Consider the following 56,823-nt stretch of genomic DNA (forward strand, 5'->3'; position numbering starts at 1 on the left):
CGCGGGGCAAAAGGTGTTGGGGGTGGGGTGAGGCCCCCCCCCTTAACGCTGTCATCCCGGACGGCGTGAGCCGACCCGGGACCTTGTGGCGCAAAAGCGTAAGGAGGTCCCCGCTCTGCGCTTCACTTCGGCGGGGACGACAGTGGTTTTGGTTAGGTTTTTTATCTGGACGCGCTTTGGTGATCCCCTTGGTCCACCAAACCGCCTCCTCTAGCGTGATCGGGCGATTTGTCGCGTCAAATCGCCCACCAACAATTGAGTTTGGCCTTTGGGGCAGGCAGGGCCTGCGCCAAAGCCTTCCAGAACAAAAGAACGAGAAGCGATGCCATCCTGGACAGCTCAGCCGAGCCCCGCACGTTCCCCGCTCGCAGCGCACGCTTCGGCGGCAATGACATTATGGGGGCTGGGAAGTTACCCCAGTTGGCGGGCCGTTTGTTGGGCGAGCCAAGCGGGCATCCATTCGGTGGCGAGCTCTTCTGCGCGCGCTAAAATGGCATCGAGATGCGGGTTCTTGGGCATGTTGCGGATAGCAATTGCACGCAATTCTTCGATGGTCGGCACGCGCCAGCCTTCGCGCGCTTTGGCGAGGCGGTCGGCAAAGTCCTGTAACAATTGATGCGCGGCCTTTTCCATCAGGGCAGGGCCTGGCAGATGAATCCCCTGGACCATTTCCTTGGGCGGGTGGCGTAAATCCCAGACGATCCCGAACCATGACAAAACGCGCAGGATCAAGAAGCTCAGATCAAACTCCCACCACTTAAAGCCTTGGCGGGCCGCATTGGGGAAAGCATGATGGTTATTATGCCAGCCTTCGCCCATGGTCGCGATGGCGAGGATCCAATTATTGCGTGAGTGGTCGCCCGTCACAAAGCGCTGACGGCCATGCACATGGGCGAGTGAATTGATACAGAAGGTGGCATGATAACAGGCGATCAAGCTCCACACATAACCGACAACAAGGCCTGACCAGCCGGCAAACAGCCAGACGATCACCCCCAAAATGACAGGCGGCACATAGGGGTTGCGCTCAAGCCAGACGAGTTCGGGATATTTGGTGAAATCGGCGATGCCGTCATAGTCGGTCTCGTGATTCTTCGGATCAATCACCCAACCGAAATGGGCATACCAGAAGCTGGTTCTGGCCGGAGAGTGGACGTCTTGTGCCGTGTCAGAAAAGCGGTGGTGGTTGCGGTGGTGGCTGGCCCACCACAAGATTCCGCGCTGGGCGGAGGTCTGGGCGATGAAGGCAAGGATGAATTGAAAGACCCTGCTGGTCTTAAAGCTCTTATGGGCAAAATAGCGGTGATAGCCCGCGGTCACGCCAAACATGCGCAACAGATAAATGCCTAAACAGAGCCAAAGGTCAGCTGCATGAACACCTGTGAAAATGGCTGCAAAAGCAGAGACATGTAGAAGGTAGAATGGGATTGGATTGGGCGTCTCAGTGTCATTATGGCTTTTAATCGCGGGATTTTTCGGCCGCTTAACGTCTTCACTCATCTCACCGGCGCTCCAAATTATTAGCCAGGGGTGTGAGCCTGCAACAGACCCAATGAAGACAAGATTAAAGGCTGTAGCCTGTATGGGGAAGATGGCAGTGTTGAGCCGATGAGAGTTTCTACACAAGGTGGCGCAGAGGGGTTTGCGCGATCCGCATGATTGTTTGGTCGAGAAATGATTGCATCCAATGATGGCTTTGTGTCGTCACTTGGTCTAAACCCCCGCGCGCACGGGTTCGGGCCATTCGGAATGGCCATGTCGCCTTGCCAAAACGATTGTCTTTTTGAACACAGGAATCCTCCCCATGGATATCAAGAAAATTCCACCCGGCCACGATATGCCTAATGATGTGAATGTCGTGATCGAAGTGCCGCTGGGTGGTGAGCCGATCAAATATGAGATTGATAAGGATTCCGGCGCGATGTTCGTCGACCGCTTCCTCTATACCCCCATGCGCTATCCAACCAATTACGGCTTTATCCCCGGCACATTGTCGGGTGATGGTGACCCTGTCGACGTCTTGTGCATTGGCCGCCGCGCCTTGATCCCGGGCTGTGTTTTGCGGGTGAAGCCAATCGGTGTATTGCTGATGGAAGATCAAGCTGGCGAAGACGAAAAGATTTTGGCTGTTCCCATTCCAAAATTGACCGCCTTTTATGATGGCGTAGACAGCTATAAGGATTTGCCTGCGATCCAAGTCGCGCAAATTGAGCACTTCTTTGCCCATTATAAGGACTTAGAACCCGGCAAATGGACCAAGCTGAAGGGCTGGCAGGATGCTGGCGTGGCGAAGAAGATGATCCTCGAAGGCGTGGAACGCGCCAATGCTTCAGGCTTTGGCTATACGGGCGGCTAGGGCCGAATCTTCCACGAAGCTAATGCAACACTTTGGGGCGGTCTGACTCAGGTTCAAACACCATATGGGCCACCCCAAGGCGCTTGGCTGCGCCAATCAAGGCCTCCAATTCCGGTTCCCAGCCCTCTGTCTTATCGGCAACTGGCATGCAGGCCTTGATCGTGATGTTGCTCCAGCCATGACGACCCAAAGTTTCGTCCAGCAGGCGACCGGCATCAAGCCCATCTTCGGTTTCATAAAGCTCCAGCAGGCCCAAGCCTTCCATGCGATCACAGTCGCAAACACAGACCATGGCGCAACGTGCGCCCTTGGCCACTTTGTGATTATAGCCTTCGCACACAGCCGTGCCGACCAAAATGATTTGTCCCGAAAAGATGCTCATGGCCTTGAGGGCGCAAAAACAATGCCAAAACTTGCCTTGGAGTGGTCTCGAAGCGTCCTTGGATTTGCCAGATTCACCTGTGATTAACCCCAATCAGGCAGGACAATCCTGAGAGACTTTACGAAAGGTTACGATCTTGGCAGGGCGCGGGGCAGGCAATGGAAGAAATTCCAATGGTGGCGGTCGTCGCGGCGGCTATCCAGATGGTCCACCACCACGTCGTCGCGGTCCATCCCGGGCCAATAGTGGCCCACGTCCCCGAAAAGGACGCGGCTTTTTTGGCACCCTCTTCTATTGGGGGGCAGTCATGGTCTTGTGGATGGGCGTATGTGCCGTGGGTGTCTTCATTTGGGTCGCCTCGGACCTGCCAGACCCAGAGGCCCTATGGAAGAAGACGGATCGGCCCTCGATCACGTATGTCGATATTCGGGGCAATGTCGTCGATCGGCGTGGTGCACCTGACTCCCCGCCTATCGACTTAAAGAGCTTGCCGCCCTATGTGCCGCAAGCGGTTTTGGCGATTGAAGACCGAAAGTTCTACCGTCATTGGGGTTTTGACTTTGAAGGCTTGGCCCGGGCGTTTTATGTGAATGCGCGCGCCGGCCGTGTGGTTCAAGGCGGCTCCACCCTCACCCAACAATTGGCGAAAAACCTGTTTTTGTCGTCAGAACAATCCTTGAAGCGCAAAGCCCAAGAGCTCTTGCTTTCTGTTTGGCTGGAAAGCCGCTTTACCAAGGATGAGATTCTCGCTCTGTATCTCGCCCGCGTGTATTTCGGCTCAGGTGCCTATGGGATTGACGAGGCGGCACGCCGCTACTTTGACAAAACGCCGCAAAATCTAACCATTTCAGAAGCCGCTCTTTTAGCGGGCCTGTTGAAAGCCCCTTCGCGCTTCAATCCGGTGTCTAGCGCGCAGCGGGCTTCGGATCGGGCGACTGTCGTTTTGGATGTGATGGAAGCCCAAGGCGTCATCACCAAGGCTCAGCGCCTACAAGCTGTCAGCCAGCCTCTGCGCTTTGTGCCAACTTCACGCGGGGGTGGCGCAGCCTATTTCCTCGACTGGATTGCAGAAGATGTAGGCTCGATCGTTGGTGAGCCTGAAGAAGATATCATCGTTGAAACCACCCTCGATCTAACCGCTCAGTTGAATGCTGAAGGCGCTCTTGCCCAAGAGCTGGGTCAGAATGGCAAGGCGATGCGTATGGGCCAAGGTGCCGTTATCGCCTTTGCTGGCGACGGGGGCGTACGGGCCATGGTTGGTGGCCGCAATTATCAAGAAAGCGAGTTTAACCGTGTGACTGACGCCAAGCGCCAACCCGGTTCTGCTTTCAAGCCCTTTGTGTATCTGGCCGCGATGGAGCGGGGCGAGACGCCGTATTCTGTGCGCGTGGATGCGCCGATCAAAGTCGGCGAATGGGCTCCGCAAAACTATGATGGCAAGTTCCGGGGCCCCATGCCTCTGATCAGTGCCTTTGCCCGTTCTATCAACACCGTTGCGGTTGGCCTTGGCGAAGAAGTTGGGCGGGACTCCGTTATTCGAGCTGCACGCCGTTTGGGCATTCGCTCCCGTCTCGACCCGCAATCGACCTTGGCTTTGGGTACAGAGGTCTTGACCCCGCTTGAATTGACTGCAGCCTATGTGCCCTTCGCCAATGGTGGGGTGGCCGTCACCCCCTATGGGTTTAAGCGCATTCGGACCCGTTCTGGCAAAATTCTATGGGAGCGGACCCCCCCAGCCCCGCGTCGTGCTATTGAAGATGGTCCCTTGCGCAACATGAACTTGATGTTGGCCCAAGTCGTCTCTGCCGGGACGGCGCGCGCCGCCCAATTGCCCGACCGTCCGGTCGGCGGCAAAACGGGCACGACCAGTGACTATGCTGATGCGTGGTTCATAGGCTTTACCGGCGGCTATGTTGCAGGCGTTTGGGTCGGCAATGATGACTTCACTGTCAAAACCAACCGCGTCACAGGCGGCTCTGCGCCAGCTCGGATTTGGCGCGCTTTGATGGTCCCGACGATGAAAGGGGTGGCCCCACGTGGCTTCGCTTTGCCGCTGGCCCCCACGCCTGATCCCAATGCTTTGGCCGAGCCGACAGATGAAAATGTTGAGACTTTGCCCGTTGACCCGCTCGACATGACTCTCGGTGGTGACGGTTCGCCGATAGCTCCCGTGCCTAGCTCTGAAGCACAATCGGTCGCGACAGCGCCCGCCTCCGCGCGGCCAGCGCCTGAAACCCGCAGTCTCGACGAGATTGTCAAGGATGTGCAGGCTCGTCCAGTCGAAGCCAGTGGGCCACCGCGTTAGGTTTGGCTTTCGGCGAACTAAAACTTTTGTAATCTTGGGTTAGACAGTTCTGCCGTTGGCAGAGATGCCATATCATGCCAATTTGCCGCTGTCTTTTGGGGGAGTCCATCGATGAATTTGAAGTCTTTATTGGCTGCAACGGCCCTGTGTTCTGTTATGATCGCGCCTGCCTACGCGCAGACCGCACCAAAGATGCGCGATGTTTTGCAAGCTTGGCAATTAGATAAGCCAACCGCCACAACAGAATTTGTAACCAAGAGCGTTACCGAAGACCGCGCGGTGATTGAGAATCTGGTTTTCAAGGGCAAAGCATCAAATTCATCCGATATCAGCTTTGGCCAATTGGTGCTTCAGCGCGTGCCAGCTGCTGGGGAGTCAGACCGCTTTAGCCTCGTTCTTGAGAATGGCACGACGGTCAGCAAGGATGGCGAGAAAACAAGTCTTGGCAAGATCGAAGTAACCGGCCTCACGCAAGCGTCCAATCTTGAAGCGCTTACCAGATGGGTTGGCGGTGACACCCTTGGTGGGACCCGGGGCGCTGCAACATTGAGCCAGACTGGGTTTGAAGGGGACGTTCGTGTCTCAAACATTGTCGTGCAACTAAAAGGCAAAGACGGCCAGATGGGGAGTGGCAAGATTGGCGCACTCAATCTTGCCGGTGTTCGCCTCTCGCCAGACGGTGGCTCCACCAAATCTATGGAACTTGTGGGCCTTGAAGTTCTCGAAGCAGATGGCAACGCGAAAGTTGGTAGAATTTCGGTGACGGACTTCAAGATGGCGGGCCTTGAGGCCCTGCAGTCTGCCAACGCCTTTGAGCCCGAACAGTTTGATTTCAAGAAGCTGTCCTTTGGTTCCATGTTGGTGGAAAACCTCTCCATGGAATTTGAAGGGGGTGCGGACAAGGAAAAACCTGAAAAGTCTAACCTCGCGATGGGCCGCATGGAGCTGTCGAATTGGGCTGAGAAAAACATCGGCCGCTTCAGCCTTACAGGCATGAAGGTAACGACAGGTGAGGCTGAAAAGCGCATCGATATGGGGCTGGACTCCCTTCGCTTGGACGACATCAACCTTGTGTATTTCTCGGCACTCGGCAGTGCTTTTATGAAAATCGTGCCAAGTTTGGAGCCAAAGCCTACCGGTCGCTCCGCTCTCATGGGCTTTGCTGATCTGGCTTCGACGTCCGCGAGTGTCGCGGCAACCAGCAAGGCGGCCTCTGCGCCGGCCACACCCAGCCCGAAGCTAAAGGATGTGCTGCCCGGTGGCCCTCTCGATGGCGGCATTGGTGCGATCAATATGTCGAATTTCGCAGTTGGGTTTCAGGGGTTCAACTTTACCATTGATCGGATCGCGACGAGTGCAGTTCGCAACGGCGATGGCATCATTACCGCCACAAAATTGGAACCCATCACCATGAAGCTGACGGTTCCCGAAGCTTTGCTGAACCAGCCAGATAGCCCCATGGCGATGTTTGCCCCGCTCTTGTCGGACGGGATTGAATTGGTCATCGGGGCAGAGGCAAACTATGACCCGGTTACTGATATCGCGACCCTGAATGATTTGAACTACACGTTCAAAGGTTGGGCTGGGGTCAACCTTGACTTTGCCATGGATGGGCTGGGGAAGTTTTATCGCGAACAAACCGTTGATGCCCTGATCGGACCCTTAGCTGAGGATTTGAAGAAAGCGAATGCGCCCAAAGGTAAAGCGGCTAAGAAGCCCGACCCTACGGCACAACTCAAGCAAAGCTTAGCGATTTATCAGGGCATGCGCTTCCTCAATGGTGCGCTTGAACTCCGCGACCAGGGTGGGATTGCCAAAGCTGCCGGTGTGTTTGCGTCTATGATGGCACCTCCAGCCAAAGGGGCGACCAGCCGTTCGGCCACACAGGATGCGCAGGCCGTGGCCCAAGTACGTCAATCCTGGGCAGAGCCTCTGCGCAAGTCTGCGGCGGAAAAAAACAAGTCGATTATGGAACGTCAGTTCCTGATTTCCTTGGCTCGCTGGATCGAAATTGGCGGTGTGATGACGGCGGCTATGCAACCACCCGTGCCGGTTGAGTTTCCAAGTTTGGCGGACCCAAAAGACCTGCCAACTCGCCTTGGTATCACCTTCACCAATCAGCCGCCTGCTAAAAACTGACGTTCTTTATCCGCACTGAAATAAGTGCGGATAAACTGCTTCTGGCGAGGGTAGATCTCGCTCTTGAAACGTCGGCCATTAAACACCCCATAGTGGCCGACGCCTTCTTGCACATAGTCATAACGCATCTTTTTTGGGATGCCGGTACAGATGTCGTGGGCGGCTTGGGTCTGGCCAATGCCAGAGATGTCGTCTTTCTCGCCTTCTACCGTCATCAGTGCGACCGTTTTGATAAGCTCTGGCTTCACCAAACGGTCGCGACACATCAAGATGCCACGTGGGAGATGATATTCTTGAAATACCTTTTGGATCGTCTGAAGGTAGAATTCCTCTGACAGGTCGAGAACTGCCAGATATTCATCGTAGAATTCGCGATGCTTTTCGGCTTCGTCGCCATCCCCCGCCACCAAATGGTTGAAGAAGTCGCGATGGGCATCAATGTGGCGGTCCATATTCATTTGCATGAAGGAGGCAAGTTGCACAAAACCCGGATAGACCCGGCGGAAGGCGCCTGGAAAAATGGGCGGCACGGTTTGGATCATTTTGGACTCAAACCATGTAAACGGCTTTTCCTCGGCCAGCTTATTTGTCACCGTGGGCGAACATCGCGCATCAATGGGCGAGCCCATATAGGTCATGGAGGCGGGCAGGGCAGGGTCCTTATCCTCCGCCATCAGGGCGATGGCGGCAAGGACAGGGGGGCCGGGTTGGCATACTGCCACCACATGGGCCTTGGGGCCCACGTGCTTGAGCATTTCGCGGATATGTTCGATATAATCGTCCAGATCAAAGCGGCCCATGCCAATCGGCACATCGCGCGCATCATGCCAATCGGTGATATAGACGTCATGATCTTGGATGAAGGCCTCTACGGTGCCGCGCAGCAAGGTGGCGAAATGGCCCGACAAGGGGGCAGCGATCAGAACACGAGGCTCAACCCAATCTGGGCCGCGCGCTTCAGCCAAAGCTTGCTTGTCGCGCTTAAAATGCACAAGACTGCACCAGGCAGACGACCAAACCGTTTCAATCGTGACCGGCACTTTAATGCCATTGATGACAGTCGACTCGATACGCCAAGCGGGCTTCTCATAGCGGCGGGTCATCGCCTCAAACAAATCCGACGCGGCGCTCAGGTTGCGGCCAAAGGGTGTTTGCGCAATGGGGTTTAAGGGGTTGGCCAGCAAGGCGCGCTGGAAATTGACCGCAACTCGCCAAGGCATCATCGCGGCACGCTGCATCTCAACGATCGAATAAAGCATGGTCGCCCCCTCTGCACGCACCACATTTGGCAGCCAGATTGGCAATGATTGCATGGCATCTATGAAGATTTGGCAACCATATCGCGCAGAATGTTTTTCCGGCTTGCCGTAGGGGAATGTAAATTTTGTCAGTAAAAACAGAATATTGAAGAAATGCTGCAACTGCGTTGTGCAGGGTGCACAACCGATAGGTGGACTGAATTCTTGCCTCTTTCCGCCTGTTTTCGGGTCAGGACTGAGTCTTTACAACCCGTTTTTTGACAGGGCTGCCAGACATTGGCCCATGGCTTTGGGGTCTGGATCGGCCGAAAAGAAGGTCGCAAGCTTGCCCTGACGGTCAAGCAAATAGAAGATGGAGGTATGGTCTATCACATAATCGGCGGCTTTACCGCCCTCGGGGATCGACTTGCGAAACCCGACTTTGAACGCCTTGGCCGCAGCATTTACTTGCTCAGGCGTGCCCGTTAGGCCTTGCAAACCTTGGGGGAAGCCTGCCGATGTGACATAGGCTTTCATGGCAGCAGGTGTGTCGCGTTCAGGGTCTAGACTGATCAAAATCGGCTGAATGTCGGTCGATTTCGAACCAGGCACTGTTTTGGCTTCTTCAAGAGCCAAGCGCATGGTTTGCAAGGAGAGCGGGCAGATATCGGGGCAGTAGGTAAAACCAAAATAGATCAGCGCGGGCTTGCCCACAAAGGTCTTCTCGCTGACCGCCACATTGTCTTGATTGACCAGATTGAAAGGTCCGCCAATCTCAGCAAAAGCCCGGGCATTACAACCTTCTGGCAGGGCGGCTTCAACAGGTTTAGGAGCCAAGCTGTTCTGCACGAAAGCCGCCCCCAGAACCAGTATTCCAAGGCCAAGCGCGCCAATAGCGATCAGGCGCGGCAAAGGGATAGGGGGCTTGGCGGGGGGCGTTTCAGCGGGTTTGGACATAGCGGTGATCCACCACTTATTCTTGGCGCTGGCAAGCACGCATTGGCAGTTTGCCCTGCGGCGCTTTGTCCAAGGGGTGAGGGGACATTCGCTAGGCATTTTCTGGTCGTGCGACTTTTGGCGATCCCAGCACCGATTGGCGCAGAGAAGCACCGCCATATCATTGCCATCGCCCGTACAGCCGCACCTGGGGCAAACGGAATACCACGTGCTGTGCGCAGCCAAGACTTTCTGAATGATGATGACGGATTGCCAAATTGAGCACTCTCGATGCCTCCCTCATTCATGGCAAGTGTGCTGGATGGGCCGGAGGCCGACGACATGACCAAGGCTTTGGAACAGGACGGCGATTTGGTGATTTCAGCGGCGACTGTTGCAGAGGCCCTCATCGTTTCGCGGCTGCGCGGCGTTGGCAAGGCTATGGCGGCACTCATCGCAGGTCTTGGTGCCACGATCGCGCCTGTGGCATTGGTGAATGCCGAAACAGGGGCAGACGCCTGTGATCGCCGGGGTAAGGGCGTCTATCCGGCAGGGCTAAATTTTGGCGATTGCCGCGTCTATGCCCTGGCAAAGTCCAAAAGCTGCGCTCGTTTATTCGGTGGCTGGGACTTTTATCAGACAGAGTTGGAAAGCGTGGTATCGTCTTAATCGCCCGGTCAGTTATGCGTGTTGCACCGGGGCGAACTGAAGCGGGTAAGCCTTTGAAGCCTCGGCGCATCATGGTACGGACTTTGAAAAATCAACCCCCTGCGAGGCCCCATGTTTCAGATTGGATTTATTCTGTTTCCCAATGTCACGCAGCTGGATTTCACGGGGCCATTGCAGGTCTTACATCGCTTACCGCATTCCCAAGTTCATATCATCAGCCATAGCCTTGATCCCGTGCCAAGTGATTGTGGATTGTCGCTCGTGCCGACAACCACGTTTGACGCTTGTCCGCCACTCGACTTGATCTGCGTGCCAGGTGGCTTTGGGGTGGAACAGGCTATGGCAGACCCCATGCTGATCGCTTTTCTGAAAGAGCAGGCAGGGCAGGCGCGCTATATCACCAGCGTCTGCACCGGTGCCTTTGTTCTAGGTGCGGCAGGCTTGCTAAAGGGCAAAAAGGCAACCACGCATTGGGCTTATCATAGCCTACTGGTGGAGGTTGGTGCGATCCCGACTCATGGCCGTGTCGTGCGCGATGGGCGGGTGTTTACGGGCGGCGGGGTGACAGCGGGTATCGATTTTGCCTTGACCATTGTCGCTGAAATCGCAGGGCAAGCCGCGGCTCAGCGCGTCCAATTGTCGATTGAATATGATCCGGCTCCCCCTTTCGTGGGCGGCTCGCCCCAAACCACGCCGGGCGATATTCTAGCGGGGCTTGCGGGCTTTTATGCCAAGCGGAATTTGGAATTTGGCCCCGCTGTCACCCAAGCGTTCGAGCGGTTTAGCACTTAGATCCGCAGCGCCCGCACAGCCGCATGGCGGGCAAAGCTTAAGGTCACGGCTTTGCGCCGCGCTGGGGCCAGATCAAAACGCGGTGCGCGGCGCACAATTTCTGCCCCAAAGCTATCGGCGACAATCAGGCCTGGCGCTTGGTCTTCGGTGGCGGGGATCAAGTCGATCGGAAAGTCCGGTGCCACGGCAAAATAAAAGAGGTCACAATAAGGCGCATATTCGGGCCATTTCATATCGGTCTTGAAATCCTCCACCCCGGACTTGACCTCTACAATCACCAACTCACCCTTTTGGCTGAGACCGCAAATATCGGCGCGGCGGTTATTGGCGAGCTTAAACTCCCAAATAGGGGCATAACCGGCATGGATCAAACAGCGCGTCGCACCAGTACGCACGGCTACCGTGACATCCGGCCGTGCCGCTGGCATGGCATTCGAACCCACTGTTTCTGTGGTGGTATAGGACAAAAGATCAGGACTTACGGGGTCAAGCATGACCCATCATGTTCCATCTATGTTCTTTTGTCGAGTGGCCCTATTTCTTTTTTGCTTTTGAGCCTGGCCAAGGCTGCACGTCGAGCTTGGTCCAGTGACGCCCCTTTTGCGTGGGCTTTGCATCTGGGCCTAGACCTTGGAAATAGGATTTCTGCCACTTGTCCTTGCGGGCCTGAGAGTCTGGAATTTCAAGCTCTTGATTGAAGGTGTTGCGACTATCTTGCCAAGCCTCATAGGATTCTTTGAGGTTTTCTTCGGTCTCATAGGGCTTGAATTCGGGCTTGATCTGCTCAATTGCCGCCAGATTGACTGGGAAGATGTGGGCAAACGGCTCGCCCTTTTGGAAGCGGACGGGGTGAAAAGCGCGCGTCATCACCCAATTCATCGTGAAGGTATAGTGCGACCAATCCGTCTCGATAATGCCAGAAAGAGCGGCAATACCGTCCTTAGGATTATTCATCGGCCCGGTCGTCATCAATTGCGTGCCAGGCTCGGTCCGAAAAATCTGGTTCACATGGAAGGTCAGGACGCCATGGCCGAAGTGGCTGGTTGGATGAGGCCAACCATCTTCCAAGATTTCGACCACCATCGCATCCGGGCTTGGCCCGCCATCCCAAGTGACTTCAAATGAACAGGGGCACAACAACTCCCATCCATATTGATTAGCAATATTGAGCGGCAAGCAGCGATAGGCGAAGCGGTCAGACGTGGAGTCCATCCAGGGGCGCTGGGCAGGTCCTGGACGCATCTCAGTTGGAGGAAAGCCAAGGGTATAGGAAATCAGTTTCATGGCTTAGCTTCCTCGGTCTTTGGACGCGATTTGTCTAGCCCTGATAGCTCATCTTGGACCAGATTAAGCCAGCAGCGCGCGGATCGCCAAAAAGATCAAACCCCACAAGATTGTTGAGGCAAAAACCGCGAATGCCAACGTCTGCTGCCATGACCATTTTTGCTTGTTGAAGTCGTTATCCCGATAGCCGCGCGCAATCGCCACGGGCGGTCTGGTAACCGGTCCAAGCTTACGGGGAAAAGGGGTCTCTAGCTGGGTCATGCAGCTATTAAAACTGCGAAACCTTATGCATGTGTTAACCAAACCCCATCGAAAGGCATCGTCCTAATCCCTATCTGTTTATTTCAGCGCAAACCTATGCCAAAAGCGGCGCGCACCTGCCTGCACTCAGGCCCGTCAAACTATGAAGCGGCCTCCCAGCCGCCGGAGATGTAATGATGACCAATCCCGCCCCCATCGTCACCGTCGGTGCTGGCTCTGGCGCTGTTCAAGTTGGCAATAGCTTGCCGGTCCGTTTCATCTGCGGACCTTGTGCGATGGAAAGCCGCGAACATGCGCTTGAAACGGCTCAATGGTTGAAAGAGACCTATGGCAAATTGGGTGCGGGTCTGATTTACAAGTCGAGCTATGACAAAGCCAATCGGTCGAGCCTGACGGGGGCACGTGGCTTCGGGCTCGACAATGCAATGTCGGTCTTTCAAGAGATTAAGGACAAGCTAGGCTTACCGGTTTTGACCGATGTGCACACCGAGGAGCATTGCCGAATCGTGGGCGAAGTGGTCGACGTGCTGCAAATCCCGGCCTTCTTGTGCCGTCAGACGGACCTTCTGATTGCGGCGGCTAAGACGGGTAAAGTCGTCAACGTCAAAAAGGGGCAATTCTTGGCCCCTTGGGACATGAAGCATGTTATTGCCAAGGTCACCGGCTCTGGGAATCCCAATGTAATGGTGACCGAGCGGGGTGCCAGCTTTGGGTATAATACTTTGGTGACCGATTTCCGTGGCCTGCCTACGATGGCGGCTTTTGGTGCGCCAGTTGTGTTTGACGCAACCCATTCGGTGCAACAACCCGGTGGCAAAGGAGATTCTTCGGGCGGGGATCGCACCATGGTCAAATATCTGGCGCGTGCCGCAGCGGCGGTGGGTGTGGCGGCGATCTTTATGGAAAGCCATCCAGACCCCGATAAAGCTCCCTCAGACGGGCCGAACATGGTGCCGTTTGCTGAGTTGGAAGATGTGTTGAAGGGTATTCTGGCCCACGACAAAATCACCAAGGGCTATTGAGGTTCTGTGACCTTCGGGCCACAGGTCTCTGACAAGATGGCCAAAGTAGGTGCCATTTGGGTTTGACGGGCTTTACCCCTGCGGTTTCAGCCGTTAACCACACCCTACACCAACTGAGGGGACCTACTTAAGCATGACTGAGTCCTGACACGGGGCCATTGTCGACGCCGCCCATCCAACGATGGTTTGTCTCATTAATTTGAGCCGACCCACGCGCGTCGCACTTCACTTCCTTCGTGGCTTCGCCGTTCGTCGGCCTTGCTTGAGTTTCTTTACGCAGCACGCACCCATACAACCGCGCTCGGTGCTTAGCTGTTCTGTCTCTGTGTGACCCATGTCCGATTTTTTTGATGATGAAGACGACGCCTCGACGCGTCAGCAAAAGGCCCATATCGGCCAAATCATGCTTTACCTCTGGCGGCATTGGTCCAGCCAGCCGGTGAAATTCTTTGCCGTAGTTGTGCTCATGGTAGCCTCAACCGCGTGCGAGCTGCTCTTGCCCGCTTTGTCTGGCCGGATTGTCGAGAAATTGACGGACGGGCCGCAAGCCGCTGATCAGGCCTTTGACCTCTTCTGGCTGTTTGCGGCAATTGCCGCGGGCATGTTTGTCCTGCGCAATATTTTGGTGCGGGTTTGGAACCTGTTTGCTGCCCGCAATATGGCCAACATCACCCAATCCAGCTTCCGAGATGTGCAGCGCTTTTCTAGCCAATGGCACAGCGATAACTTTGCTGGCGCGACCGTGCGCCGGGTAAGCCGCGCCATGTGGGCCTATGACACGCTATCGGACAATTTCCTCTGGTTCATCCTACCTGCCGCTATTGTCTTGTTGGGGTTGACCGGGATGATGTTGGCGACCTGGCCGCTGGTCGGCCTCTATGTCGGTGGGTCGATCAGTTTGTTTACGACTGCCAGCATTCTGATCGCACGCTTTTACATCCAAAAGGCCAATGAGCACTCTAACTCCGCCGATACCGCCATCGGAGCTGCCTTGGCTGATGCCGTTTCGGCTAACCCGACGGTGAAAGCCTTTGGAGCCGAAGCCCGTGAAGAGGCCCGCTTCAGCGGTGTTGTTGAAAAGTGGCGCGGTCTCGTGGCCACCACTTGGATGCGCTATGCAGACGGCTGGGCCGTATCCAACTTCATCCTGTGGTCCTTACAAGTGGGGCTATTGGGCCTTGTCTTGATCGAGTGGCGAGAAGGGCGTGCTAGCCCCGGCGACGCGACTTTTGCTTTGACCAGCTACTTTCTAATCGCCAGCTATTTGCGCAATCTGGGTGAGACGGTGCAGCAAGTGCAGCGCGGCTTTGCCGACATTGAAGATGCGGTGGCTTATAGCTTGGAGGTCGAAGACGTCGCCGATGCGCCCAACGCCAAGGCCTTTGTGCAAGGCAAGGGCGAGATTGTGTTTGATCAAGTCACCTTCGGGTATCGCGGTCAACGTGAGCCTTTGTACCATGACTTCTCCTTGACGATCCAACCTGGGGAAACAGTAGCCCTGGTGGGGCAAACTGGCTCTGGCAAGTCCACGTTTGTGAAGCTGCTGCAGCGGCTTTATGACGTTGATGCCGGCGCGATCCGCATTGATGGCCAGGATGTGCGCCATGTACGCCAGGATAGTCTGCGTAGCTCCATCGCTCTTGTGCCGCAGGACCCCGCCTTGTTTCACCGCAGCTTGCACGAGAATATTGCCTACGCCCGGCCTGATGCCACGCGAGAGGAATTAGAGGCGGCCACACGGGATGCCCGCGCGGCCGACTTTATCGGTCGTTTGCCCAAGGGTCTGGCCACGCAAGTGGGCGAGCGCGGAGTTAAGCTGTCGGGCGGGGAGCGGCAACGTGTGGCCCTTGCCCGCGCCTTCTTAGCCGATGCGCGGATCTTGATTTTAGATGAGGCGACATCCTCGCTCGACACGCAGACTGAACGTGATGTTCAAGATGCGATGAAAGCCTTGGCCAAGGACAAGACGACAATCCTTATTGCTCACCGTCTCTCGACTGTGCGTGAGGCCGATCGAATTTTGGTATTCGAGGCTGGGCGTATCGTCGAGCAAGGCACCCATGAGTCGCTGGTCGCAAAAGGTGGGGCTTATGCCCGTCTCAATGCTTTGTCGGTAGGCGACAAATTGGGTGGCGATTTGGATTTACATGCTGAGCTGCCGGTCCAGCATAGCTTTTGAGATGACTGATAAGCGTGCAATGCCAGCCGCTTAACTGCCCTTGCTCTCATCGCGATCCCGTGATCATGTGCGCGCCACAGATCACGGGTCCGTTATAGGCGGCACTCAGGGGGAGTTTGATCATGTCTGATCTTTGGGGTGTTATTTGGAACATCGTGTTTGCCGGTGGGCTTTTGGTAACTTTGGGGACGATTTTCCCAGTCGCCAGAGAGATGAAAAATCACCCCAAAGGCTTGCGTGTGCTGTTCTTTGCCGAAATGTGGGAGCGCTTTTCCTATTACGGCATGCGCGGCCTGCTCACGGTCTATTTGGTGCAGCACTTTTTGTTTGACCAAGCTGACGCGCAAAAGACCTACTCCTCTTATACGACACTTGTTTATCTCTTGCCGCTGGTTGGTGGGGTGCTAGCAGACCGCTTCCTGGGAACACGTAAAGCCATCGCCTTTGGCGCTTTGGCGCTGGTGTTTGGTCACTTTGCGATGGGCTTTGAAGGCAAGCCCACCACCCAGACCCTGACCTATCAAGGTGCCACGTATGAATTTGTCACAGAAGGGCGCAACGAAGACTATGTTGCCAAGCTGAAGATTGGCGAACAAGCCTATGCTTATAGTGCTTCTGAAAAAGGCATTGAGATCAAGGACCTTCCTGCCACGGCTCCAGTTCCAGCCCTGTTGCCAGCTGGCAGCTATGAGTTGAAGAAGGTGAAGTCAGAAGGTCCGTTTGAAATCATCTTTTACATCGCTCTGTCTCTGATCATTTTGGGCGTTGGCTTTTTGAAGCCCAGTATTTCCTCCATTGTGGGGCAGCTCTATCCCGAAGGCGACCCACGCCGCGATCCGGGCTTTACCCTCTATTATTATGGTATCAATCTGGGAGCCTTTTGGGCCGCAATTCTGTGTGGGGCTTTAGGGACGGTTGTTGGCTGGTGGGCAGGCTTTGGCCTTGCCGGCGTCGGTATGCTGGCGGGCTATATTGCCTTTGTACGCGGTAAGGATAGCTTGGAAGGCAAGGGCGAGCCACCCGATCCCGAAGCGTTGAAGAAAAAGGTTTTGGGGCCCATCAATTTGGAGACCGCCATCTATATCGGGGCCATTGTCTCGGTTCCCGCCATCTGGTTCTTGGTGCAAAACAACCAATTGGTTGGCAACATGCTCGCCTTGGGCTCAGCCGCCGTGCTGATCTATATTGTCTATCATATGGTTACAGCGTGCAGCAAAGAAGAGGCCGGTCGTTTGATTTTAGCCTTGGTCTTGATCGCCGCATCGGTTGTATTCTGGACTTTGTTTGAACAAGCAGGCTCGTCGCTGTCGTTGTTTACCGCCACCAATGTAGCCTTGCCTGACAACGGCTTTGTCAGCATTAGCGCGCCCCAGACTCAAAGCTTCAATTCGGGCTTTATTCTGATCTTCGCCCCCGTGTTTGCATGGCTGTGGGTGAAGCTGGGCCAGCGCAATATGGACCCATCGGCACCGATGAAATTCGCCATTGCTTTGGTGCAGGTGGGCTTAGGATTCTTGATCCTCGTATGGGGTGCCAAATTTGCTGATGACCAAGCCCGTGTTCCAGTCATCTTCTTGGCACTGGCCTATCTCCTGCATACCACAGGGGAGCTGTGCTTAAGCCCAGTAGGCCTGAGCTGGATGACGAAATTATCTACGCCTAAGCTCCTCTCAACTCTGATGGCCACCTGGTTCTTGGCGAGCTCTGGCGCGCAATATCTGGGGGGCATCATCGCGCAATTGACCGCAACAGAGACCGTTGCCGGTCAAGTGACCGATCCTGCCAAGGCCCTAGCAACGTCGCTTGAAGTATTCAATGCGATTGGTCTTTGGTCGATTGGGATTGGCATGGTGATGGCTTTGGCATCACCGCTTCTAAAGAAGCTCGCTCACGGCGTAAGATAAAGCTGGGGTCTTCTGGTCAGAACGTGCCTTTGACCAGAAGATACCACGTCCCATCTTTAGAGCGTTCACGATATTGGGTCTGGCGCACCACCCCTGATCGACGGTCAGGGGTGAAGTCGGTTCGCAAACGGTTGAAAGTCGTCCCCAACGGATCTTCAACGCCGAATTCAAGGCTGAGATTCTTATAGGCCTTGGTCTCGATCCATGCGCCCCAGCTGTCGTTCGTGCCCCATTGAAAGGTTTGGTTCGGGCGATATTCCCGATTGTTATTGCCACGCCAATACCAAGCACCCATGCGCAACTTCTTCTTGGGAATTTCATAACTGATGTTGGTGTTGAAATTCTTGCCGTTCCAGCCAGAAAAAGGCCTGGCTTGGTTGGTGATCGGATCAACCAGCTCAGAATCGCGCCAGCGATAATTCCCTTCTAGCTCCAACCCTGTCAGGAGCGCAGACAAGGGGATGGTCCAAGTCACATTATAGCCCCAGCGCTCGGCTTCAGGCACATTACCCAATGCAACCCCACCATTTCGGGTGGGGACAAGGGTCAATTGCTCTTCAAACTTTTCTTGTACGAGCGAGGCATTGATTACCCCACGTTTCCCCCAACGTCGTTCGACGACGATTAGGCCCGACCAAATTTGTTCGGGCCTTAATTCCGGATTGCCACTATTCTGATTGCTGTCGCCAACAGAGGCAGAGTCCGCGAAGGCACCGAAATCTAACTGTCCCACCACCCGCTCGATTTCAATACGATAGGTCCAGCCATCTTGTGGCTTCCAAGCCGCTTTGACCCGTGGTTTGGGATAGAAGAAGGACCGTTTCTTGCCCGATGCCCCCGTCTGTTCAATCGTGGACCATTCGCCCGTCAATGTGGATTCCAGGGTGAGTTTGGGCGAAATCGTCCAAGAATCGCTTATGAAAGCTTCCTTGCGGTTCTCGGAAACTTCGGTGGATGAGATGTCTGATGGGCGGACCACAAAGATTGTGCCATTGCCTTCTGCATATTGCCCGTTGAAATCGAGGCGATTGAAAGCAACTTCCCCGCCTGTTTCGATTTGGTGGGCCCCGAACTTCCTTTTGAACGTGAGGCGTCCTACCCGTTCCTCATTGGTGGAACTGGCGATAAAGCGGCCAAAATTCTTTGCCTGTCCAACAGCATTAAAGCCTGCAAGGTCAGAGTTTTCGTCCTCAGTTGCCTTGGCAAGCAACGCGAGTTTTCCCGTCCATCCGGCTACATCGCGCTCTACGTCACCGCCAATCTCCCAGCGCTGGGTAGTGTTGGTTTCAAGGCCCTCATCGACCCGAAATGGCAGGGTAGCATTGGTGCGGAACGCCACATGTACCCAAGTGCGACGATATTTGCCTTCCATATAGCTACCATTAGCATTGAGCTTAGTTTCACCTAGTTTGCCATCGACCGCGAAGGTTGCTTGCGCATATTTTGAGCGGCGACGGTCATCATTCGGACCGCGCTCGGTAAAGACCCCAGCGGGCGACAAAATGCCTTCAAAGCCGATGAAGTCTTCGACGTTTTCAATCTCCGCATGCAGGCCAGTTGTTACATTGAAGCCAGCTATTTTTGATGTGTAAGAGGTGTCGAGCTTCGGCTTGATCCGGCCACTACCGACGCCTGTGGCTTGCACCTCCCATTTGCCGCTGGCCTTGTTATTCGCCTTGCGGACCACGTTAACAACGAGGCTTTTGCCCGGTGCTAGGGCACCTGCAGCGGCCCCTTCAAGCAGTTCGATACTTTCAACATTGCCCGCAGGGATCCGCGCGAGAATGGAGAAGAGACTTTCATTCTTGCTGGTTGGGCGTGAGCCATCGATCAGCACATTGCCAGCGGCTGCACCAAACCCACGCACTGACTCCCCATCGTCAATGTTAAAGCCGGGAATGCGAACCACCATGTCGGCAGCCGTTTGTGGGGTAATGTCGTTGAAATAGGCGGGCAGGAAGGTGCGCTTGCCATCAACAAGTTCCGGCAGCGCATTGGTGACGCTAGACGCTGGGGCTGTGGTCTCAGCCTTCTGCGCCAAGGCCGAACTCAAGCCCAGGCTGCTGCAAACAACAAAGGGTGCGAGCGCGAAAGCCAGCGCGCGGTAAGAGACCAAAGCCATGGGTGTTTCCCCGCCCAAAATAATGTGTGGCCCCTTCTATCTCTTACTTCGCCATCAAATACCCGTGAAAAGGCTGTCATGAAGTTTTTTTAATTGAATGGCTTATGTGATTGCGTGCGCTTTGCGGGGTGGGGTTACTTTCCCAAACGCCCGCTCCAGTCTAAGTCCTGTTCTATGAGGATCGCACGATTACTTGTTTGTTTATGGATTTCGGCCATTGGGCTTGGCCTGCAGGGTCTTGCGCCTGCGGGTGCGCAAGGAGCGGCTCCCAGTTCTGCTGGGCCGGGGTTAGGATTAGGCAATGGATTTGCCGATCTATCAACTCGGTTGCAGCCAGCGGTTGTTGCGATCCGTGCAAAGCGGTCATTGGTTGGCGCCCCCCGCGATGCCGTCCATGCTGCAGCAGGCGGGTCTTCATCTGGCTCGGGCTTTGTCATTGATCCGCGTGGCGTTATTGTAACCAATAATCATGTGATTGAAGGCAACGACCGGTTTGAGATCATCCTGGTAGATGGCACTGTTCTGCCGGCAACATTGGTCGGACGCGACAGCGAAACCGACCTTGCCGTCTTGCGGGCCACAGGCGCGCAACGCTTGGCCAGCGTGCCATGGGGAAATAGTGATTCAGCCCGCGTCGGGGATTGGGCGATTGCCATTGGTAGCCCATTCGGGCTTGGCAATTCCTTGTCTGTCGGCGTTATCTCAGCCCGAAATCGGGATCTGCAAGCCGGGCGCTACGACGATTTCTTGCAGACCGATGCAGCCATTAATCGCGGCAATTCGGGTGGGCCTTTATTCAATGCGCGTGGTGAAGTGATTGGCGTCAATACCGCCATTGTCTCACCTGGTGGGACCCAAGGTGGCTCGGTCGGCATCGGCTTTGCTGTTCCCTCGAATTTGGCGCGCAAGATTGTCGCCGACATTTTGCAATCAGGCAGCGTGCAGCGGGGTTGGATCGGCTTGCGGGCGCGTCTGTTGACGCCGGAGGAAGGTGGCACTGGCCAAAATGGAGTCGTCGTTGCCGATGTTGCGGCCAATTCGCCAGCGGCTAAAGCGGGTCTTCGGATGGGAGACCGGATATTGAAATGGGCGGGCCAGCCCGTCACCGACCCGCGCGCGTTGGCGCGGTTTGTCGCCGCCGCGCCAGCTGGGGCAAAGGTCAAGCTTGAGGGCTTCCGCGGTCGACAGGCCATCTTTGCCAATCTGACTGTCGGACGCGCGCCAAGTGAGGCGCGTGCGCCAACGGCGCAAGCCTCGCCCACGGTTTCTGTTTTAGGTCTTGTGCTGCGTTCAGCTGCACCGTCAGATCGTCCGAAGTTGCCTCCGGAAGTGCGGGTAGTAGTGTCGGCCCTCGACCCCTTTGGGCCCGGCAAGGATCAAGTACGCCCAGGCGATGGTCTGCTGGAAGTTCAAGGTCGTGCCATCGCTAGTCCACAGGAAGCACGCGCGGCCTTGCAAGCTGCAGCCCGCAAGCGGGATGCTGTGGTCATCCGTCTGTTTCGCGATGGAAAGCCTATCTATCGCGCGCTGCGTCCAACGCGTTAGTAACAGGCAGCAAAGCTAGACCTTTCAGCCCGCCTCGACTATCGCTTGGCGCGCGTAATCGCAGACTTGGAAACCTGGGGAATTCTGGATGGCAGACGGCCGCGACGATGTGCCTTATGACTGGAATAAGGTGATCAATCCGGATTCCACCAAAAAGCCTGCTAAACCTGCACATGGCAAGGGCGCAACCCCGCCCAAATTGCCCCGCTTCACGCTTAAACTCGATCTGTTCGGATGGTTGATGGCTGTAACAAGCCTCATCATTGTCGTCGGGATCTTGGTCCTCTTCTACATGTCTTGGCTCTTCCAAGCTGAAGGACAACGCGTCACGGCACAGGATCAGGGCCAGATTCCGATTACTGAAGACTTTGCGTCTGGACAGCCAAAGCCGGCCGACGTCTTGTTTCGGATTGGTGGTTCGTCCAGCATGGGACCGACCGTGATGATGGACCTCGTATCGGCTTGGATGCGCGTGAGAGGCTATTCGTCTGTCAAAGCAGAACAGGGCGACAGAGTCATTGAGGTCAAGGGTTCACGCGGTGGCAAGAATGCGCGCGTTCTCATTGCGCTGGCCTCTTCGCAAGGTGGATTTGAAGCATTGACCCAACAACGCCTTGAGGCCGTGATGTCTTTGCGACAAGTTTTGCCAACAGAGGCTGATCGCCTGTCGGCATTGGGCAATTTTACCAATGCATCGAGCGAAAAGATTGTTGGCCTTGATGCCAGCCTGGTCGTCGTCAATCGGAACAATCCACTCAATCGAATTGATACAGAAACCTTGAGCCGGATCCTGAGCGGGGAAATCACCGATTGGAATCAGGTCTCTAAAGAGGTTGAAGGCAAGATCGTCATCAAGCTTGAAAATCTCGGTGCGGATTTTGACTCAAGTCCAGCCGGGCGCTTGTTGGGCGACCGCGAACCGCCGGAAACCGTCACCTTCTTGGAAGGGCCTGTCGCGGTGGCCGATGCGGTAAGTCGCGATGAAAAGGCGATTGGGATTACGCGGCGTAGCACGGGTGGGGTGAAGACATTGGCGTTGAATGAACGTGGTGCCCGTTCAGTTGGTGCGGATGATTTTTCCATCTCGACAGAGACGTATCCTTTCACCGAGCGCCTGTTTGTTTATGTCGGCTCCTCAGGTGGCGACCCCAATGCGCGCGATTTTGCTGATTTTGCCACCTCGCCGCCGGGCCAAGAATTGGTGGCGCGTATGGGTGTTACCCCGTTGCGCTTAGGGGCGGTCAAGGTTCTGACCCCTCCAGATGCGCCAAGCGATTACCGGACCTTCGGTCGGTTCGCCGAGCGGATGAATTTCGACATCCGCTTCTATGATGGGGCCAATCAGCCCGACTCGCGTGCGGAAGAAGATCTCAAACGCTTTGTCGCCTTTATCAATAAGAACCAGATTGATAAGCGCCGAATCGCCGTTCTGGGCTTCGCTGACAATGTGGGGGCCCGGGCCACCAATATTGGGCTTGCCCAATCGCGGGCCGAAACGGTTGCTTTGGCTTTGCAAGGCTTAGGCGTGACACCCGGTGTCGTGCGCTCGTATGGCGACTCATTGCCGGTGGGCTCAAATTCTGACGAGCGTGGACGTATCCGCAATCGGCGGGTGGAGATTTGGCTGTGTGCGCCACCTGCTTGTCCGCTGATCAATCTGGGTGCTGAGGCCGAAACCGCAACGCGGGGGATTCCACAGGGTGTTCGTTTGGGCCCGCCGCGTCCTCCGGCGGAAGGTGAACCGGTGCCGAAGGGCTAATCGCCCTCCGGCAGTGACACTTCGATTAGTTCGCAGCAGACTGCGCTTTTGTAGGCAGGCTATTGATCCAAGCCGCCATGATCTGGGTAAGCTCAGGATTGTAAGGCGCGATGGTTACTGGTTTGCCAGCTTGATTGGCGGCCCGAACTTCTTCGCGGGTTGCCTGCAAATCAAAGCCATGACCCGTTAGAGGCAGGAAGCGATAGGTCGCTGTGCCGGGACGGTAGAAATTGACGACGTCAACAATGCGCTTGTGGTCGCGCTCATCAATGGCCGCAAAGTCTGCTTCACCATAGATGGCCAGAACCGGGGCCTTGGTATCGCGCCAAGCCGCAACTGTGTCTTGTGCAGCCACGCCCCGCCAATAGGCGAGATTGCGGCCCAAGATTAAGTCATCCCCGTCCCAAGCGAATGCAGCACGCAACATGGCTTCATGATTTGGGTTTTCATTCGCGATGGTCTTGAGGCTTACACTTTCATTGAAAATTCGCTGCATCAATGGCCTGAAGGCTTTGGCCGCTTGTTCGGCTTCGGCTGGATCGGCCCCCGCAGATAGAAAACCCTGCATGGCAAACAGCTCTTGCATATAGTCCTGCCAATTGCGCAGAGCGGTGCCAAAAACCATTACCCCGCGAGGGGCGGGCCCTTTGGCGGCAATCAGGGGGGCTTGTATCCCACCCATAGAGTGGCCCAAAATAATGATGCGATTAGGGTTGATACCTCGGTCCTTGATGAGGGCTTGGTAGCCCGCTTCAAAGCCTTCCATTTCCAAGGCAAAGTCAGTCTTAAGACAGGGCGTGTTCGTGACGCTGTCGCCCATGCCCAACTTTTCTATCCGGTAAGACCCGATGCCGGCTTCTGCCAACGTCTTTGCCAACAAATGATAGGGATGGGTGGCAGGCCCCTCGACGCTGCCGCAGCCATAGCCTTGCACCAAAAAGACAACGGGGGCTCCATCTGCTCCATTCTTCGGAGTCACCAAAATGTCGCGCAATCTGCCGTCTTTAAAGCTGACAGTGCCATAGCGGACATCGGCATTCGGGATGGCCTCCAAAGGACGGGGGGTGGCTTTGGCGGTGAGGCTTTTGGTTTCTGCGCCGCGCTTGATCGTCAGTGTGGTGGTGTCGCCGGCGCGCAACAAGCCTGCGGCTGCAACAAGTTCGGCACTGGTTTTAATGGCCTTGCCATTCAGGCTAAGGATGACGTCACCCGGTGCTACGCCCGCCAAAGCTGCCGTTAATTGCGGGGTGACGGTGGTCACTTTTGGACCTTCGCTGGTGTTTTCGAACGCCACCCCTAGAGCCGCGCGTCGGGTTAATTCTGCCGTGATCGGCGATGCGCTGTTTTGGCTTGCAACAGCAGTTCCACCAGCCAACACCCCAGCTAACATGGCTGAGGCCATTAAAATTCCTCGTGTCATCCGCACGTCCTCCTCTAAATCCCGCGCTCGTCCTAAGCGGGAAGGGGCGGATAACTCAAATGAATTCGAGGTAAGGTTTATGGGCTTCTAGACAGCGACGAAAGCACTGCGAGGGATGCCTTGAAAGAAGAGGGCGCTTTCCAAAGTTCCATGCTCAATGCGGGCAGGGGCTTGGGCTGCAACAATGGGCTTAGCACGATAGGCAATGCCTAGGCCTGCCGCCTCAATCATCATCAAATCATTTGCTCCATCCCCAATAGCAAGAGTTTGGGACAAATCGAGTTGAAGACGCGCCGCATCTTCTTTGAGGGCAGCAAGTTTAGCCTCCTTGCCCAAGATGGGCTGACCGACCTTCCCGGTCAGGCGGGTTCCATCATCTAGCAATTGATTGGCGCGATTGGTATGGAAGCCAGCACGCTCGGCAACATGGCTGGTAAAGAAGCTAAAGCCGCCTGAGACCAACGCACAATGGGACCCTAAATGTGCCATGGTCTTTACAAAGACTTCGGCACCGGGGTTCAGCGCCACACGGGCCTCATAGCAGGCTTGTAAGGCGGAAAGCTCTAAGCCCGCCAGCATGGCAACGCGCTCTGTGAGTGCGCCTTCAAAATCGAGCTCACCCGCCATTGCACGTTCGGTGATGGCCGAGACTTCAGCCTTCTTATGGGCAAAGTCGGCTAATTCATCGAGGCATTCGCAGCCAATAATGGTGGAATCCATGTCGGCGACCAACAGGCCCATGCGCATCGGCGGTCTGGAAGAAATATCGAGTGGCAGCCCGTCCAACCAAGAAATGGCTTCTTCCACATCGCCATCACTTGCCTCGATGTGGAGCGCTTCGCCGGCTTGAATCGTCCTTAAGGCAACTTCGCCCCACAGGGCTTCGATCCGCGCAACCGCTTCTTCAAGGACTTTTTCGCCAGTGGGGCTTACGAGGATCAAGGAAGGCAATTGAGACTCCATTCAACTTATTCGCATCAGACTATTGGCGGGGCACCGTAACTTGGGATAGAGGCAAGCGATGCAACGTGCCCTCCTTATTCTCGGCCCCACGGCTTCGGGCAAGACTGCCTATGCCATTGATGCTGCTATCGAGCAAAATGGTGAAGTCATCAACATGGACTCGATGCAAGTCTATTCAGATCTAGAGATTTTGACCGCAAGGCCCAGCGCGGCCGAAATGGGTGAGGTGCCGCATCATTTGTTTGGCCATGTTGACGGGGCGGTTGCCTATTCAACGGGGGCTTGGCTCGCTGAAGCGGAAGCTGCAATTGCAGAAATCCAAGCCCGCGGTCGTAAACCCATTCTAGTTGGGGGTACAGGCCTTTATGCCCATGCCCTCACGCGAGGCTTGGTGCCTACACCACCTGTCCCACCTGAAGTTCGCGCCTCAACCCGCCGCTTGGTTGGCGCTGATCCCCGTGCAGCCCATGCACGCCTCATGCAGGTTGATCCAAAAGCTGCGTGCAAGATTGAGCCCAAAGATGCCGTACGCATTGCGCGCGCCTTGGAGGTTTTTGAAGCAACAGGCAGGCCCTTATCTGAATGGCACCAGGACCCCCAACCCCCTATTCTGGCCGAGGGTACTTGGGAGGGCGTTGCCCTGATGCCAGAGCGCGATGTCCTTTATGCCCGTATTGAGGCGCGCTTCCAACGTATGATGGAAGAGGGTGGTTTGAACGAAGCCCACGCACTTTACCAGCGCCGGCTTGAGCCTGATTTGCCGGTGATGAAAGCCGTTGGCATGCCAGGCTTGATCGACTTCTTTGAAGAACAATGCGGCTATGAGGAAGCCATTTCACGCTCCATCCTCGATAGCCGCCATTATGCCAAGCGGCAGATGACGTGGATCCGTAACCGCGCCGCGGATTGGAAGATGATTTCAGTATGAGCGGGCCCGTGACCCTTAGTGTCGCTGCAGCCTATGATTTGTGGGCGTTAGACTATGATGGTTTTGACAATCCCATGGTCTTTGCAGCCGCTCATGCTCTTAGCCAAGCGTCCCTGTCTTTGACGCAAAAGACGTGTTTGGAATTTGGCTGCGGGACCGGACGCAATCTTGCAGCGCTAGCCGCCCGAGGGGCAACGCGGCTTGTTGGGTTTGACCTATCCTCAGCAATGCTAGTCCAGGCGACTAAACGCGATACAAGCTGGACATTGTTTCAGGCAGATGTGAGCGCTGCCATTGCTTTGCCGGATCAAAGTGCGGATTTTATTTTGTTTTCCTTGACCCTCGAACATGTGGCAGAATTGAAGTCGCCCCTGCGAGAGGCGCGCCGCCTCCTGCGAGCCGGCGGCACAATCAAGATTATTGAGATTCATCCTTTCATGTCGCTGCAGGGTATTTCTGCGCATTTTAAAGCTAAGGATGGCACCGAAGTCACTATGCCAGCCTTTGCCCATCCTTTTCAGGATTGGATGGCGGGCTTCACTGAAGCAGGTCTTCGTGTAGACGGTCTGAAAGAATGGCGGGCGTGTGATTTGGGTCCAGATGCGGCGCCTAAAATCTTGCGCCGCGGGCCGGATTGGCCGTGGCTGGTGGACTGGACTTTATCCCCGGCCTGAAGTGGCTTTGGCCATTGCGCTTTTGCCCGCATTGTCGCAACACACTCGCCAAAGGTTCGTGAAGGGCCGCAATCCAAAGCTCAAGGGGAAAGACATGTCGGGTCCATTAAGTGGCATCAAAGTCGTCGAATTTGAAGCAATTGGTCCAGGGCCTTTCTGCGGCATGTTGTTGTCTGACTTGGGTGCAGACGTCATCCGCATTGATGGCCCAAGGTCACGCTCCGGCGGCGGGGCCAAAGACGTCACCGGGCGCGGTCGTCGTTCAATCAGTCTGGACCTGAAAAATCCCGACGATGTTGAAACCTGCCTGAAGCTCTTGGAAAAGGCCGATGCCATGCTGGAAGGCTATCGCCCTGGGGTGCTGGAGAAATTAGGTCTTGGGCCCGATGTTGTTTTGACCCGTAATCCCAAGCTGGTTTATGGCCGCATGACAGGCTGGGGCCAGTTTGGGCCTTTGGCGAAAGCGGCGGGTCACGACCTCAATTATATCGCTTTGACGGGTGCGCTTTGGGCGACCGGTCGACAAGGGGAGCCGCCAGCCCCGCCGCTTAATCTGATTGGTGATTATGGTGGTGGCGCGCTTTATCTGGCCTTTGGCCTGTTGGCGGGGGTTATTCATGCCCGCGCCACCGGTGAAGGCCAAGTGATCGACGTGGCGATGACTGATGGGGCTGCTTCACTCACCTCCATGTTCTGGGGCATGCGCGCTAGCGGCATGTGGCAAGACGCGCGCGACGCCAATTTGCTCGACGGCGGCGCACATTTCTATGATTGCTATGAAACCAGCGATGGAAAATGGGTTTCGATAGGCTCGATAGAACCCCAATTCTACGCCCTCTTGCTGCAACAGGCGAAGATAACCGATCCCGCCTTCCAAAACCAGTTTGACCGCGCCAATTGGACCGCTTTGTCGGAAAAGATCGCAGCGATCTTCAAGACCAAAACGCGTGATGAATGGACGGCTATCATGGAAGGCACAGATGTGTGCTTTGCGCCCGTCTTGAGTTGGGAAGAGGCTGCTCAACATCCCCACAATGTCGCGCGCCAGACCTTTGTCGAGGTCGAAGGCGTTACCCAGCCCGCGCCCGCGCCACGTTTTTCAAAGACGCCGGGCACCATTCGCTCTGTCTCGCCAAAACCTGGCCAACACAGCCAAGATATCTTGGCCGATTGGGGTATTTCATCGTGAGCGCTTTAGAGGGCACGACCGGCCGCCGCCGTATCTATCTCATGCGCCACGGCCATGTAGATTATGGCTCGCGCGAAGTCGTCAAGTCACAAGATCCGACGATTGCCCGGTTGACACCTTTAGGAAAGGAGCAGGCCAAAGCTGCAGCGGCTGCCTTTGCCCATGTGCCCTTGGATATCGCTATTTGTTCGGGTCTACGCCGCACGCGCGAGACGGCCGAAATCGTGTTGTCGCAACATATGGCCCCGCCTGTCTTGGAAGATGAGCCGGGCTTAACGGAACTCCACTCTGGCAAGTTCATCCCCTTTGCTACCCGCGAGGAATTAAGTGCCTATCTGACGTTCACCTTTGAGCAAGCGGGCCAAGAAGGCGCGACTTTCTTTGAAGGCGGTGAGCTGTTCGCCGATGCCTATGCGCGCGCTGTCGCCTCGATTGAGGCTTTGCTGCATCGTCCGGGTTGGAGCAGCGCCTTGGTTGTCGCCCATGAAGGCATCAACCGGCTGTTACTGGGCTGGATGTGCGGAGCAGGGCCAGCGGCCTCACTACCATTTGAGCAGGATCTGGCCTGCGTGAATATTTTGGACTTTGATCTGGTGCCAGAAGAAGATGATAGCCCCATCAGCCGGATTGAGCGCCGCATCATCAAGGCAACCAATGTCACGCCTTATGGGTGGCTGAAAGCCGGCATGCACCAAACCAGCTTTGAGGCTATTTTCACCGCCCCAGAGCTGGAAGATGAGGTTGAGGAATAGGTGGGGGTCGGCGTGGGCTAGCCCCTCAATTCCCTTTCGAGCGAACCGCCGGCACGCCGCGTTCTAAGTAACGGATGGCTGTCAGCACATGGGTGCGCACACCAATGGGCAGGACGTCTTCATTGGTGTCGAAATTAGGCGCGTGATTGATGGTCCATTCTGATTCCGGCACGCCTGCTTTACTGGCTCCCAAATGATAGAAGACGCCAGGAATCACAGCTTGGTAGTCGGCAAAATCCTCTGCGCCGGTGACGGGCGGACGATTGATATTCACCTTGTCGGCACCAACCGCTTCAGCCAAAGCCGATTGGGTGGCGCGGGCTAAATTCGGGTCATTAAAGGTGACATTATTGCCGCCATAGGGGTCGCCGCTGTTGAAGGAGATTTTGGCTTCCGCGCCATAGGCAGACGCGAGAGTTAGGACTGTCTTTTCCATCTTATTCTTGACATCTTGGCGCTGAGCATTGTCGAAGGTGCGTAACGTTCCGCCCATCTCCAACGTGTCTGGAATGATGTTATAGCGCACGCCACCATGAACCATGGCGGTGGTGATGATGGTCGGTGTTGCCGTCACATCGACCGTGCGGGCTGCCAAGCGGTTGAAGTCTTGAATGATGGCTGCCTGTAGCGACATGATGTCGATCCCAGCCCAAGGCGCGGCACCATGGGTTTGCTTTCCCTTGATGAAGACTTGGAACTTATCGGAAGCCGCCATAAAACCGCCTGGACGATAGTGGATCGTACCAGGGGGGCCTGGAAACACATGCAGGCCGAAAATGGCGGACGGGGCCGGATTTTGCAGCGCACCCTCTTCGATCATCAGCGACGCACCGCCCTTTTCGCCCGGAGGTGCACCTTCTTCAGCTGGCTGGAAGATAAAGACAATGGTGCCGGGGATCCGGTCTTTCATTTTGGTAAGCACTTCAGCGGCCCCCATCAGCATGGCGGTATGGGCGTCGTGTCCACAAGCATGGGCGACGGGCACCTTATTGCCGAGATATTCCCCAACCGCTTTGGATGCAAAAGGAAGGCCTGTGGTTTCTAGGACCGGTAACGCATCCATATCCGCCCGCAGTGCGACGACCGGGCCCGGACGGCCACCACGTAAAATGGCGACAACGCCTGTTTTGGCGACATTTTCGCGCACTTCAAGGCCAAGCGATCTGAGATGGGCGGCAACCAAGGCACTCGTGCGAAACTCTCGATTCGAAAGCTCTGGATGTTCATGGATATCCCGACGCCACGCCACTACCTTTGGGGCCATCGCATCAGCGGCCGCATGAATCTCCGCTGCGGAAATGGGAGCGGGCGCTTTCGCTGCTGAAACCATGGAAACAGCCAAGAAGAGGCTCGCGATGCTGGTGGGGGTCAAGTTTCTCATCACAAGAACGTTATGTGGAACCAAGGGTCTGTCAACTGCGCCTGAAGCAACGGTTGCAAAGGCTCAACAGCCTTCTGGCTATCCCTCTGCCAAAACTTCGATAAACTAAGAGGCAACGCAGACTGTTTCAGGGAAATGGCCATGGCAATCGACTTTGCAGAAGCCGCGAATAAAGCCAAATTGATCAACCCGGCTCCGACTCTAAAAGGTGTCCACCACAGTGCGTTTCGTTGTCGCGATGCTGAAGAGACGCGCCAGTTCTATGAAGACATTCTAGGCCTTCCCCTCAAAGCTGCCTTAGTGTTTGAAGAAGAGCCGGGCTCAGGTCGGCCAATTCCCTACATGCATCTGTTCTTTGAATTGGGAGATGGCAATTATGTTGCCTTCTTTGACGTGCCCGAAGGGGCCCATAGCGGCAAGTTCAAAATGAAATGGGGCATGGATTTGCATTTCGCGATGGAAGCTGAAAACCACGCGGCCATGATGGCCTTTAAAGAACGGCTCGATCAGGCGGGCATCCCTTGCTTTGGCCCGATTGATCACCATTTCGTCCACTCCATCTACTTCTATGACCCCAATGGCATCAATGTCGAGATCACCTGCCGTGATCCGAAACATGATGAGATTATGGCTGAAGAATCCGCCAATGCTGCTGAAATCATCGCGGCTTGGACCGCTCGCACAGCCGCGCAGAAAGCCCTAAACGCGACGCAAAAGACCTAAAAACTTTGGCTAGGAGCCTTTATGTCCCTGATCTATCTGGTGCGTCACGCAGAGCCTGCCGCATTCTGGGGGGCTCATCCCAATCCAGGCTTGTCCGAGTTGGGCCGTCAGCAAGCTGGAGCGGCCGCCCAGACTCTTAAAGATGTAGGGGCGAGTTCGGTTTGGACATCTCCACTCGCGCGTTGTCAGGAAACGGCGCGTCCCACCGCCGTGGCTATTGGGACTGTGCCGCATATCGAATCGCGCGTTGCTGAAATTCCAGTCCCCGCCGATGTAGCTGATCACCGGGCTTGGCTGACCCAAGTGATGAGCGGATCCTGGCATGACGCCCATATCGATCACGGGCTGCGCGATTGGCGAGATCAAATCGGCCAAGCCTTGTTAGCGCTCAATGATGATACGCTGGTATTCTCGCACTTTGTCGCGATCAATGCAGCCGTGGGCCTTGCAACCAAGTCCGATACCGTGACCTGTTTTAAACCGGGCCATGCCTCGGTGACGATCTTGCGCAATTCAGGTGGGGTGTTGACGGTTGTGAGCTTAGGCGAAGAGGCACCCATCCGGCTGACCTGAGCTCAAGATCAGTCACAAGACCGCGAGATCACGGCAATGTGTCAAGTTTCATTGCCGCAGAGGTCCCGAGCATGCTAACTCCCCGGCCTTGCTGCGGTGTGCCTTGCCATTTGGGTTCGGCGTCCTTACCTGCAGCGCACCGATCAACCGCCTATTCCTCTGTTCCACAGAAACTTTGAGGTCCTTATGTTCCCCACCCCCGCTTATGCTCAAGCTGCCGGCGCTGCGGCCCCAGCAGGCCCAGAAGTCATTATGATGCAACTTTTGCCACTCGTGATGATTTTGGTGGTTTTCTATTTTCTTTTGATCCGCCCACAGCAAAAGCGCATGAAACAACATGCAGAGATGTTGGCTGCGATCCGTCGCGGCGACAGCGTCATCACCTCGGGTGGCATTATTGGTAAAGTGACCAAAGTTGCGGATGATGAATTAACCGTCGAAATCGCCCCCAATGTTGCGGTTCGTGTCATCAAGTCGACCGTAAGCCAAGTACAAGGCAAGGGCGAACCTGTCGTCGCCAATGACGCAAAATCCTAATTGAGATCAGTGCAGCCCCATCCAAAAAGGGTCTGCTTCTGCCGAAGGGCTAGATAGACGTGTTACATGTTGCGCGCTGGCGGGTTCTCGCCGTTATCATCGTTTCTCTCTTGGGCTTGATTTACGCCCTGCCGAATGCGCTGCCGCAATCGGTCCGCGACTCGATGCCGAGCTTCCTGCCGAGCAAAACGGTTAATCTCGGTCTAGACCTTCAAGGCGGTTCCTATTTGATGTTCGAGGTGGAGAGCCAAGTGGTCTACAAGGCCCGCTTGGAGGCTGTCGCAGACGACCTTTCGCGGGAATTGCGCGGCCAGCGCCGTCCAGGTGAATTGGGTTCAGCCAAGACCCCCATCTTGTTCGCCGGGCGCGGTTTGACCCCAGATGGTCAAGTCGCGCGCGTGACGATCCAGAACCCTGCCGATATTCCTGAAGCGATCAAGCGCATCGAATCTTTAGCTTCCCCCGTAATCGGCTTAACCGGCCCAACCGGCCGGACCGATTTGGACGTCAAAGCCGTGCCAGGCAATGTGATCGAAATCCGTCTCACCGAAGAAGCAAAAACCTCGATGACCCGCCGCGCGGTGAGCCAATCGATCGAAGTTATCCGTCGCCGAATTGACGAGACCGGCACAAAAGAGCCCGCCATCACGCGACAAGGCGTTGACCGGATTGTGGTGCAAGCCCCAGGGGAAAGCGATCCTGAAAAGCTTAAGCGCTTGGTTGGCCAAACCGCCCGACTGACCTTCCAAATGGTCGATGAAACCGTCTCGCCTGCGGAAGCAGCAGCTGGCCGGATTCCGCCGGGATCTATCTTGCTGGAGCAACCGGGCGAACCGCGTGAACCCCAAGTTTTGGTTCGTCGCCGCGCTCTCGTAACTGGCGATAACCTCACCAAAGCAGACCCTGGCTTTGACCAGCAGACCGGTGAGCCCGCGGTTACATTCCAGTTTGATGGCGCAGGTGCACGGGCCTTTGCGCGCGCTTCTACCGAGAATGTCGGCAAGCGCTTTGCTATTGTACTGGATGATAAAGTTCTGTCCGCGCCGACCATTCGCGAGCCTATCTTAGGAGGCAATGGCCAGATTTCGGGCAGCTTCACCATTGAAAGCGCCAACGAATTGGCGACCTTGCTGCGTGCGGGGGCATTGCCCGCGCCGTTGAAAGTCATGGAACAGCGTACCGTTGGTCCTGAACTTGGACGCGATTCCATCAATGCGGGCGCGACTGCTGGTATCATCGCCATGTTCTTGATTGTCGCCTTTATGATCTTAGCCTATGGCCTCATTTTCGGCGGGATCGCTATTCTGGCGCTTGCCGTCAATTTGATCTTGATCTTGGCAGCCATGACCATGGTGGGAGCTACCCTGACCTTGCCAGGTATCGCCGGGCTTATCTTGACCATTGGTGCGGCCGTCGACGCCAACGTGCTGATTTATGAACGCATGCGAGAAGAGGAATTGGCGGGCCGATCTACGGCCTTAGCGATTGATGCCGGCTTTAAACGAGCCATTGTGACTGTTATGGATGCCAACGTCACAGCCCTCTTGACCGCATTGATCCTGTTCTACTTTGGTGCAGGCCCCGTGCGCGGCTTTGCCTGGACCCTTTCTATCGGCGTGATCACGTCGCTCTTTACTGCCATCCTGATGACGCAGGTTCTGGTTGCTGCCTGGTATCGGCAGACCAAACCCAAGCGCCTGCCGATCTGAGGAATACGAACATGAAGTGGCCCTTTATCAAGCTCATCCCCAAGAATACCAAGTTCGGGTTTGTTCGTTTTTCTATGCCGGCAGCTATCGTCTCGGTGGTTCTGTGTATCGCCTCGCTGGTATCTTGTTTCACTCTCGGGTTGAATTTCGGGATCGACTTTAGAGGCGGCACAGTGGTTGAGGCAGTTTGGGATAAGCCAATCAATTTGGCTCAAGTTCGCGAACGCGTAGGCAATATGAATTTGCGCGACGTCGGCGTGCAAGACTTCCAAGAGCCGAACCAAGCCATGATCCGCTTCTTGCCACCTGAAGGGGCAGACGCTTCGGCGACAGTTGACGCAGTGAAGGCCGAATTACGCGCGATTATGCCGGGCGTTAAGTTCCCGCGTGTAGAAGTCGTGGGCCCTAAGGTTTCTGAAGAATTGGGCGTCAATGGCGCTTTGGCGCTTGGCATCGCGATTTTGCTGGTTGTTCTTTATATCTGGACGCGGTTTGAATTGCAGATGGGCTTTGGTTCCATTGTGGCGTTGGCGCACGATATCATTCTCACCCTTGGCTTTATGTCGATCACCCAGCTCGACTTTTCGCTGACAACGATTGCCGCTTTGTTGACGATCATTGGCTATTCGATGAACGACACCGTCGTGGTGTTTGATCGCATGCGTGAAAACATGCGGAAATATAAGAAGATGCCTTTGGGTGCCATTATTGACCTGTCGACCAATGAAACCTTGTCGCGCACCATCATCACCGCTTTGACCACCTTCCTCGCCCTGTTGGGTCTGACTGTAGTGGGCGGTGAAACCATGCAGGTGTTTACGGTCACCATGCTGTTTGGCGTCTTCATCGGTACCTATTCGTCGATCTATGTTGCCGCACCCGTGCTGATCCTATGGCCGCCCAAACGCGGCGCTGAAAAGGCAGCAGCCAGAACCGAAGCTGACGCGCGGCCCTAGGCACGATGCAATTAGTACCCGCAACTGGCAAAGGCCGCCCGCTCATTACGGCTTATGGCGCGGGTGGCTTTCGCTTTGGTCTGGAGACAGGCGATGTGCGGCTTGAGGGTTCAGTCCTGATCTTAGCGGATAGTCCTTCTGCCTGGGGCCCTCTCACCATGACGGACCTGATGGCTGGGACTTTGGCCGACCATGTGGCACCAATCTTGGCGCTCAAGGGTGAGATTGAATTCTTGTTATTGGGCACCGGCCCTGATCTGGTACCCCCACCCTCTGGTTTGCGCAATCTGTTGAAGGGGGCAGGCATCGGCCTGGAGCTTATGGCAACCCCTGCGGCTTGTCGGACCTATAATCACTTAGCGACCGAGGGCCGTCACTTTGCAGTGGCAATGTTACCTGTCACGTGACATAGCGCGGAAATAGGCTACATAGAGGCTAATCGAGGCAACCGTACTTAAAGGGGAAACTATGGGCGCGCTTCTCTCTAACTTCAGAAACACATTCATTGTCAGTGTGGTGCTGGCAATTGTTTTGATTGCTGTCTTTGCCGGTCAACCCAATAACACAACCGGCAATATGCACGAATTGATGGGCCACGCAGCGATGCGCTGGCTGCACGTCTTCTTCGGCATTTTGTGGATCGGGCTGCTTTATTACTTCAACTTCGTACAGATCCGCACCATGCCAAAAATCCCAGATGAGCTGAAGCCAGCTATCGGTAAGTTCATCGCGCCTGAAGCATTGTTTTGGTTCCGTTGGGCTGCTGTTGGCACCTTGGTTACGGGTATTCTGGTTGCTTGGGCCCGTGGCTATCTGGTTCAAGCCATGACGCTCAACGCTGCGAATGGCTTCGCGCTCGATGATGGTCATGTTTTCATTGGCGTCGGTATGTGGCTTGCCATCATCATGTTCCTCAATGTGTGGCTCGTGATCTGGCCAAACCAGAAAATCGCTTTGGGCTTGGTTGAAGCGCCAGCTGAAGCCAAGCCAAAGGCTGCACGTACCGCCATGTTGTTCTCGCGCACCAATCTTTTGTTGTCGCTGCCTATGCTGGTGGCCATGACGATGCGCCAAACCATGTGGGGTTAAGTCCGTTTCCATTCTGAGAAAGCGGCCCGCCCTCGTGCGGGCCGCTTTTGTATGAGAGCTGCTATGATCCCTCTTAGTCCTGACATGGTTGAACAAGCCGCCCAAGTCGCTCCAGACCAGACTTTGGCAACAAGCTTCCTGGCACCAGAGGCGCGGGCCGGGATGATCGCGCTGATCTTGTTTACATATGAAGTCGCCCGTGCCCGCCAAGCTGTCTCAGAACCCATGTTGGCAGCCATAAGACTACAATGGTGGCGGGAGGCGTTGGACGAGATTTATACCGGCAAGACCTTACGTGCTCAGCCGACGGCGCAAGCGCTATCTGCTACGATCCATATGTTTGATCTGCCTCGAGCGCGGCTGGATGCCCTTGTGGATGGGTTTGGTATTGAGCAAGACGACGTGCCCTTTCAAACTTGGGCGGAACTGGCTGAACATGGCGATCAGACCCATGGCAATTTCAATCGCCTCGCCCTCTTGATCGCGGGTGCCCCGGCTATTTCCGCTGCGTTGGACGAGGCAGCTCGTCAGGCAGGTATTCTATGGCGCATCTGTGATCTGATGGCCCAGTGGCCGCGCTGGACCCATCGCCGTCAGTTGTGGCTACCTGTGGAAGCGCAAGTGGGCCTAGACCTTGAAGCTGTTTTCGCGGGAAAGAGCAGCCTTGAACTTACCCGTGTCTTGCGAGAGGCCTATTACGCTGTCGCGTTGGCCCACAAAGCCACCAACCAAGCTTGCCGGAAAGCCGTTTTCGGGCAAGCGTTCCCTGCTATTGCTTACGCTACGCTCGGCTTACCCTATGCGAAAGCGTTTCAAACGCTGAATGACCCGTTTCGCCAAGTCGCGAGCTTAAGCTTGCTCGAACGCCAGTTGCGCCTTGTTTGGTCGGTTGCCCGCCAACGGGTCTGAAAGTGCCTCGGCCCATTCATTTTGCCGTATCGAGGGGCGCGAGATACAAATAAATCGCGCGATGGCCTCCACCGGGTAACGAACTGCCCAAACGGCAATGGGTCACCTTCACGTCGCGTACATAAGCATGGTCATGTGTGACGCCAATCAGACCAAAGGCTTGGCTGACCGTAGTGCCCATAAAGCCGCCACACCGCACCCGCGTCACGTTGCCATATTTGCGGAACTGGCTCATCGCGCCGTCCCAAGGCGCTACGCCAAAGTCGCCCAAAACGGCAACGGGGCCATCTTGATCGCCTGCACGTACGGCGGCCCGGTTCAGCTGCGACTCACGTGCTGCGCCAGCTCCGTTACCGCCGTTTGAGGGTGGGGGCCGGGTGGCGATGATGGTTAGGTCACCAGCCGCGGTGCGCGCAATCGTCGGTTCGCCCGGGATCGTTGACGACTGCCAGCGACCGCGCGACAAAACGGCAATACTGGTGGGATCTGCAAAGTTGGGTGCCTCAATCAATTTCCATCCCGAAGGTGGAGCCAACACGCTTCTGGGTGCCTTCGCGATCAACACAAGGCCAGCCTTTTGTCGCGCTGCCTCACTCAAGACTCGCTCGAGTGCCTTTTCCTCGCCTGCCACGTTCGCCCAAGCAACCACGGCATTTGAGATTTGCCCGCCTTTAGGACCAGCGCCCAGAGCCGGCACGACAACCAGTAGATTGATAGCCCCCACCAAGGCAGACGCAATCATCATCGTTCGGCCGCGAACGACCGCCCATGACAATCCGGCAGTGAGAGCCAAAAGGGTCCAATACCAGCGATAACTGGATACGGCATCAAACGGATAGCCTAATGGCGCAAGGAACGACAACAAGGTGAATAACAGGGCTACGGCAAAAAGTGTTGTTCCGGCTATAGTCGCTGCCAGCTTTTGTGCCGCCTTACGCCGCCCAATGGCGCTGCGCTTCATGGTGGCGCGACGTTGTGCCGCCCGCGACAGCCCTTTAGCTTGGACGGCTGCCGCTGCACCCGCTTGGATATTGTCTTGAAAGGGCGGGCGGTCTGACTCAGAACTGGGCGCGTCGAATTTGGGGGCGTCGGCCACAGCCACGGGCTCTTCCAAATGGACATGGCGGGGCGAGTCCAATTTTGGTTCTGGCTGTGACTCTGAAAGAACTGCGTCTTCTTCCAAGCATGATGCTTGTGCAGCTTCGTTCACGCGCTCAGTTTGCTCACTTGGCGGCAGGGGCGCGATATCTTCCGGCACTGGCTGGGCCATTATGGCCTCAGGCTCAGGTTCAGGTGCGGCGGCATTAGCGTCAACTAGGCTTGCCACGTCCTGTACCAATTCAACGGGTTTGGGATCATTCTGGACCTCGCGCTGATTTTGGGATTCAGTTTCGAGGTCTTCAGCTGCGTCCGCAGACGAAGCCGTGTCTGTAACCGGATTTTCCATCCAGTCTAATAGGCTTGGCTGATTGGATGGTTGGGCTGGCTTTGCTGGCACTTGGGTCGCCGCCTCAACCAAATTTGGTGCGACGACAGGTTCTGGCTCGTCAAAAATGCTTTGATCTGGGTCCAGCGACACGCCAGGACTGGTGGCTACCGGCATTGGCTCGTCGCGGACAGTGCGACCCAATAGCGGGTCGAACTCGTCGTCCAATTCGTCAACTGGCCCCAGTCTTAGGATCGGTTTTGCCATATTTGCCCGACTCTCTCATCCGCCAAACAAGGCTAAAAGCTTGCGCGCAATCTATGGCGTGCACCCATCAAGGCTCGCACAGAGCCAAGGTCTCCTTTACGGAAACAAAGGCTCCATCGTCAATCCTTGTGACTCAGGCAGGTCAAAGGCAACATTCATGTTTTGAATGGCTTGCCCGCCAGACCCTTTGACCAAATTGTCGATCACGCCGACTACGATCACCCGGTCCGGGATCCGGTCAGGGAAGACGGCGAGGATACATAGGTTCGAACCCCGTACCCAACGTGTATCAGGCGAAGCGCCTTTGGCCGCCAGCTTCACAAAGCGCTCGCCCTCATAAGTTTTGGCCAATACGGCGCGGACATCGTCCACGGTTGCGCCATCAGCCAGTTTCAGATGGCAGGTCACAAGTTCTCCACGCGCCATAGGCACCAAATGTGGTGTGAAATTCACCAATACTTCGCTACCTGACACCAGTGACAATTCCTGTTCGATTTCTGGCGCATGGCGGTGGTTGCCGACGCTATAGGCATGCAGGCCTTCAGCCGCTTCACAAAAGAGATTGCCTTCTTTGAGGCCGCGTCCTGCACCCGACACACCCGATTTCGCATCGACGATTATGTCCTGGGGAAGAATAATTCCGGCTTCGACTAAGGGCTTTACGGCCAAAAGCGTCGCGGTGGGATAACAACCGGGGCAGGCAATGATGTCGGGTCTTTTGACCAGTTTATCGCGCGCAAACTCGGTCAGACCATACACGGCGCTGCGGGTCTTTTCGGGGTGCAGATGGTTGCGGCCATAGGCTTTCGCATAGGCATCTGGGTCACGAAACCGGAAGTCGGCGCTCAGATCGATAACAGTTACATGGGCCGGAAGTTCACCCAACAGCTCTTCACTTGCCCCATGTGGCAGACAACCAAACGCGACATCCACACCATCCCAATTGACGTCTTCAGCCTTTACCAAAGTGCGATCGGCAAAAGGGTGTAAGTGAGGGAAGAGGTCACCCAACGCACGCCCGGCCTGCGCATTGGCCGTAATCGCGCCGATACGAACATTCCCATGGTGGGCGAGCAGGCGAATAGTCTCCGCCCCCGTATAGCCAGAGGCACCAAGGATTACGGCATTCAAAGTCTGGGTGGTCATGGGATTTGCTTTCAAAGTCCAAAACGAAAAACGGGCGGCCCGCTAAGGCCGCCCGCTTGAAACATAGAGATGTTTGACGCGTAGGTCTTAGCGCTTGGAGAATTGGAAGCTACGGCGTGCTTTCGCGCGGCCATACTTCTTACGCTCAACCACACGGCTGTCACGGGTCAGATAGCCAAATGGCTTCAGAACTGGACGCAGACCCGGCTCAAAGCGGGTCAAAGCGGTTGCGATACCGTGACGAACGGCGCCAGCTTGGCCCGATAGACCGCCGCCCTTTACGGTGGCGATCACGTCAAATTCCGTGGCGCGGTCGGTCACCTGCATCGGCTGGTTGATCACCATGCGCAGCACAGGGCGCGCGAAATAAGCGCCTTGGTCTTTGCCATTGATGGTGATTTTGCCGGTGCCGCGCTTTACCCAAACGCGTGCAATCGCGTTTTTGCGCTTACCGGTCGAATAAGCACGACCCAAGGAATCGATTTCGGGTTCACGAACGACGACTTCCACAACACCTTCACCGGTGCCCATGGATGCGAGGTCTTCGAAGCTCTTTGCTACTTCTTCCATTATGCGGCCCCGACGTTCTTGCGGTTACGACCCTTGAAATCTACCACTTCTGGAGATTGGGCCTCATGTGGGTGTTCAGCACCAGCGTAAACGCGCAGCTTGCCGAATTGCGAGCGAGCCAAGGGGCTTTCCTTTGGCAACATGCGCAGAACGGCCTTTTCCAGCACGCGCTCTGGGAAGCGACCGCCGAGCAAACGCGCAGCCGTGGTTTCCTTGATGCCGCCAGCATAGCCGGTGTGGCGATAATAAACTTTGTCACGCAGCTTGTTGCCGGTAAAAACAACCTTTTCTGCATTGATGACGACAACATGGTCGCCAACATCAGCATGAGGTGTGAAATCTGGACGATGCTTGCCGCGCAAACGCATGGCGATAAAGGTCGCGAGGCGGCCAACAACCACCCCTTCGGCATCTACCACGATCCATTTACGGTCGGCTTCGTGCGTCTTGGCACTGAAGGTCTTCATGGAGTTTGTTCCAAATGAATGTGACCGCCCGAAAGGGGCGGCCACTTGAGAGCGGCGCTTCTAGGCTGTGGGCTGATCAAAGTCAACAGCCTTAATGAAATTGGTTTGAAAACAAGACATTGAAGATATGGTATTATATTACCTTGCGAATGGAATTGCCTTTTTGGGCACGCGCCGGCAATTTCACCCTACTGCCGCAACCGCAAAGGAATGTCATTGGCCCCGCCTACATTGCTGCCCACGCCCGTTGGTACTGGCACGGGAGAGCCTTCATAGTCTGAGTTGATGACCAATTGGGCGGCATTATTGACGATTAGGCGATAAGCGACAATCACGCTCCATTGCGAGGCCTCCGCCACCGTTCCGGGCGAATTCACCAATAGATTCGAGTTGGGCAGATAAATTGTCCCCAAAAGCTCATCGACATTGGGCGAAAGAAAGCTGACAGAACTGGCGTTAGTCCGACTTGCCACAATGACAAATCCTGCCCAAGGGCCCGTCTCGCGGCCTTTGAGGGAAGTTGAGGCCGGTGCGCGCACCGTCAATTCCCCTTCAATCAGCATCATGACTGCATTTTGCCCTTCAAGGCGAGAGTTTTCGCTGAAAATGCTTGGCAAACAAAAATAATGCTCACCGGGCTGAAGTTTCATCGTCGAGGTACATCGCATGACAAATTGTGTGCGGTGCATCCCTGGTGACAATGTGAGCGTGCCCTTTGTCCAAACATCTGTGCCGCCGTGAGGAACTGAACTGCAAGCTTTGGGCGGACTAATCGCTCGGTCCAAAAACGGGTCGGGAATTTTCAAAGCGCCGACATTTGGGGTAGGCGAAATCGTGCCGCCTTGGCTCGATCCACTTGTCCGTACCGTCCCGGCCGTGACATGTGCACGATCCTTTAGGACGATGTCCCCATTGGCGTGTACGACGCAGCCTTTGGCCACTAAGCCACTGGTGCCGTCGCCAGATATGGCATTTTCGCCGATCGCTTCATTTTGGCCAAGTATGCACAGGGGTTGGCGAACCATATTTTCTGCCACGGCGCGCACTCGGATCTAAAAGCCGCCCTTGGGGACCAAATTTCCGAAAAACGAGGGGCGAACGGCAAAGCCATCAACGGCAAAGACGCCTTCTCTCTCCACGCGTGCGCTAAAGGCAACCCGGGCGCGCTGGGTGTAATTGCCGACTTGGGTAATTGCAAAACGCTCTGCAAAGTTTTTGGCGTTGCGCTGGCTTGAGCCCGACACCATCAAATCGCGGGCACCTGCCAGTGCTGCCGCGTCGGCCGCCGCTTGCATCACGGCTCGCTCATTGGTCAAGGCCACCAGTTCTACAGCCATGACCACCGCAATGGCACTCGGCAACACCAAGAGCCCTGTCATGATGGTCAGGTTGCCGCGTGACCGCACAGGACGGCCTGCCCTGATCGGAGGCGAAAGGAACTTGTCCCGAAAACGCAAAACACTCACTCCCAACCAGAGTAAAGTTGTATCAGAGACACATTGGCGAAACTTTAATTACTCTTCACGGGTTTTACCAAAAGAGTAGGCCTACACTTTTAGCTAATAGGTTTAGAGCATCCTTTTCTTGCCCTAATGTTTGCGATGAAAGTGTAGTTGCTCTGGGTTAGCAGCACCCTCTACGCGCTGCACAGATTCAGTAGCGTTGAATCCACATAATCCCATTGAATGGGGTCAAATCCCATGTTATCCCATTGATGATTGCATTGGGGGCTCTATGCGTTTTGTTTCGACCTATGACGCGGGATTGGATGACAAGCGGCGGGTAACCCTTCCGGCTGACTTCCGCGCCGGGTTGAAGGCTGAAGGTGATACACAAGACCACGTGCGCGTATGGCCCGGTGATGGCGACTGGTTGGAAGGTGCCGACGACCGCTTCATAGCGGCGCTGTCGCAATCAGCTGAAGATATGGCGCAAGATGATCCGGAAGCTGCTGAAGCTGCCACTTTGGCGATTTTGGGTGGCTCTCGGAAGTTGGCTTTGGATGGGGCGGGTCGGATCGTTCTGCCGGAAGCCTTTGTGTCTCACGCGGGCCTCGGCGAGCGCATTAGTTTCATCGGTCTTGGACCTTACTTCCGTATTGCAAGCCCTGAAGTGGCTGGACACATGGCGCAAGCTGCGCGGGATCGGACAGCGGCGACCAAAGCCAAGATTTTTGCCATGGCCCGGCGCAAGGTGCGCGAAGGGGATGGGCAATGAGCGGCCATCTCCCCGTCATGCTAGCCGAAGTGCTGGAAACCCTTGCCCCTCAAGCGGGTCAGGTGATTGTGGACGGCACCTTTGGCGGCGGCGGATATACGCGCGCCATTCTTGCAGCGGCACCGTGTCAGGTCATTGGCCTTGATCGCGATCCCGACGCTTTTGCGCGCGGAAAATCGCTGGAGCAAGAGATACCCGGTCGCTTCACCATGGTCCAGACGCAGTTTTCCAAACTGGACGAGCTGCAAGCCCCGATAGATGCTATTGTGCTCGATATTGGCGTCTCATCTTTTCAGATCGACCAGCCAGAGCGGGGCTTTTCCTTCATGCAGGATGGCCCACTCGACATGCGCATGGGTAAGGATGGCCCCAGCGCCGCCGATGTAGTCGCGCATTTGAGCGAGGCGGAACTCAGCACCTTATTCCATATTTATGGCGAAGAGCGTGAAGCGCGCCGGATTGCACGCGCCATCGTGACAGACCGGGTTGCCACGCCCTATCTGCGCACATCCGAGCTCGCTGGCGTCGTCTCGCGCGTAATCGGTCGCAAGCACCAAGACCATATTCATCCCGCCACCCGCGTGTTCCAAGCGCTGCGCATCTATGTGAATGATGAGATGGGTGAGTTGGAAAGGGCTCTGGTTGCGGCGGAGGCAATCCTGCCGCCGGGTGGCCGATTGGTGGTGGTAACATTCCATTCACTAGAGGATCGCGCCGTCAAAACCTTTTTGAATGATCGCAGCAAAGAGGCCGTAGGCTCTCGCCATGCGCCAGCTCAAGCGGGTCCAGCGGCAAGTTTCACGCTGATTAATCGGAAGCCCTTGAATGCGACTGAGGCCGAAGTGGCAAGCAACCCACGCGCGCGTTCTGCAAAACTGCGGGCAGCTATCCGGACTAGTGCGCCCGCACGGGCAGGGCGGGTAACTGGCTTAAGCGGTGTTCCAACCCTTGATCAGATTAAGAGGGCCGCATGACACTGACCCGAACCCATTTGTTTGGATTTGTTGGCCTAGTGGCTTTGGCTTTTGCTCTTTATTGGGCGAAAGCAGAGGCCCAAGCTGTGCGCGAAAAAGTCATCGCCCTCCAAGAAGAAGTCGATAATGAACGCCGTGCTGTGCGAACATTAGAAGCGGAACTGACATGGGTTGAGCGCCCAGACCGCTTGGAGGCTGCGGCCAAGCGGAATCTGGGCCTTGTGCCGTTGACGGCGGATCGTATCGCAACCTTGGACGAGATAGATCAAATAGCGCCTTTACGCACCGCTTCGCCCGTCCCAACCGTCGACTCCAACGTAAAGGCAAATGCTCCTGCCGCTATCGCAGAACAACCAGCAGCCTCGGGTGCCCACGCATCTAAATCTATTGCGGCAAAGCCTGCCACAGTTACTACGGTGGTTGGCCGATGAGCGATCCGCGCCGCCCAGAGCCCAGCTTCGATTGGCCCCGGCCCACCCCACGGGATCAAGGCGGCATTGGTACCATGCGCGGGCGGACTATTGCGCTTGCCGTCGCCTTTTGTGCAGGTTTTGGTTTGCTGAGCCTGCGGGCTGTCCAAATCGGTCTATTCCGCCCCGTCGATGAGGCTGCTACCGCGGCACGTGCAGCTGTCGCGCCGCCGTCAAAACGCGCCGATATCGTCGATAGAAATGGTCAATTGCTGGCAACTTCGCTGGTGGCTCATTCCCTTTATGCCGATCCTAAACGGGTCTGGGATCCGGTGGAGGCCGCGCGCGCTTTACGCACAGTCTTCCCAGAAATGGATGAAGCGGAATTGGTTGAAAAGCTCTCCAGCCGCTCGCGCTTTGTTTGGATCAAGCGCCGTCTGACGCCCAAACAGAAGCAAGCCGTGTGGGAATTGGCTCAGCCAGGTTTGGAATTTATCGAAGAGTCCGAACGCATTTATCCCATGGGTCATTTGGCAGGCCATGTGGTTGGCTCTATGCATCCTGATGGCTCGGGCATTAATGGCATTGAGCGAGCCCTCAATGACCGTCTTACCACCGGGGCGGGGACAGAACCGGTTCGTCTTTCGCTCGATATGCGCATTCAATACATTCTTGAGCGTGAATTGGGCGAGGCGGCCACAGCGTTCCGCGCCGATGGCGGGGCTGCGGTGATGTTGGATGCCAAAACAGGTGAGGTGATTGCCTCGGCCTCTTGGCCTTTCATGGACCCGAACCGGCCCGAGGCGCATACGCCCAACCAGCAGAATAATCGGGTGACTAATTCGCGCTTTGAAATGGGATCGACCTTTAAGGTTTTCACCGTCGCCATTGGTCTTGAAGACAATATCATTACGCCAGAATCGGTTTTTGATGCCCGCGCCCCAATGCGGATCGGCTCTGAAATGATTTCAGACTTTCACGCGATGAATAAGATTGTCTCTGTGTCTGAGATTTTGGCGCATTCTTCCAATATCGGAACGGTTCGCATCGCGCGTTCTGTTGGTGCACCGCGCGTGCGGGAGTTTTTCTCGCGCCTTGGGCTGATGGAAGCCGCGGGCGGCGAACTTTTTGAAAATGCGCGGCCGCTTTTGCCGAAAAGGTGGAGTGAAATCACCGCCGCAACCGCTTCCTTCGGTCATGGCATTGCTGTTTCGCCGATGGCAGTGGCAGGTGGCTATGCGGCTGTCTCCAATGGTGGTCATTATATCCGCCCGACCTTTATTGCTCGCGACCCAGCCGTGCCGGTTTCCAGTCGCGCGGTGCTCACGCCTGCCACATCTAAGACCGTCGTAAAGCTCATGCGCGAAGTAGTAACTAATGGCACGGGCAAGAATGCCGATGCCCTAGGGTATGAAGTTGCCGGCAAAACTGGGACGGCAGAGAAAGCAGGGCCGAACGGCTATGACTCAAACCGTCGGGTGTCGAGCTTTGCGGGTGTCTTCCCGGCGTCAGACCCGCGTTATGCCATTGTTTTCTTGTTGGATGAGCCAAAGGGCAATGCGCAATCTGGCGGTGTTGCTACAGCGGCCTATGCGGCTGCACCTTCTGTCTCGCGAATTGTTGCACGTTCTGCACCGCTTCTGGGGATTGCGCCAACGCGCGCGTTAGCTCAGATGGAGCTGCCACGCGCGCCGACCCAAGTGTCAGCGCCACCACCAAAGACCAATCCGTCGCAGAAAGCGACGCAGGGGGAGCCATGAAACTCGCCGATCTCCTCGACCTTGAGTCGGGACATCCAGCTGCAAACCTCACCATTACTGGCCTATCATCCGACAGTCGCAAGACCAAGCCGGGAGACTTGTTCGCCGCCCTTACCGGTAGCCAGAGCGATGGCCGTGCCTTTGCATCCCAAGCGGTTGCCGCGGGTGCCGTCGCCATTCTGGCAGAGCCGGGATTGGCCGAATGTGGCGTGCCTGTGATTGAAGTGCCCCACGCGCGGTCTGCCCTTTCCACGGTGGCTTCGCGCTTTTTTCCCCGGCAACCCGCCTGTGTGGTTGCGATTACGGGCACCAATGGCAAGAGCTCAACGGTTGATTTCTTGCGGCAGATTTGGACCCATGCGGGGCGGGCGGCAGCCAGTGTCGGCACTTTAGGGGCCATAGGTCCAAAGGGCCGGATTGATTTGGGCTTTACAACCCCCGACCCAATCGCCTTGCATGCGACGCTTCAAAGCCTAGCAGATGATGGCATCACCCATATTGCGATGGAAAGTTCCTCGCATGCCTTGGACCAGCGCCGCATGCATGGTGTGCGCTTGGCTGCAGCCGGCTTTTCCAATTTGACCCAAGACCATCTCGATTATCACGGCACGATGGCGGAGTATCGCCAAGCAAAGCTGCGGCTATTCAATGATCTGTTGAGCGCGTGCCAACCCGCCATTGTCAATGCCGATGCAGCTGAAGCACCGGCCTTTGAAGAGGCGGCAAAAGCTAAATCACTGGATCTGAAGCTCGTCGGGTGGCGCGGCGATTTTCTCAAGATTGAAGAGCTTTGGCCCAAGCCTGCCAGCCAACGGGTAGATTTGCGCTTTGCAAACAAGACCTATCCTGTCGAAATTCCGCTCATCGGCGAGTTTCAGGCGCTGAATGCCGTCATGGCAGCGAGCTTTGCTCTATCCTTGGGCGAAGAGCCTACGAAAGTGTTTGAAGGTCTGGCTGGCCTTAAAACGGTCAAAGGTCGGATGGAGCATATTGGAAGTACCGAAGACGGGGCCCATGTGTTTGTCGATTATGCACATACGCCAGACGGCCTCGATGTCCTGTTGCGCGCTGCCCGCCCCCATGCGCCAGGTCGCGTCGTGCTGGTTTTTGGCTGCGGCGGGGATCGCGATAAGGGCAAGCGACCATTGATGGGCGGCTTAGCGGCCAAATTCGCGGATGTCGTCATCGTCACAGACGATAATCCCCGTACCGAAGATGCAGCTCAAATCCGCAAAGAAGTCATGGTCGGTTGCCCCCGAGCGCTGGAGATTGGTGACCGGGGCGAGGCGATTGCCCATGCCGTCGGCCTGCTCAAGAAAGGTGATTGTCTGTTGATCGCGGGCAAAGGTCATGAAACCGGGCAATTAGTCATGGGCCAAATTCTGCCCTTCTCTGATCAAGAAGCTGCCGGTTCGGCACTTTTGGCGCGGGGAGGTACGCTTGACTGATCCTCTCTGGAATTCAGCGGCTGCCGCCTTGGCGGTATCGGGTAAGGCGCAAGGCCAATGGGCTGTCAATGGTATTTCGATTGATAGCCGTGCGGTAGAGCCAGGCGATTTGTTTGTGGCCCTCAAAGCCGAACGCGATGGCCACAGTTTTGTGCGCATGGCGCTGGCTGCTGGTGCCGCTGCGGCTATGGTCGTTGATCCGACTTGTGCAGATGCCGGTGCGCCCCTGTTGATTGTGCCTGACACGCTGCTGGCGCTTGAAAATCTTGGCACCCAAGCGCGCCGCCGCAATGTGATTGCAACCCGCGTCGCTATCACCGGTTCCGTTGGGAAAACGACGGTCAAGGAAATGACGGCGACGGCATTGTCAGCCACCGCCAAAACCCACCGATCGGTTAAATCCTACAATAATCACTGGGGCGTGCCCTTGACCTTGGCCCGGATGCCAGGGGACGCCCGCTTTGGCGTGTTTGAGATTGGCATGAACCATGGCGGGGAAATCTCGCGCCTGTCGCCACAGGTCCGACCCCATATTGCTGCCATTACCATGGTCGCACCCGTGCATATTGAGCATTTTGCCGATGAGACCGGCATTGCTGATGCTAAAGCAGAAATCTTCTTGGGCCTTGATGCGGGTGGGACAGCCCTGATCCCCGGCGAGAATCGTCACGCCGCCCGGCTTGCCGCCCGCGCGCGCGACCGCGATGGTATCTCCATTTTGACGTTTGGCATGCAGCCCGGCTTTGATGCGCATATTGTATCGATTGACGAGATGGAGCAGGGCCGCCGGGTGACGGCGGACATCTTGGGGCAGCAATTGAGCTGGATCATTCAAGAGCCGGGCGCGCATTGGGTTCATAATGGCTTGTGTGCTTTGACATTGGCGGTGCTAGCCGGTGGCGACGGGCAAGCCGCAGCGGCGGCCCTGTCGCAATTTGGCGCGATTGATGGTCGCGGCGTGTCTCGGCCAATCCAGCTCGCTTCGGGCGGCTTCTTCGTGCTGGTGGATGAGGCCTATAATGCCAATCCTGCCTCGATGGCTGAAGCCATTTCTACGCTTTCTAGCCGCGCCGGCCTGCGCCGGATCGCAGCGTTGGGCGACATGTTGGAATTGGGCGCGCGCGAAAACGCCTATCATGCGGAGATTGCTGGAGACGTTATCCGCGCTGGAATTGACCTCGTCTTTTGCGCCGGTCCGCGCATGCGGCATTTATGGGATGCCTTGCCAGAGGCACAGCGCGGAGCATATGCCCCCACCGCTGCAGAGCTTGCCCCTATCCTCTCTCAAGCGGTCCAAGCGGGGGATGTTGTGATGGTCAAAGGATCAAATGGGTCGAAGATGGCCGAAGTTGTGCGTGCGCTGCAAGCACTTGAAGCCCCCGCTGGAGAGAGCTGATGCTGTACGAATTGCTGCACCCCCACTTTAACATCTTCACCTATCTGACGTTCCGTACGGCAGGTGCTGTGGTGACGGCGGCCCTGATCATGTTTGTGTTTGGCAAGCCAATGATTGGCTGGTTGCGAGTTAAACAGGGCAAAGGTCAGCCGATCCGGACCGAAGGGCCTGAGACGCACTTCAAGAAAGCTGGAACCCCAACCATGGGTGGGGCGATGATCTTACTCTCCATTTTTGTTGGAGCGCTTTTATGGGCTGACCTGAAGAACCCCTATGTCTGGATCGTTTTAGGGGTCACGGCCGGCTATGGATTTATTGGCTTTTTGGATGATTATGCCAAAGTCGCCAAACAAAAAACCGATGGGGTTTCCTCGCTGTTCCGATTGGCGGGCGAGTTTGTGATCGCCTTCATTGCGGTCTATTTTGTTGCCCAGCTACAAAACGCGGGGGATAATGCGCCGCCAGGCTTTGGGACCTCGATAGCCTTTCCCTTTTTCAAGGATTTGCTTTTGAACCTAGGCTGGTTCACGCTGATTTTTGGCATGATTGTCGTTGTTGGTTTCGGCAATGCCGTGAACATGACCGACGGCCTTGATGGCTTAGCCATTATGCCTGTGATGATTGCCTCGGCTACTTTTGGACTCATCGTTTACCTCGTCGGAAACTTTGTCTTCGCGGACTATCTCCAGCTTCATTTTGTGCAAGGCGTGGGCGAGATTGCCATTATCCTTGGTGCGGTCTTGGGCGCGGGCCTAGGCTTTTTGTGGTGGAATGCGCCGCCTGCTCAAATCTTTATGGGCGACACAGGTTCTTTGGCGCTTGGCGGCCTATTGGGCATCACCGCGGTTGCGACGAAGCATGAGTTCGTCCTCGCCATTGTCGGCGGCCTGTTCGTCTTGGAATTGGTCTCCGTCATCGTCCAAGTCACCAGCTTTAAGCTAACCGGCAAACGGGTTTTCCGTATGGCACCCATCCACCATCATTTTGAGAAATTGGGTTGGAGTGAGCCTACTGTGGTGATCCGCTTCTGGATCATCGCCACGATCTTGGCCTTGATCGGTCTGACCACATTGAAGCTGCGTTAGAACGTAAGGACCGAAGCCCATGTTCCCTGTCACCACGTTCAAAGGCCAAAAAGTTGCCGTCTTCGGCTTGGCTCGCACAGGGATTGCCGCAGCCTTGGCTTTGAAAGCTGGTGGTGCGCAGGTTTTGGCTTGGGACGATGGCGAGGCGGGCCGGGCCGCAGCTATCGCGCAAGGCTTGATACCTATTGATCTGTCAACCACGGATTTTGCCGATATAGCCGCGCTGGTCATGAGCCCAGGCGTGCCCATTTATGGCCCGAAGCAGCATTGGACCGTAACCAAAGCCAATGAAGCCAAAGTGCCTGTGATCGGGGATGTGGAACTTTTTGCACGTGAGCTTAATGCAATTCCCGAAAGCCATCGCCCGATGGTTGTCGCCATAACAGGCACGAATGGCAAATCTACTACGACTGCTTTGATCGCCCATATCTTGTCGTCGAATGGCAAAGATGTCCGGATGGGCGGCAATATTGGGACCGGCGTACTCGCGCTCGATCCACCCCGTCCGGAAGCCATTTATGTGCTGGAGTTGTCCTCTTATCAGCTCGATCTAGTCGAAAGCCTGCGTGCCAAGGCAGCTGTCCACCTCAATCTGACGCCCGATCACCTTGAACGCCACGGTACGATGGAACGTTATGCAGCCGCCAAACGGCGCATTTTCAACAATCAGGTGGCAACAGATTGGGCGATCGTTGGCGTCGATGATGATTGGGGCATGGCTTTGTGCACGCGCATGAATGCGGGTGCCCAACGCATTGTGGTGCCGATTTCTGCCTGCCAAGCCCTCGGCAAAGGCGTGTGCGCATTGGGCTCTATGTTGTGGGATAATTTGGATGGTCGCAGCCAAATGGTGGTCGACCTCGCCCATGCCCATGCGCTTCCGGGGTCTCATAATGCCCAAAACGCAGCAGCAGCCTATGCCGCAGCACGCGCCTTAGGCCTTAGCGCTCAAGCGATCACCAAGGCACTGATCAGCTTTCCGGGCCTTGAACACCGCCTGCAGGAAATTGGCCAAATTGGCCCGATCCGCTTTTACAACGACTCCAAAGCCACCAATGCCGATGCCGCCGCTCAGGCCTTGGCAGCTTTCCCTAAACTGCGTTGGATCGTTGGCGGGCAAGCCAAGCTGGGCGGCATCGACAGCCTCGCGCCTTTGTTTGACCATGTCACCAAGGCCTATCTGATTGGCGAGGCCAGTGAGACTTTTGCGAAGACGTTGGAGGGCCACATCGAGTTTGAGCAATGTGGCACGATCGATGTAGCCACCGCGCGTGCGTATGCCGATGCGCAACAGACAATGAGCGAGGAAGTCATCGTGCTGTCACCGGCCTGCGCCAGTTTCGATCAATTTCCAGATTTTGAAGCGCGTGGGCGGCATTTTGCGGCCTGTGTGAAAGGACTCATTAACCCTGATGATGGCCTATCGGCGCAAGCGCTGCCTGCCGCTGAAACGGCCTAGCGCGACCACGTCCTTTTTGGAGCCACCCTATGGCGATGCTCGCTTCTGTCAGACTGCCACGCGCTGAATTTTCTTTTATCTCGGATTGGTGGCGCACCATTGATCGCCCGGTTGTGTTGATCGCGGCCGTCTTGATGACCATGGGGCTGGTGTTCAGTTTTGCCTCTTCCGGGGCAGCAACGGGCCGGCTTGGCTTCAATAACGAGTATTTCTTCGTGCTGCGCCAAGCCATGTTTGTGACCATTGGCGCATGTGTTGTGGTGGCTTTGTCTTTCTTAAGTCCCACCGGTGCGCGTCGAGCTGCCGCGCTTTTCTATCTGCTGGCCATTGCCCTGATGATTTATATTCTGATGTTTGGGCATGAGGCCAAAGGGGCGCAACGTTGGCTTCGCATTGGCGGGTTCTCGTTCCAGCCTTCAGAGATCCTCAAACCGTCCTTAATTGTGCTGGCAGCTTGGTTGTTCTCCAAACGGATGGAGAACCCTTCCTTCCCCGCAGCGCGCATTGGCATGGCGCTCTATGTGCTGCCGGTGGCGCTATTGATCGCCCAGCCCGACATCGGCCAAACTGGTCTTTTGACCATGGCTTTTCTCACCGTATTTCTGATCTCTGGCATGTCGTGGGTTTGGATTGCCGCCTTTGCCGGTGCGGCAGTGGTAGGCGGCGGGGTTTTGTACTTTGCCTTTGAACATGTGCAAAAGCGTGTTCAGGGCTTCTTGAACCCAGAAGCGGGTGAAACCTATCAAACTGACCGCGCCCTTGACGCCATTGCTGCCGGCGATTTTTTGGGGCGAGGTCCCGGTGAAGGCGAAATCAAGCACTTCCTGCCTGACGCCCATACCGACTTTATCTATTCGGTCGCTGCTGAGGAATTCGGGCTGATCGCGAGCGTGGGCCTTGTGGTTCTGTTCTGTTCGCTGGTGGTTCGCGGCCTTCTGATTGCCAATCGCCAAAGCGAGAATTTCCCACAATTGGCCGCAACTGGGCTGTTTGCTTTAATCGGCTATCAGGCGGCGATCAATCTGGCGGTGAATCTCAATCTGATGCCAGCCAAGGGCATGACGTTGCCCTTCATCTCCTATGGCGGTTCGTCCATTCTAGGCTCTGCTGTAACCATTGGTCTGGCGCTCGCCTTAACCCGCAAGCGACCTGGACAAGATTTGCGCAATGGCAAGGCAACGGGTTGGGTGGGCTGGTAGGCACGCAAGACCCACCTTATTCAGCAGTCACTCACCGCCCAAATCGCTTCAATCTGTACTCAAAGCGCCCTAAAGAACGGGCCAATTACCTTTCCAAGGATTGAGTACACGCATGGGTCCTTTGATTATTATTGCTGCTGGTGGCACGGGCGGTCATATGTTTCCCGCCCGCGCTTTTGCTGATGCAATTGTCGCTCGAGGTGGCCGCGTCGCTTTGGTGACCGACCCACGGGGCAAGCGCTATACCGAAGGCTTTCCCGCCGAAGAAGTTTTGATCTTGCCGGTGACCAATGCCGATGAAGGCGGGATCAAGGGCAAGATTGATGCAGGCTTTGCCGTGATGAAAAGCCTCAATCTTGTTGGCCCCTTTATCAAGAGTCACGACCCCTCCGCCATTGTGGGTTTTGGCGGTTATCCAACCTTTCCGGTGCTGTTTTCCAGCGGCAAAGTGCCCGTTATTGTGCATGAGCAGAATGCAGTCCTAGGCCGCGTCAATCGATTGTTCCAAGGCAAGGCTGTCTCGATTGCCTCTGGCTTTGCGCAATTGGACGGGTTGGAGCAACCTAACAAACACGCTGTTGTGGGTAATCCCGTGCGCCGACCCATCGTCGATGCGCGTTTGGACGGCTATCCCGATCTCTCCAGCGGCAATCTGCGCATTTTGGTGACGGGCGGCAGCCAAGGCGCGCGTGTTTTGGGTAGCATTGTGCCGCAGGCCATTGCGTCCCTACCAGAGCATTTGCGCGCCCGCTTATTTGTCTCCCATCAAGTGCGTGAAGAACAATGCGATTTTGCCCGCGACACCTATACCGAGGCTGGTGTTCAGTGTGAGGTTTGGCCCTTCTTCAAAGATATGGCTGACCGTCTGGCCAAATGTCATTTGGTGATCGGCAGGGCGGGGGCCTCGACCATTTCTGAAACGGCCGTCGTCGGTCGACCTGCGATTTTGGTCCCGCTACCGGGGGCAACCAATGACCATCAGACATTCAATGCCGAAGCCTTGGCGAGTGTCGGTGCAGCCGATGTCATCAAGGAGTCGGAATTCACCGTCGATGCCTTGGCCCAATTGCTTGAAAACCGCCTGACTGCTCCCGATGCATTGCAAAAGCGCGCCAAAGCTGCCCGAGGCGTCGGTAAACCCGATGCGGCCGAAGCCTTGGCTGACCTGGTATTTGCGGCGATTCAACAAGGGGTTTGATTTACGGGCGCTCAGACTTCCTTAGTCCTGCGTCTTTCAAGCCACATTAGACCCAATCCACATACACTGACTGCAAACATAATGGACGTTGGTAGAAAATGTATTACACCCAATTGGCTGAGGCTGGGCCAAGGGCGACCATCTCGAGTGAACGTTATCCATAATGCCGAGGCAATTGTGTAAAGCAAAGCACTCCAAAGTGCGGACTTCATTAAAGCCCTGTGACTAAGATTTGCCATGATCGCGACTAAAGTAAATGGAAGCGCTATTGGACTGAAAACAATAAACATTAAAATGGGATATAGTCCGTTTTCTGAGCCAAGCAGCTGTGAGGCTAATGCCAAGCATGCCCAAGTTCCGATCGGCAGCAAAGCCACGCCAGACAGAGCGCTTGAAAGCCGTTTGGCTAAGAAAGGACCGTCAGCCGGCTTATTCAAGGCTCTCAAGAGTTGCCACGCGGCATTCCCCAAAAGCAAGAAGGTAACGATCAGCAAGAAAGAACTGGCCAATGCGCTGACTTCAGAACTACTGTTTAGCGCTATGAAATCTCGTTGATAATCATACTCCCATTTCTCGAAGCCACCGTTAGATCTAACCGTTTCAAAAGCTGTTTTGCAGAGTCCAAACAGCATCGCGAAAATTCCAAGCAAAGCTGGAAAGATGATCAGCCGAGAAACGCCGCCTAGCGTCTGAAAATTTGCAACTCCCGCTGAGGTAAAGCACCCAAGCGCAAAACCCAGATGATCGGCCTCTAGCGCTTCAAATTCATGGGCCATTGCGTCAGCCCAGTTTCTCCGCTCGGGCGGCATGATGGCGTGGGCAAGGCGAATTATGACTGCTGCAAATGCGGGCTGTCTGCTGATCATGCTGGCTGCCCCCCAAGGATGACCTCATCTGGTGCTGACGCACTGGTTAGTTGCGCCGCCAAACTACAGCCAGCGGGCGTAAGCTTGTAAGCATGGCGTTGTGGGCGACCCAGCGTTTCGGCTTCAAGCCATTTGGCTTCGAGAAGACCCCGATCCGCTAATCTCATCAGGATTGGGTAGAGCGTGCCAGACTTCAGGCCAGTCGCTTTGAGCAAATCATACCCATAACGCCATTCAAGAGGGGTGTCTGCCAGCGTTTGGACGAGGGTGCGGGCCTCTTTGGAGAGCGGTCGATTTCGTTTCATGTGCTTAATACAACATATGTAGAGTTAATGGTCAAGGTAGAGAATTGGGTGGCTGTGCAGGGTTTCAAACAGCGCTCAGAGTTGCCACTTTCGCGCTTTCGGTGTTCACAGAGAAACTCGTGAATCAGAAAGTCCCAAGCCATGCGAACCAATTCCATCCCCCTTGATATCGGTGCCATTCATATTGTTGGTATTGGCGGGATTGGGATGAGCGGGATTGCCGAAGTGCTTGCCCATTGGGGCCATAAGGTTCAGGGCTCGGACGCCAAGGATAGCGCCAATCTCGACCGCTTGCGCAAGGCCGGAATCACGGTGTTTGTCGGCCATGAAGGGGCGCATGTGGCCGAAGCGGGGATTGTGTTGATCTCCTCCGCCGTCAAGCCCGATAATGTGGAAGTTGTGGCCGCCCGCGATCTCGGCATCCCCGTGGTACGCCGCGCTGAGATGCTCGCTGAACTCATGCGTCTGGGCTGGACCATTGCGGTGGGTGGTACCCATGGCAAGACAACGACCACCTCTATGGTCGCAACCCTTCTTGATGCGGCCGACAAAGACCCCACTGTGATTAACGGCGGGATTATCAATGCCTATGGCACCAATGCGCGGGTTGGCTCTGGCGATTGGATGGTGGTGGAGGCCGATGAAAGCGACGGAACCTTCACCAAATTGCGCCCCACCATTGCTATCGTCACCAATATGGATCCTGAGCATCTGGACTTTTATGGCACAGCCGAGGCGATGGAGGCAGCGTTTGAGACCTTTGTGGCATCTGTGCCTTTCTATGGTTTTGCCGTCATGTGTATCGACCATCCAGGCGTGCAGGGGCTGGTCGCGCGTGCCACTGATCGGCGCGTGGTGACCTATGGCTTTAACCCGCAAGCCGATGTGCGGGCTCTAAACCTAGAGGCTGATCCAGATGGCTCGCGCTTCTCGGTTGCCTTTGCGGCCAAGCGTGGCAGCCCGGCGCATCAAATTGATGGCCTGCACCTGCCGATGCCCGGTCTGCACAATGTCACCAATGCCTTGGCTGCGATCAGCGTGGCGCGCGAACTGGGTGCAAGTGATGCCCAGATTGCCAAAGGCCTGATGCAGTTTGAAGGCGTCAAGCGCCGCTTTACCAAAGTGGGCGAGTGGCAGGGTGTGCGCATCATTGATGATTACGGCCACCATCCGGTTGAGATTGCCGCCGTGCTGAAGGCCGCCCGTCAAGTCACGTCCGGCAAAGTGGTTGCAGTCGTCCAGCCGCATCGCTTTACCCGCTTACAGGCTTTGTTCGATGATTTCGCCCGCTGCTTCAATGATGCCGATGTGGTCGCCATTGCTGATGTCTATACAGCTGGCGAGGCCCCGATTGAGGGCGTAGACGCCGATGCCTTGGTGCGCGCCGCCCGCGATCATGGCCATAAGCGCGCCTTGAAACTGGCCTCGCCTGACGATCTTCCCGCGCTCCTGAAGGCTGAGTGCACGTCCGGCGATATATTCGTCTGCCTCGGCGCGGGTGACATCACCGCTTGGGCGAACGGGCTGCAGGCGAAGTTGTAGGGACACCCACCATGCCAAATCCTTCTGACCTTCAAGCCTCCATCATTCCAGTCACGCCGTTTCAGCAGAACACTACCCTATTGTGGTCGCAGGCGACCAAGGAGGCTGTCTTTGTTGATCCCGGTGGTGAGGTGCCACGCCTGTTGGGGGCGGTGCAGCATTTGGGGGTGAAGGTGGTGGCCATTTGGCTCACCCATGGTCATTTGGACCATGCTGGTGGGGCGCAGGAATTGTCGCGCACACTTGGCGTCGACATCATTGGCCCACACGAGGATGATCAATGGCTGTTGGATGATATTGTCGCCCAATGGGCCAAATATGGTCAGACCTCAGGTTATGAAAACTGCGTGCCGACCCGCTATCTGAAGGACGGCGACACGCTAGAGCTTGCG

At 55.9% G+C, this 56,823-nt stretch carries 53 protein-coding genes (1 of these 53 only partly in view); 34 read left to right on the plus strand and 19 right to left on the minus strand.

What is annotated here, in order from left to right:
• Positions 1 to 411 precede the first annotated feature (411 nt).
• On the minus strand, positions 412 to 1,500 hold the full coding sequence (locus B7364_RS01910; protein WP_085338254.1) for an acyl-CoA desaturase: 1,089 nt from the start codon (positions 1,498 to 1,500) through the stop codon (positions 412 to 414).
• A 304-nt stretch (positions 1,501 to 1,804) separates the two neighbouring features.
• Here B7364_RS01910 and ppa point away from each other — a divergent pair, with 304 nt between their 5' ends.
• Positions 1,805 to 2,356 carry an inorganic diphosphatase gene (ppa, locus tag B7364_RS01915; RefSeq protein ID WP_085338255.1) on the plus strand — a complete coding sequence of 184 codons (552 nt, stop codon included), beginning with the start codon at positions 1,805 to 1,807 and terminating at the stop codon, positions 2,354 to 2,356.
• Positions 2,357 to 2,375: 19 nt separating this feature from the next.
• Here ppa and B7364_RS01920 read toward each other — a convergent pair whose 3' ends face one another.
• Positions 2,376 to 2,738, minus strand: coding sequence for a hypothetical protein (locus tag B7364_RS01920; RefSeq protein WP_085338256.1), 363 nt, complete (start codon positions 2,736 to 2,738; stop codon positions 2,376 to 2,378).
• A 136-nt stretch (positions 2,739 to 2,874) separates the two neighbouring features.
• Here B7364_RS01920 and B7364_RS01925 point away from each other — a divergent pair, with 136 nt between their 5' ends.
• Both B7364_RS01925 and B7364_RS01930 read left to right on the plus strand, forming a co-directional pair.
• Positions 2,875 to 5,043: a transglycosylase domain-containing protein gene (locus tag B7364_RS01925; protein ID WP_085338257.1), complete on the plus strand. Its 2,169-nt coding sequence runs from the start codon at positions 2,875 to 2,877 to the stop codon at positions 5,041 to 5,043.
• A gap of 111 nt (positions 5,044 to 5,154) precedes the next feature.
• Positions 5,155 to 7,182, plus strand: coding sequence for a hypothetical protein (locus B7364_RS01930; protein ID WP_085338258.1), 2,028 nt, complete (start codon positions 5,155 to 5,157; stop codon positions 7,180 to 7,182).
• On the opposite strand, the gene B7364_RS01935 is transcribed toward B7364_RS01930, so the two are convergent.
• Together B7364_RS01935 and B7364_RS01940 are read right to left on the minus strand one after the other, a co-directional pair.
• A complete protein-coding gene (locus B7364_RS01935) occupies positions 7,161 to 8,441 on the minus strand; it encodes a polyhydroxyalkanoate depolymerase (RefSeq protein WP_106407537.1) in 1,281 nt (426 codons plus the stop codon). The two genes, B7364_RS01930 and B7364_RS01935, sit on opposite strands and share 22 nt — an antisense overlap.
• Before the next feature lie 243 nt (positions 8,442 to 8,684).
• Positions 8,685 to 9,377, minus strand: coding sequence for an SCO family protein (locus tag B7364_RS01940; protein ID WP_157893426.1), 693 nt, complete (start codon positions 9,375 to 9,377; stop codon positions 8,685 to 8,687).
• Positions 9,378 to 9,647: 270 nt separating this feature from the next.
• On the opposite strand from B7364_RS01940, the gene B7364_RS01945 reads away from it, so the two are divergent.
• Together B7364_RS01945 and B7364_RS01950 are read left to right on the plus strand one after the other, a co-directional pair.
• Positions 9,648 to 10,025, plus strand: a complete 378-nt coding sequence (locus B7364_RS01945; protein ID WP_157893427.1) for a type II toxin-antitoxin system VapC family toxin — start codon at positions 9,648 to 9,650, stop codon at positions 10,023 to 10,025.
• A gap of 111 nt (positions 10,026 to 10,136) precedes the next feature.
• Positions 10,137 to 10,817 carry a DJ-1/PfpI family protein gene (locus tag B7364_RS01950; RefSeq protein WP_085338261.1) on the plus strand — a complete coding sequence of 227 codons (681 nt, stop codon included), beginning with the start codon at positions 10,137 to 10,139 and terminating at the stop codon, positions 10,815 to 10,817.
• Here the strand turns inward: B7364_RS01950 and B7364_RS01955 are convergent.
• From B7364_RS01955 to B7364_RS18070, 3 genes are all read right to left on the minus strand, one after another.
• Positions 10,814 to 11,245: an MmcB family DNA repair protein gene (locus tag B7364_RS01955; RefSeq protein WP_085338301.1), complete on the minus strand. Its 432-nt coding sequence runs from the start codon at positions 11,243 to 11,245 to the stop codon at positions 10,814 to 10,816. The two genes, B7364_RS01950 and B7364_RS01955, sit on opposite strands and share 4 nt — an antisense overlap.
• A gap of 106 nt (positions 11,246 to 11,351) precedes the next feature.
• Positions 11,352 to 12,101 (minus strand): DUF6065 family protein, encoded by a 750-nt coding sequence (locus B7364_RS01960; RefSeq protein ID WP_085338262.1) that lies wholly within the window; start codon positions 12,099 to 12,101, stop codon positions 11,352 to 11,354.
• 63 nt (positions 12,102 to 12,164) lie between these two features.
• On the minus strand, positions 12,165 to 12,362 hold the full coding sequence (locus tag B7364_RS18070) for a hypothetical protein (RefSeq protein WP_085338263.1): 198 nt from the start codon (positions 12,360 to 12,362) through the stop codon (positions 12,165 to 12,167).
• A 176-nt stretch (positions 12,363 to 12,538) separates the two neighbouring features.
• On the opposite strand from B7364_RS18070, the gene kdsA reads away from it, so the two are divergent.
• From kdsA to B7364_RS01980, 3 genes are all read left to right on the plus strand, one after another.
• Entirely contained in the window at positions 12,539 to 13,384 is an 846-nt protein-coding gene (gene kdsA, locus B7364_RS01970; protein ID WP_085338302.1) for a 3-deoxy-8-phosphooctulonate synthase, read from the plus strand.
• A 334-nt stretch (positions 13,385 to 13,718) separates the two neighbouring features.
• A complete protein-coding gene (locus B7364_RS01975; protein ID WP_085338264.1) occupies positions 13,719 to 15,563 on the plus strand; it encodes an ABC transporter ATP-binding protein in 1,845 nt (614 codons plus the stop codon).
• A 122-nt stretch (positions 15,564 to 15,685) separates the two neighbouring features.
• Positions 15,686 to 17,467, plus strand: a complete 1,782-nt coding sequence (locus B7364_RS01980; protein ID WP_085338265.1) for a peptide MFS transporter — start codon at positions 15,686 to 15,688, stop codon at positions 17,465 to 17,467.
• A gap of 16 nt (positions 17,468 to 17,483) precedes the next feature.
• Here B7364_RS01980 and B7364_RS01985 read toward each other — a convergent pair whose 3' ends face one another.
• Positions 17,484 to 19,589 (minus strand): TonB-dependent receptor plug domain-containing protein, encoded by a 2,106-nt coding sequence (locus tag B7364_RS01985; RefSeq protein ID WP_085338266.1) that lies wholly within the window; start codon positions 19,587 to 19,589, stop codon positions 17,484 to 17,486.
• 174 nt (positions 19,590 to 19,763) lie between these two features.
• Between B7364_RS01985 and B7364_RS01990 the strand changes: the two genes are divergently transcribed.
• Together B7364_RS01990 and B7364_RS01995 are read left to right on the plus strand one after the other, a co-directional pair.
• A complete protein-coding gene (locus tag B7364_RS01990) occupies positions 19,764 to 21,134 on the plus strand; it encodes a S1C family serine protease (protein ID WP_085338267.1) in 1,371 nt (456 codons plus the stop codon).
• Positions 21,135 to 21,222: 88 nt separating this feature from the next.
• A complete protein-coding gene (locus B7364_RS01995) occupies positions 21,223 to 22,893 on the plus strand; it encodes a phosphate ABC transporter substrate-binding/OmpA family protein (protein ID WP_085338268.1) in 1,671 nt (556 codons plus the stop codon).
• 25 nt (positions 22,894 to 22,918) lie between these two features.
• Here B7364_RS01995 and B7364_RS02000 read toward each other — a convergent pair whose 3' ends face one another.
• On the minus strand, positions 22,919 to 24,313 hold the full coding sequence (locus B7364_RS02000) for an alpha/beta fold hydrolase (protein ID WP_085338269.1): 1,395 nt from the start codon (positions 24,311 to 24,313) through the stop codon (positions 22,919 to 22,921).
• 87 nt (positions 24,314 to 24,400) lie between these two features.
• Positions 24,401 to 25,264 (minus strand): phosphoserine phosphatase SerB, encoded by an 864-nt coding sequence (gene serB, locus B7364_RS02005; protein ID WP_085338303.1) that lies wholly within the window; start codon positions 25,262 to 25,264, stop codon positions 24,401 to 24,403.
• A gap of 70 nt (positions 25,265 to 25,334) precedes the next feature.
• On the opposite strand from serB, the gene miaA reads away from it, so the two are divergent.
• The 4 genes from miaA to B7364_RS02025 all read left to right on the plus strand — a co-directional run bounded on the left by miaA (position 25,335) and on the right by B7364_RS02025 (position 28,819).
• A complete protein-coding gene (miaA, locus tag B7364_RS02010) occupies positions 25,335 to 26,204 on the plus strand; it encodes a tRNA (adenosine(37)-N6)-dimethylallyltransferase MiaA (RefSeq protein WP_085338270.1) in 870 nt (289 codons plus the stop codon).
• The gene (locus tag B7364_RS02015; RefSeq protein ID WP_085338271.1) at positions 26,201 to 26,878 is read left to right on the plus strand and encodes a class I SAM-dependent methyltransferase; all 678 of its coding nucleotides are present in this window, start codon (positions 26,201 to 26,203) and stop codon (positions 26,876 to 26,878) included. Before miaA ends, B7364_RS02015 begins: the two co-directional genes overlap by 4 nt.
• Before the next feature lie 94 nt (positions 26,879 to 26,972).
• Positions 26,973 to 28,067, plus strand: coding sequence for a CaiB/BaiF CoA transferase family protein (locus tag B7364_RS02020; protein ID WP_085338304.1), 1,095 nt, complete (start codon positions 26,973 to 26,975; stop codon positions 28,065 to 28,067).
• A complete protein-coding gene (locus B7364_RS02025; protein ID WP_085338272.1) occupies positions 28,064 to 28,819 on the plus strand; it encodes a histidine phosphatase family protein in 756 nt (251 codons plus the stop codon). The genes B7364_RS02020 and B7364_RS02025 overlap by 4 nt, the downstream gene beginning before the upstream one ends.
• Before the next feature lie 25 nt (positions 28,820 to 28,844).
• On the opposite strand, the gene B7364_RS02030 is transcribed toward B7364_RS02025, so the two are convergent.
• The gene (locus B7364_RS02030) at positions 28,845 to 30,200 is read right to left on the minus strand and encodes an amidohydrolase (RefSeq protein ID WP_085338273.1); all 1,356 of its coding nucleotides are present in this window, start codon (positions 30,198 to 30,200) and stop codon (positions 28,845 to 28,847) included.
• A 141-nt stretch (positions 30,201 to 30,341) separates the two neighbouring features.
• Here B7364_RS02030 and B7364_RS02035 point away from each other — a divergent pair, with 141 nt between their 5' ends.
• The 8 genes from B7364_RS02035 (at position 30,342) to B7364_RS02070 (ending at position 36,696) form a co-directional block, all read left to right on the plus strand.
• A complete protein-coding gene (locus B7364_RS02035; protein WP_085338305.1) occupies positions 30,342 to 30,923 on the plus strand; it encodes a VOC family protein in 582 nt (193 codons plus the stop codon).
• Between the two features lie 21 nt (positions 30,924 to 30,944).
• Positions 30,945 to 31,496: a histidine phosphatase family protein gene (locus B7364_RS02040; protein WP_085338274.1), complete on the plus strand. Its 552-nt coding sequence runs from the start codon at positions 30,945 to 30,947 to the stop codon at positions 31,494 to 31,496.
• Positions 31,497 to 31,682: 186 nt separating this feature from the next.
• Positions 31,683 to 32,033: a preprotein translocase subunit YajC gene (gene yajC, locus B7364_RS02045; RefSeq protein WP_085338275.1), complete on the plus strand. Its 351-nt coding sequence runs from the start codon at positions 31,683 to 31,685 to the stop codon at positions 32,031 to 32,033.
• 59 nt (positions 32,034 to 32,092) lie between these two features.
• The gene (gene secD / locus B7364_RS02050) at positions 32,093 to 33,742 is read left to right on the plus strand and encodes a protein translocase subunit SecD (RefSeq protein ID WP_085338276.1); all 1,650 of its coding nucleotides are present in this window, start codon (positions 32,093 to 32,095) and stop codon (positions 33,740 to 33,742) included.
• 11 nt (positions 33,743 to 33,753) lie between these two features.
• Positions 33,754 to 34,698 (plus strand): protein translocase subunit SecF, encoded by a 945-nt coding sequence (secF, locus tag B7364_RS02055; RefSeq protein ID WP_085338277.1) that lies wholly within the window; start codon positions 33,754 to 33,756, stop codon positions 34,696 to 34,698.
• Positions 34,699 to 34,703: 5 nt separating this feature from the next.
• A complete protein-coding gene (locus B7364_RS02060) occupies positions 34,704 to 35,105 on the plus strand; it encodes an Mth938-like domain-containing protein (RefSeq protein ID WP_085338278.1) in 402 nt (133 codons plus the stop codon).
• A 61-nt stretch (positions 35,106 to 35,166) separates the two neighbouring features.
• Positions 35,167 to 35,787 (plus strand): urate hydroxylase PuuD, encoded by a 621-nt coding sequence (locus B7364_RS02065; protein WP_085338279.1) that lies wholly within the window; start codon positions 35,167 to 35,169, stop codon positions 35,785 to 35,787.
• Positions 35,788 to 35,850: 63 nt separating this feature from the next.
• A complete protein-coding gene (locus B7364_RS02070) occupies positions 35,851 to 36,696 on the plus strand; it encodes a squalene/phytoene synthase family protein (RefSeq protein ID WP_157893428.1) in 846 nt (281 codons plus the stop codon).
• Between the two features lie 16 nt (positions 36,697 to 36,712).
• Here the strand turns inward: B7364_RS02070 and B7364_RS02075 are convergent, their stop codons facing one another.
• The 6 genes from B7364_RS02075 to B7364_RS02100 all read right to left on the minus strand — a co-directional run bounded on the left by B7364_RS02075 (position 36,713) and on the right by B7364_RS02100 (position 42,029).
• Positions 36,713 to 38,389 carry an endonuclease/exonuclease/phosphatase family protein gene (locus B7364_RS02075; RefSeq protein ID WP_085338281.1) on the minus strand — a complete coding sequence of 559 codons (1,677 nt, stop codon included), beginning with the start codon at positions 38,387 to 38,389 and terminating at the stop codon, positions 36,713 to 36,715.
• Positions 38,390 to 38,485: 96 nt separating this feature from the next.
• Positions 38,486 to 39,535: an N-acetyl-gamma-glutamyl-phosphate reductase gene (argC, locus tag B7364_RS02080; protein ID WP_085338282.1), complete on the minus strand. Its 1,050-nt coding sequence runs from the start codon at positions 39,533 to 39,535 to the stop codon at positions 38,486 to 38,488.
• A gap of 87 nt (positions 39,536 to 39,622) precedes the next feature.
• Complete coding sequence (gene rpsI / locus B7364_RS02085) at positions 39,623 to 40,105, minus strand: 30S ribosomal protein S9 (protein WP_085338283.1); 483 nt, start codon at positions 40,103 to 40,105, stop codon at positions 39,623 to 39,625.
• Complete coding sequence (gene rplM, locus B7364_RS02090; RefSeq protein ID WP_085338284.1) at positions 40,105 to 40,572, minus strand: 50S ribosomal protein L13; 468 nt, start codon at positions 40,570 to 40,572, stop codon at positions 40,105 to 40,107. The genes rpsI and rplM overlap by 1 nt, the downstream gene beginning before the upstream one ends.
• A gap of 188 nt (positions 40,573 to 40,760) precedes the next feature.
• The gene (locus B7364_RS02095; RefSeq protein ID WP_157893429.1) at positions 40,761 to 41,597 is read right to left on the minus strand and encodes a hypothetical protein; all 837 of its coding nucleotides are present in this window, start codon (positions 41,595 to 41,597) and stop codon (positions 40,761 to 40,763) included.
• Between the two features lie 27 nt (positions 41,598 to 41,624).
• The gene (locus B7364_RS02100; RefSeq protein WP_157893430.1) at positions 41,625 to 42,029 is read right to left on the minus strand and encodes a pilus assembly protein TadG-related protein; all 405 of its coding nucleotides are present in this window, start codon (positions 42,027 to 42,029) and stop codon (positions 41,625 to 41,627) included.
• A 277-nt stretch (positions 42,030 to 42,306) separates the two neighbouring features.
• Between B7364_RS02100 and B7364_RS02105 the strand changes: the two genes are divergently transcribed.
• The 10 genes from B7364_RS02105 (at position 42,307) to B7364_RS02150 (ending at position 53,718) form a co-directional block, all read left to right on the plus strand.
• Positions 42,307 to 42,789: a division/cell wall cluster transcriptional repressor MraZ gene (locus B7364_RS02105; RefSeq protein ID WP_085338287.1), complete on the plus strand. Its 483-nt coding sequence runs from the start codon at positions 42,307 to 42,309 to the stop codon at positions 42,787 to 42,789.
• A complete protein-coding gene (rsmH, locus tag B7364_RS02110) occupies positions 42,786 to 43,763 on the plus strand; it encodes a 16S rRNA (cytosine(1402)-N(4))-methyltransferase RsmH (RefSeq protein ID WP_085338288.1) in 978 nt (325 codons plus the stop codon). The genes B7364_RS02105 and rsmH overlap by 4 nt, the downstream gene beginning before the upstream one ends.
• On the plus strand, positions 43,760 to 44,194 hold the full coding sequence (gene ftsL, locus B7364_RS02115; protein WP_085338289.1) for a cell division protein FtsL: 435 nt from the start codon (positions 43,760 to 43,762) through the stop codon (positions 44,192 to 44,194). The genes rsmH and ftsL overlap by 4 nt, the downstream gene beginning before the upstream one ends.
• Positions 44,191 to 45,933 carry a peptidoglycan D,D-transpeptidase FtsI family protein gene (locus B7364_RS02120; RefSeq protein ID WP_085338290.1) on the plus strand — a complete coding sequence of 581 codons (1,743 nt, stop codon included), beginning with the start codon at positions 44,191 to 44,193 and terminating at the stop codon, positions 45,931 to 45,933. Before ftsL ends, B7364_RS02120 begins: the two co-directional genes overlap by 4 nt.
• On the plus strand, positions 45,930 to 47,381 hold the full coding sequence (locus B7364_RS02125) for a UDP-N-acetylmuramoyl-L-alanyl-D-glutamate--2,6-diaminopimelate ligase (protein WP_085338291.1): 1,452 nt from the start codon (positions 45,930 to 45,932) through the stop codon (positions 47,379 to 47,381). The genes B7364_RS02120 and B7364_RS02125 overlap by 4 nt, the downstream gene beginning before the upstream one ends.
• The gene (locus B7364_RS02130; protein ID WP_085338292.1) at positions 47,374 to 48,777 is read left to right on the plus strand and encodes a UDP-N-acetylmuramoyl-tripeptide--D-alanyl-D-alanine ligase; all 1,404 of its coding nucleotides are present in this window, start codon (positions 47,374 to 47,376) and stop codon (positions 48,775 to 48,777) included. Before B7364_RS02125 ends, B7364_RS02130 begins: the two co-directional genes overlap by 8 nt.
• A complete protein-coding gene (gene mraY / locus B7364_RS02135) occupies positions 48,777 to 49,862 on the plus strand; it encodes a phospho-N-acetylmuramoyl-pentapeptide-transferase (RefSeq protein ID WP_085338293.1) in 1,086 nt (361 codons plus the stop codon). Before B7364_RS02130 ends, mraY begins: the two co-directional genes overlap by 1 nt.
• A 19-nt stretch (positions 49,863 to 49,881) precedes the next feature.
• A complete protein-coding gene (murD, locus tag B7364_RS02140; RefSeq protein ID WP_085338294.1) occupies positions 49,882 to 51,321 on the plus strand; it encodes a UDP-N-acetylmuramoyl-L-alanine--D-glutamate ligase in 1,440 nt (479 codons plus the stop codon).
• A 29-nt stretch (positions 51,322 to 51,350) separates the two neighbouring features.
• Positions 51,351 to 52,520, plus strand: a complete 1,170-nt coding sequence (locus B7364_RS02145; protein ID WP_085338295.1) for an FtsW/RodA/SpoVE family cell cycle protein — start codon at positions 51,351 to 51,353, stop codon at positions 52,518 to 52,520.
• A 112-nt stretch (positions 52,521 to 52,632) separates the two neighbouring features.
• The gene (locus B7364_RS02150) at positions 52,633 to 53,718 is read left to right on the plus strand and encodes a UDP-N-acetylglucosamine--N-acetylmuramyl-(pentapeptide) pyrophosphoryl-undecaprenol N-acetylglucosamine transferase (RefSeq protein ID WP_085338296.1); all 1,086 of its coding nucleotides are present in this window, start codon (positions 52,633 to 52,635) and stop codon (positions 53,716 to 53,718) included.
• An 11-nt stretch (positions 53,719 to 53,729) separates the two neighbouring features.
• Here B7364_RS02150 and B7364_RS02155 read toward each other — a convergent pair whose 3' ends face one another.
• Both B7364_RS02155 and B7364_RS02160 read right to left on the minus strand, forming a co-directional pair.
• A complete protein-coding gene (locus B7364_RS02155; protein ID WP_085338297.1) occupies positions 53,730 to 54,584 on the minus strand; it encodes a hypothetical protein in 855 nt (284 codons plus the stop codon).
• Complete coding sequence (locus B7364_RS02160) at positions 54,581 to 54,889, minus strand: PadR family transcriptional regulator (protein ID WP_085338298.1); 309 nt, start codon at positions 54,887 to 54,889, stop codon at positions 54,581 to 54,583. The genes B7364_RS02155 and B7364_RS02160 overlap by 4 nt, the downstream gene beginning before the upstream one ends.
• A gap of 141 nt (positions 54,890 to 55,030) precedes the next feature.
• On the opposite strand from B7364_RS02160, the gene murC reads away from it, so the two are divergent.
• Positions 55,031 to 56,431: a UDP-N-acetylmuramate--L-alanine ligase gene (gene murC / locus B7364_RS02165; protein WP_085338299.1), complete on the plus strand. Its 1,401-nt coding sequence runs from the start codon at positions 55,031 to 55,033 to the stop codon at positions 56,429 to 56,431.
• An 11-nt stretch (positions 56,432 to 56,442) separates the two neighbouring features.
• Positions 56,443 to 56,823 carry the 5' portion of an MBL fold metallo-hydrolase gene (locus tag B7364_RS02170; protein ID WP_085338306.1) on the plus strand. 291 nt of this gene lie beyond the right edge of the window, so the window shows 381 of its 672 coding nt (coding positions 1-381); its start codon is at positions 56,443 to 56,445; its stop codon lies beyond the right edge, outside the window.

The organism is Aquidulcibacter paucihalophilus (assembly GCF_002105465.1).
Taxonomy (GTDB): domain Bacteria; phylum Pseudomonadota; class Alphaproteobacteria; order Caulobacterales; family Aquidulcibacteraceae; genus Aquidulcibacter; species Aquidulcibacter paucihalophilus.

Bases quoted from the DNA above. Each gene is read 5' to 3' on its own strand.
- B7364_RS01910 (WP_085338254.1), bottom strand. From the start codon at position 1,500: ATGAGTGAAGACGTTAAGCGGCCGAAAAATCCCGCGATTAAAAGCCAT.
- ppa (WP_085338255.1), top strand. From the start codon at position 1,805: ATGGATATCAAGAAAATTCCACCCGGCCACGATATGCCTAATGATGTG.
- B7364_RS01920 (WP_085338256.1), bottom strand. From the start codon at position 2,738: ATGAGCATCTTTTCGGGACAAATCATTTTGGTCGGCACGGCTGTGTGC.
- B7364_RS01930 (WP_085338258.1), top strand. From the start codon at position 5,155: ATGAATTTGAAGTCTTTATTGGCTGCAACGGCCCTGTGTTCTGTTATG.
- B7364_RS01935 (WP_106407537.1), bottom strand. From the start codon at position 8,441: ATGCTTTATTCGATCGTTGAGATGCAGCGTGCCGCGATGATGCCTTGG.
- B7364_RS01940 (WP_157893426.1), bottom strand. From the start codon at position 9,377: ATGTCCAAACCCGCTGAAACGCCCCCCGCCAAGCCCCCTATCCCTTTG.
- B7364_RS01945 (WP_157893427.1), top strand. From the start codon at position 9,648: ATGCCTCCCTCATTCATGGCAAGTGTGCTGGATGGGCCGGAGGCCGAC.
- B7364_RS01950 (WP_085338261.1), top strand. From the start codon at position 10,137: ATGTTTCAGATTGGATTTATTCTGTTTCCCAATGTCACGCAGCTGGAT.
- B7364_RS01955 (WP_085338301.1), bottom strand. From the start codon at position 11,245: ATGCCAGCGGCACGGCCGGATGTCACGGTAGCCGTGCGTACTGGTGCG.
- B7364_RS01960 (WP_085338262.1), bottom strand. From the start codon at position 12,101: ATGAAACTGATTTCCTATACCCTTGGCTTTCCTCCAACTGAGATGCGT.
- B7364_RS18070 (WP_085338263.1), bottom strand. From the start codon at position 12,362: ATGACCCAGCTAGAGACCCCTTTTCCCCGTAAGCTTGGACCGGTTACC.
- kdsA (WP_085338302.1), top strand. From the start codon at position 12,539: ATGACCAATCCCGCCCCCATCGTCACCGTCGGTGCTGGCTCTGGCGCT.
- B7364_RS01975 (WP_085338264.1), top strand. From the start codon at position 13,719: ATGTCCGATTTTTTTGATGATGAAGACGACGCCTCGACGCGTCAGCAA.
- B7364_RS01980 (WP_085338265.1), top strand. From the start codon at position 15,686: ATGTCTGATCTTTGGGGTGTTATTTGGAACATCGTGTTTGCCGGTGGG.
- B7364_RS01985 (WP_085338266.1), bottom strand. From the start codon at position 19,589: ATGGCTTTGGTCTCTTACCGCGCGCTGGCTTTCGCGCTCGCACCCTTT.
- B7364_RS01990 (WP_085338267.1), top strand. From the start codon at position 19,764: ATGAGGATCGCACGATTACTTGTTTGTTTATGGATTTCGGCCATTGGG.
- B7364_RS01995 (WP_085338268.1), top strand. From the start codon at position 21,223: ATGGCAGACGGCCGCGACGATGTGCCTTATGACTGGAATAAGGTGATC.
- B7364_RS02000 (WP_085338269.1), bottom strand. From the start codon at position 24,313: ATGACACGAGGAATTTTAATGGCCTCAGCCATGTTAGCTGGGGTGTTG.
- miaA (WP_085338270.1), top strand. From the start codon at position 25,335: ATGCAACGTGCCCTCCTTATTCTCGGCCCCACGGCTTCGGGCAAGACT.
- B7364_RS02015 (WP_085338271.1), top strand. From the start codon at position 26,201: ATGAGCGGGCCCGTGACCCTTAGTGTCGCTGCAGCCTATGATTTGTGG.
- B7364_RS02020 (WP_085338304.1), top strand. From the start codon at position 26,973: ATGTCGGGTCCATTAAGTGGCATCAAAGTCGTCGAATTTGAAGCAATT.
- B7364_RS02030 (WP_085338273.1), bottom strand. From the start codon at position 30,200: ATGAGAAACTTGACCCCCACCAGCATCGCGAGCCTCTTCTTGGCTGTT.
- B7364_RS02035 (WP_085338305.1), top strand. From the start codon at position 30,342: ATGGCAATCGACTTTGCAGAAGCCGCGAATAAAGCCAAATTGATCAAC.
- B7364_RS02040 (WP_085338274.1), top strand. From the start codon at position 30,945: ATGTCCCTGATCTATCTGGTGCGTCACGCAGAGCCTGCCGCATTCTGG.
- yajC (WP_085338275.1), top strand. From the start codon at position 31,683: ATGTTCCCCACCCCCGCTTATGCTCAAGCTGCCGGCGCTGCGGCCCCA.
- secF (WP_085338277.1), top strand. From the start codon at position 33,754: ATGAAGTGGCCCTTTATCAAGCTCATCCCCAAGAATACCAAGTTCGGG.
- B7364_RS02060 (WP_085338278.1), top strand. From the start codon at position 34,704: ATGCAATTAGTACCCGCAACTGGCAAAGGCCGCCCGCTCATTACGGCT.
- B7364_RS02065 (WP_085338279.1), top strand. From the start codon at position 35,167: ATGGGCGCGCTTCTCTCTAACTTCAGAAACACATTCATTGTCAGTGTG.
- B7364_RS02070 (WP_157893428.1), top strand. From the start codon at position 35,851: ATGATCCCTCTTAGTCCTGACATGGTTGAACAAGCCGCCCAAGTCGCT.
- B7364_RS02075 (WP_085338281.1), bottom strand. From the start codon at position 38,389: ATGGCAAAACCGATCCTAAGACTGGGGCCAGTTGACGAATTGGACGAC.
- argC (WP_085338282.1), bottom strand. From the start codon at position 39,535: ATGACCACCCAGACTTTGAATGCCGTAATCCTTGGTGCCTCTGGCTAT.
- rpsI (WP_085338283.1), bottom strand. From the start codon at position 40,105: ATGGAAGAAGTAGCAAAGAGCTTCGAAGACCTCGCATCCATGGGCACC.
- rplM (WP_085338284.1), bottom strand. From the start codon at position 40,572: ATGAAGACCTTCAGTGCCAAGACGCACGAAGCCGACCGTAAATGGATC.
- B7364_RS02095 (WP_157893429.1), bottom strand. From the start codon at position 41,597: ATGGTTCGCCAACCCCTGTGCATACTTGGCCAAAATGAAGCGATCGGC.
- B7364_RS02105 (WP_085338287.1), top strand. From the start codon at position 42,307: ATGCGTTTTGTTTCGACCTATGACGCGGGATTGGATGACAAGCGGCGG.
- rsmH (WP_085338288.1), top strand. From the start codon at position 42,786: ATGAGCGGCCATCTCCCCGTCATGCTAGCCGAAGTGCTGGAAACCCTT.
- ftsL (WP_085338289.1), top strand. From the start codon at position 43,760: ATGACACTGACCCGAACCCATTTGTTTGGATTTGTTGGCCTAGTGGCT.
- B7364_RS02120 (WP_085338290.1), top strand. From the start codon at position 44,191: ATGAGCGATCCGCGCCGCCCAGAGCCCAGCTTCGATTGGCCCCGGCCC.
- B7364_RS02125 (WP_085338291.1), top strand. From the start codon at position 45,930: ATGAAACTCGCCGATCTCCTCGACCTTGAGTCGGGACATCCAGCTGCA.
- mraY (WP_085338293.1), top strand. From the start codon at position 48,777: ATGCTGTACGAATTGCTGCACCCCCACTTTAACATCTTCACCTATCTG.
- murD (WP_085338294.1), top strand. From the start codon at position 49,882: ATGTTCCCTGTCACCACGTTCAAAGGCCAAAAAGTTGCCGTCTTCGGC.
- B7364_RS02145 (WP_085338295.1), top strand. From the start codon at position 51,351: ATGGCGATGCTCGCTTCTGTCAGACTGCCACGCGCTGAATTTTCTTTT.
- B7364_RS02150 (WP_085338296.1), top strand. From the start codon at position 52,633: ATGGGTCCTTTGATTATTATTGCTGCTGGTGGCACGGGCGGTCATATG.
- B7364_RS02155 (WP_085338297.1), bottom strand. From the start codon at position 54,584: ATGATCAGCAGACAGCCCGCATTTGCAGCAGTCATAATTCGCCTTGCC.
- B7364_RS02160 (WP_085338298.1), bottom strand. From the start codon at position 54,889: ATGAAACGAAATCGACCGCTCTCCAAAGAGGCCCGCACCCTCGTCCAA.
- murC (WP_085338299.1), top strand. From the start codon at position 55,031: ATGCGAACCAATTCCATCCCCCTTGATATCGGTGCCATTCATATTGTT.